General features: G+C 42.7%; 58 protein-coding genes (1 of these 58 running past the window's edge). 37 read left to right on the forward strand and 21 right to left on the reverse strand.

Going from position 1 to position 57,671, the window contains the following annotated elements; translation table 11 throughout:
• Positions 1-380 precede the first annotated feature (380 nt).
• Entirely contained in the window at positions 381-1,115 is a 735-nt protein-coding gene (gene ppgK, locus QZ576_RS07000) for a polyphosphate--glucose phosphotransferase (RefSeq protein ID WP_297095471.1), read from the forward strand.
• 18 nt (positions 1,116-1,133) lie between these two features.
• Here the strand turns inward: ppgK and QZ576_RS07005 are convergent, their stop codons facing one another.
• From QZ576_RS07005 to QZ576_RS07015, 3 genes are all read right to left on the reverse strand, one after another.
• On the reverse strand, positions 1,134-2,090 hold the full coding sequence (locus QZ576_RS07005) for a serine hydrolase (RefSeq protein WP_297095474.1): 957 nt from the start codon (positions 2,088-2,090) through the stop codon (positions 1,134-1,136).
• Between the two features lie 124 nt (positions 2,091-2,214).
• Positions 2,215-3,303 carry an acyltransferase family protein gene (locus QZ576_RS07010; RefSeq protein WP_297095476.1) on the reverse strand — a complete coding sequence of 363 codons (1,089 nt, stop codon included), beginning with the start codon at positions 3,301-3,303 and terminating at the stop codon, positions 2,215-2,217.
• Between the two features lie 217 nt (positions 3,304-3,520).
• Entirely contained in the window at positions 3,521-4,120 is a 600-nt protein-coding gene (locus QZ576_RS07015; RefSeq protein WP_297095478.1) for an ankyrin repeat domain-containing protein, read from the reverse strand.
• A 212-nt stretch (positions 4,121-4,332) separates the two neighbouring features.
• Between QZ576_RS07015 and QZ576_RS07020 the strand changes: the two genes are divergently transcribed.
• Together QZ576_RS07020 and QZ576_RS07025 are read left to right on the forward strand one after the other, a co-directional pair.
• A complete protein-coding gene (locus QZ576_RS07020; RefSeq protein WP_297095480.1) occupies positions 4,333-6,387 on the forward strand; it encodes a helix-turn-helix domain-containing protein in 2,055 nt (684 codons plus the stop codon).
• A gap of 44 nt (positions 6,388-6,431) precedes the next feature.
• Positions 6,432-6,902, forward strand: coding sequence for a hypothetical protein (locus QZ576_RS07025; protein WP_297095482.1), 471 nt, complete (start codon positions 6,432-6,434; stop codon positions 6,900-6,902).
• A 19-nt stretch (positions 6,903-6,921) separates the two neighbouring features.
• Here the strand turns inward: QZ576_RS07025 and QZ576_RS07030 are convergent, their stop codons facing one another.
• The 7 genes from QZ576_RS07030 to QZ576_RS07060 form a co-directional block, all read right to left on the reverse strand.
• Positions 6,922-7,521, reverse strand: coding sequence for a DUF6624 domain-containing protein (locus QZ576_RS07030; RefSeq protein ID WP_297095484.1), 600 nt, complete (start codon positions 7,519-7,521; stop codon positions 6,922-6,924).
• A gap of 18 nt (positions 7,522-7,539) precedes the next feature.
• Positions 7,540-8,298 (reverse strand): DUF169 domain-containing protein, encoded by a 759-nt coding sequence (locus QZ576_RS07035; RefSeq protein ID WP_297095486.1) that lies wholly within the window; start codon positions 8,296-8,298, stop codon positions 7,540-7,542.
• A gap of 198 nt (positions 8,299-8,496) precedes the next feature.
• Positions 8,497-8,709, reverse strand: a complete 213-nt coding sequence (locus QZ576_RS07040; protein WP_297095488.1) for a hypothetical protein — start codon at positions 8,707-8,709, stop codon at positions 8,497-8,499.
• Between the two features lie 29 nt (positions 8,710-8,738).
• Entirely contained in the window at positions 8,739-9,911 is a 1,173-nt protein-coding gene (locus QZ576_RS07045; RefSeq protein ID WP_297095490.1) for an MFS transporter, read from the reverse strand.
• Positions 9,912-9,948: 37 nt separating this feature from the next.
• The gene (locus QZ576_RS07050; protein ID WP_297095492.1) at positions 9,949-10,623 is read right to left on the reverse strand and encodes a hypothetical protein; all 675 of its coding nucleotides are present in this window, start codon (positions 10,621-10,623) and stop codon (positions 9,949-9,951) included.
• 52 nt (positions 10,624-10,675) lie between these two features.
• The gene (locus QZ576_RS07055; RefSeq protein ID WP_297095494.1) at positions 10,676-11,281 is read right to left on the reverse strand and encodes an NAD(P)H-dependent oxidoreductase; all 606 of its coding nucleotides are present in this window, start codon (positions 11,279-11,281) and stop codon (positions 10,676-10,678) included.
• A gap of 251 nt (positions 11,282-11,532) precedes the next feature.
• Positions 11,533-12,096, reverse strand: coding sequence for a Crp/Fnr family transcriptional regulator (locus tag QZ576_RS07060; RefSeq protein ID WP_297095496.1), 564 nt, complete (start codon positions 12,094-12,096; stop codon positions 11,533-11,535).
• Positions 12,097-12,336: 240 nt separating this feature from the next.
• Between QZ576_RS07060 and QZ576_RS07065 the strand changes: the two genes are divergently transcribed.
• The gene (locus tag QZ576_RS07065) at positions 12,337-13,575 is read left to right on the forward strand and encodes an alpha/beta hydrolase-fold protein (RefSeq protein WP_297095498.1); all 1,239 of its coding nucleotides are present in this window, start codon (positions 12,337-12,339) and stop codon (positions 13,573-13,575) included.
• Positions 13,576-13,697: 122 nt separating this feature from the next.
• Here QZ576_RS07065 and QZ576_RS07070 read toward each other — a convergent pair whose 3' ends face one another.
• From QZ576_RS07070 to QZ576_RS07095, 6 genes are all read right to left on the reverse strand, one after another.
• Entirely contained in the window at positions 13,698-15,542 is a 1,845-nt protein-coding gene (locus tag QZ576_RS07070; protein WP_297095500.1) for a PQQ-binding-like beta-propeller repeat protein, read from the reverse strand.
• Between the two features lie 20 nt (positions 15,543-15,562).
• Positions 15,563-16,747 (reverse strand): DUF1343 domain-containing protein, encoded by a 1,185-nt coding sequence (locus QZ576_RS07075; protein ID WP_297095502.1) that lies wholly within the window; start codon positions 16,745-16,747, stop codon positions 15,563-15,565.
• An 82-nt stretch (positions 16,748-16,829) separates the two neighbouring features.
• Positions 16,830-18,662, reverse strand: coding sequence for a RagB/SusD family nutrient uptake outer membrane protein (locus QZ576_RS07080; protein ID WP_297095504.1), 1,833 nt, complete (start codon positions 18,660-18,662; stop codon positions 16,830-16,832).
• A gap of 13 nt (positions 18,663-18,675) precedes the next feature.
• Positions 18,676-22,041: a TonB-dependent receptor gene (locus QZ576_RS07085; protein WP_297095506.1), complete on the reverse strand. Its 3,366-nt coding sequence runs from the start codon at positions 22,039-22,041 to the stop codon at positions 18,676-18,678.
• Positions 22,042-22,179: 138 nt separating this feature from the next.
• Positions 22,180-25,188 carry a glycoside hydrolase family 3 N-terminal domain-containing protein gene (locus QZ576_RS07090; protein WP_297095508.1) on the reverse strand — a complete coding sequence of 1,003 codons (3,009 nt, stop codon included), beginning with the start codon at positions 25,186-25,188 and terminating at the stop codon, positions 22,180-22,182.
• A 36-nt stretch (positions 25,189-25,224) separates the two neighbouring features.
• Positions 25,225-26,334 carry an acyltransferase family protein gene (locus QZ576_RS07095; RefSeq protein ID WP_297095510.1) on the reverse strand — a complete coding sequence of 370 codons (1,110 nt, stop codon included), beginning with the start codon at positions 26,332-26,334 and terminating at the stop codon, positions 25,225-25,227.
• 500 nt (positions 26,335-26,834) lie between these two features.
• On the opposite strand from QZ576_RS07095, the gene QZ576_RS07100 reads away from it, so the two are divergent.
• The gene (locus QZ576_RS07100) at positions 26,835-28,829 is read left to right on the forward strand and encodes a cadherin-like beta sandwich domain-containing protein (RefSeq protein WP_297095512.1); all 1,995 of its coding nucleotides are present in this window, start codon (positions 26,835-26,837) and stop codon (positions 28,827-28,829) included.
• A gap of 199 nt (positions 28,830-29,028) precedes the next feature.
• On the opposite strand, the gene QZ576_RS07105 is transcribed toward QZ576_RS07100, so the two are convergent.
• The 5 genes from QZ576_RS07105 to QZ576_RS07125 all read right to left on the reverse strand — a co-directional run bounded on the left by QZ576_RS07105 (position 29,029) and on the right by QZ576_RS07125 (position 35,144).
• Positions 29,029-29,478 carry a cyclophilin-like fold protein gene (locus QZ576_RS07105; RefSeq protein WP_297095515.1) on the reverse strand — a complete coding sequence of 150 codons (450 nt, stop codon included), beginning with the start codon at positions 29,476-29,478 and terminating at the stop codon, positions 29,029-29,031.
• 6 nt (positions 29,479-29,484) lie between these two features.
• Complete coding sequence (locus QZ576_RS07110) at positions 29,485-30,012, reverse strand: cupin domain-containing protein (RefSeq protein ID WP_297095517.1); 528 nt, start codon at positions 30,010-30,012, stop codon at positions 29,485-29,487.
• Positions 30,013-30,033: 21 nt separating this feature from the next.
• Complete coding sequence (locus QZ576_RS07115; protein WP_297095520.1) at positions 30,034-30,774, reverse strand: carboxymuconolactone decarboxylase family protein; 741 nt, start codon at positions 30,772-30,774, stop codon at positions 30,034-30,036.
• A gap of 728 nt (positions 30,775-31,502) precedes the next feature.
• A complete protein-coding gene (locus QZ576_RS07120; RefSeq protein WP_297095522.1) occupies positions 31,503-34,304 on the reverse strand; it encodes a glycoside hydrolase family 2 TIM barrel-domain containing protein in 2,802 nt (933 codons plus the stop codon).
• 465 nt (positions 34,305-34,769) lie between these two features.
• Complete coding sequence (locus QZ576_RS07125; protein ID WP_297095524.1) at positions 34,770-35,144, reverse strand: hypothetical protein; 375 nt, start codon at positions 35,142-35,144, stop codon at positions 34,770-34,772.
• A gap of 105 nt (positions 35,145-35,249) precedes the next feature.
• Between QZ576_RS07125 and QZ576_RS07130 the strand changes: the two genes are divergently transcribed.
• The 32 genes from QZ576_RS07130 to QZ576_RS07285 form a co-directional block, all read left to right on the forward strand.
• Complete coding sequence (locus tag QZ576_RS07130) at positions 35,250-35,432, forward strand: hypothetical protein (protein WP_297095526.1); 183 nt, start codon at positions 35,250-35,252, stop codon at positions 35,430-35,432.
• A gap of 60 nt (positions 35,433-35,492) precedes the next feature.
• Positions 35,493-36,062, forward strand: a complete 570-nt coding sequence (locus QZ576_RS07135) for a hypothetical protein (protein WP_297095528.1) — start codon at positions 35,493-35,495, stop codon at positions 36,060-36,062.
• Positions 36,063-36,684: 622 nt separating this feature from the next.
• Positions 36,685-36,930 (forward strand): hypothetical protein, encoded by a 246-nt coding sequence (locus QZ576_RS07140; RefSeq protein ID WP_297095530.1) that lies wholly within the window; start codon positions 36,685-36,687, stop codon positions 36,928-36,930.
• Between the two features lie 2 nt (positions 36,931-36,932).
• The gene (locus QZ576_RS07145; protein WP_297095532.1) at positions 36,933-37,304 is read left to right on the forward strand and encodes a hypothetical protein; all 372 of its coding nucleotides are present in this window, start codon (positions 36,933-36,935) and stop codon (positions 37,302-37,304) included.
• Between the two features lie 20 nt (positions 37,305-37,324).
• Positions 37,325-37,879 carry an HD domain-containing protein gene (locus QZ576_RS07150; RefSeq protein ID WP_297095535.1) on the forward strand — a complete coding sequence of 185 codons (555 nt, stop codon included), beginning with the start codon at positions 37,325-37,327 and terminating at the stop codon, positions 37,877-37,879.
• 2 nt (positions 37,880-37,881) lie between these two features.
• Complete coding sequence (locus tag QZ576_RS07155) at positions 37,882-38,271, forward strand: hypothetical protein (RefSeq protein ID WP_297095537.1); 390 nt, start codon at positions 37,882-37,884, stop codon at positions 38,269-38,271.
• A 5-nt stretch (positions 38,272-38,276) separates the two neighbouring features.
• Positions 38,277-38,705: a hypothetical protein gene (locus QZ576_RS07160; protein ID WP_297095539.1), complete on the forward strand. Its 429-nt coding sequence runs from the start codon at positions 38,277-38,279 to the stop codon at positions 38,703-38,705.
• A 24-nt stretch (positions 38,706-38,729) separates the two neighbouring features.
• Positions 38,730-41,615, forward strand: coding sequence for a DUF3854 domain-containing protein (locus QZ576_RS07165; RefSeq protein WP_297095540.1), 2,886 nt, complete (start codon positions 38,730-38,732; stop codon positions 41,613-41,615).
• Positions 41,616-41,639: 24 nt separating this feature from the next.
• Positions 41,640-41,999: a hypothetical protein gene (locus QZ576_RS07170; protein WP_297095542.1), complete on the forward strand. Its 360-nt coding sequence runs from the start codon at positions 41,640-41,642 to the stop codon at positions 41,997-41,999.
• A 4-nt stretch (positions 42,000-42,003) separates the two neighbouring features.
• Positions 42,004-42,276, forward strand: coding sequence for a hypothetical protein (locus tag QZ576_RS07175; protein ID WP_297095544.1), 273 nt, complete (start codon positions 42,004-42,006; stop codon positions 42,274-42,276).
• Complete coding sequence (locus QZ576_RS07180) at positions 42,251-42,544, forward strand: hypothetical protein (protein WP_297095546.1); 294 nt, start codon at positions 42,251-42,253, stop codon at positions 42,542-42,544. Before QZ576_RS07175 ends, QZ576_RS07180 begins: the two co-directional genes overlap by 26 nt.
• Positions 42,541-42,813, forward strand: coding sequence for a hypothetical protein (locus tag QZ576_RS07185; RefSeq protein ID WP_297095548.1), 273 nt, complete (start codon positions 42,541-42,543; stop codon positions 42,811-42,813). Before QZ576_RS07180 ends, QZ576_RS07185 begins: the two co-directional genes overlap by 4 nt.
• A gap of 135 nt (positions 42,814-42,948) precedes the next feature.
• Complete coding sequence (locus tag QZ576_RS07190; protein WP_297095550.1) at positions 42,949-43,419, forward strand: hypothetical protein; 471 nt, start codon at positions 42,949-42,951, stop codon at positions 43,417-43,419.
• An 80-nt stretch (positions 43,420-43,499) separates the two neighbouring features.
• On the forward strand, positions 43,500-43,682 hold the full coding sequence (locus QZ576_RS07195) for a hypothetical protein (RefSeq protein ID WP_297095551.1): 183 nt from the start codon (positions 43,500-43,502) through the stop codon (positions 43,680-43,682).
• Between the two features lie 29 nt (positions 43,683-43,711).
• The gene (locus QZ576_RS07200; protein WP_297095553.1) at positions 43,712-43,945 is read left to right on the forward strand and encodes a hypothetical protein; all 234 of its coding nucleotides are present in this window, start codon (positions 43,712-43,714) and stop codon (positions 43,943-43,945) included.
• A gap of 47 nt (positions 43,946-43,992) precedes the next feature.
• A complete protein-coding gene (locus tag QZ576_RS07205; protein ID WP_297095555.1) occupies positions 43,993-44,499 on the forward strand; it encodes a hypothetical protein in 507 nt (168 codons plus the stop codon).
• Between the two features lie 2 nt (positions 44,500-44,501).
• Positions 44,502-44,747, forward strand: a complete 246-nt coding sequence (locus tag QZ576_RS07210) for a hypothetical protein (RefSeq protein WP_297095558.1) — start codon at positions 44,502-44,504, stop codon at positions 44,745-44,747.
• Between the two features lie 197 nt (positions 44,748-44,944).
• A complete protein-coding gene (locus QZ576_RS07215; protein WP_297095561.1) occupies positions 44,945-45,397 on the forward strand; it encodes a hypothetical protein in 453 nt (150 codons plus the stop codon).
• Positions 45,398-46,379: 982 nt separating this feature from the next.
• Complete coding sequence (locus QZ576_RS07220) at positions 46,380-46,928, forward strand: hypothetical protein (RefSeq protein ID WP_297095563.1); 549 nt, start codon at positions 46,380-46,382, stop codon at positions 46,926-46,928.
• A gap of 52 nt (positions 46,929-46,980) precedes the next feature.
• Positions 46,981-47,463: a hypothetical protein gene (locus tag QZ576_RS07225; RefSeq protein WP_297095565.1), complete on the forward strand. Its 483-nt coding sequence runs from the start codon at positions 46,981-46,983 to the stop codon at positions 47,461-47,463.
• 3 nt (positions 47,464-47,466) lie between these two features.
• Positions 47,467-48,018, forward strand: a complete 552-nt coding sequence (locus QZ576_RS07230) for an MT-A70 family methyltransferase (RefSeq protein WP_297095568.1) — start codon at positions 47,467-47,469, stop codon at positions 48,016-48,018.
• Positions 48,019-48,121: 103 nt separating this feature from the next.
• Complete coding sequence (locus QZ576_RS07235) at positions 48,122-49,138, forward strand: S49 family peptidase (protein ID WP_297095570.1); 1,017 nt, start codon at positions 48,122-48,124, stop codon at positions 49,136-49,138.
• A 41-nt stretch (positions 49,139-49,179) separates the two neighbouring features.
• Complete coding sequence (locus QZ576_RS07240; RefSeq protein ID WP_297095571.1) at positions 49,180-51,462, forward strand: hypothetical protein; 2,283 nt, start codon at positions 49,180-49,182, stop codon at positions 51,460-51,462.
• A gap of 117 nt (positions 51,463-51,579) precedes the next feature.
• Complete coding sequence (locus tag QZ576_RS07245) at positions 51,580-52,389, forward strand: hypothetical protein (RefSeq protein WP_297095573.1); 810 nt, start codon at positions 51,580-51,582, stop codon at positions 52,387-52,389.
• A 77-nt stretch (positions 52,390-52,466) separates the two neighbouring features.
• Positions 52,467-52,811: a hypothetical protein gene (locus QZ576_RS07250; RefSeq protein ID WP_297095575.1), complete on the forward strand. Its 345-nt coding sequence runs from the start codon at positions 52,467-52,469 to the stop codon at positions 52,809-52,811.
• Positions 52,812-53,012: 201 nt separating this feature from the next.
• A complete protein-coding gene (locus QZ576_RS07255) occupies positions 53,013-53,420 on the forward strand; it encodes a hypothetical protein (protein WP_297095577.1) in 408 nt (135 codons plus the stop codon).
• Positions 53,410-53,751, forward strand: coding sequence for a hypothetical protein (locus tag QZ576_RS07260; protein WP_297095578.1), 342 nt, complete (start codon positions 53,410-53,412; stop codon positions 53,749-53,751). Before QZ576_RS07255 ends, QZ576_RS07260 begins: the two co-directional genes overlap by 11 nt.
• Before the next feature lie 90 nt (positions 53,752-53,841).
• Positions 53,842-54,900 carry a hypothetical protein gene (locus QZ576_RS07265; protein ID WP_297095579.1) on the forward strand — a complete coding sequence of 353 codons (1,059 nt, stop codon included), beginning with the start codon at positions 53,842-53,844 and terminating at the stop codon, positions 54,898-54,900.
• Between the two features lie 79 nt (positions 54,901-54,979).
• Positions 54,980-55,321, forward strand: coding sequence for a hypothetical protein (locus tag QZ576_RS07270; protein WP_297095580.1), 342 nt, complete (start codon positions 54,980-54,982; stop codon positions 55,319-55,321).
• Positions 55,322-55,338: 17 nt separating this feature from the next.
• Positions 55,339-55,662, forward strand: a complete 324-nt coding sequence (locus QZ576_RS07275; RefSeq protein ID WP_297095581.1) for a hypothetical protein — start codon at positions 55,339-55,341, stop codon at positions 55,660-55,662.
• On the forward strand, positions 55,662-56,327 hold the full coding sequence (locus tag QZ576_RS07280) for a hypothetical protein (RefSeq protein WP_297095582.1): 666 nt from the start codon (positions 55,662-55,664) through the stop codon (positions 56,325-56,327). Before QZ576_RS07275 ends, QZ576_RS07280 begins: the two co-directional genes overlap by 1 nt.
• On the forward strand, positions 56,260-57,671 hold the 5' portion of the coding sequence (locus tag QZ576_RS07285; protein WP_297095583.1) for a hypothetical protein. The gene runs 277 nt beyond the window's last position; the window shows 1,412 of its 1,689 coding nt (coding positions 1-1,412); the start codon lies at positions 56,260-56,262; the stop codon falls past the right edge of the window. Before QZ576_RS07280 ends, QZ576_RS07285 begins: the two co-directional genes overlap by 68 nt.

A 57,671-nucleotide genomic window follows, 5' to 3' on the forward strand; every position in this document is an offset into this window, starting at 1 on the left:
CTTTTTAATATCTTGGTTTATACTCAAAATTAATCCTTTCCATTCCATCAAAAAATATCTTCGCAAATCTAAGGTACAAGTAGAGAGGGAGTGAGTGAGAGTTAGCTGAAAGTTTGTTTTACTTTCATCCCTGTTGGTAATTCTCGTGAATCATGAATGTATTTTGTGAGTAGGTGTTTACTAATCCAAAAACACAAGGTTTTGTTATTTCACGCTGATAACGCGGATTTTCTTTCACCCGTTTGTTTTCTGCGTAAATCTGCGAGATCTGCGTGACACATTATTTTCTTGCGGAAATGAGGTCTGATTCAAGCTAAATTAAAAATCATTGCAACTGAACGAAATCATTATTATAAATTAGGGGATCAAAAACAATAAAAATGGAAGTACTTGGAATTGATTTTGGCGGCTCGGGAATTAAAGGAGCAATTGTAGATACTAAAACAGGTGAGTTAGTTACGGAACGACACCGTATTGAAACACCGCAACCGGCAACTCCTGATGCTGTGGCAGAAGTTATGGCTCAACTTACCGATCATTTTAACTGGAAAGGTAAAGTTGGTGTTGGTGTTCCGGCTGTTGTGAAAAACGGCGTGATGCTGACTGCTGCAAATATCGATGACAGTTGGATCGGGCAGGAAGTCAACAAAAAACTATCAGATAAAACAGGCTGCGAAGTTGAATGTGTAAACGACGCCGATGCCGCCGGAATTGCCGAGATCCATTTTGGTGCCGGTGCTAAAGAAAAAGGTATGGTGTTTTTACTTACTGTTGGCACCGGAATTGGCACTGTGATTTTTGTCGACAAACACCTGGTTCCAAACCTTGAGCTGGGACACCTTGAATTTAAAGGCAAAACGATTGAACGTTACTCAGCTGATTCGGTACGAAAAAGAAAAGACTTGTCGTGGGAAGAGTGGGGAACACGTTTTAACAAAGCTCTGGATTATTACGATAAGATGTTTAATCCGAACCTGTTTATCATTGGTGGCGGCGTAAGTAAAAAAATGGACCGGTTTGAGGATTGTATCAAGGTGGATACGCCCGTAGTACCTGCCGAAATGCAAAACAACGCCGGAATTATCGGCGCTGCTTTAAATATGGTTTATAAGTAATGTGTTAAGTATTCCTTGTTAGTCGTTGTGATGTTTCTTCACAATTTTCACGACGCGCCGGTAAACAATTTCCATTGTACTCCAGTGTAGTCCCTGGAAATCGGTGGTATTTACAAATTGAACAACAACAGTATCGATGTCTTTGTGGTATTTGGCAATGCTCATATAACCCGGCATTAATCCGGTATGCTCGTATACGTATATAGAGGAATATATTTCCTGTTCGCCATCGTTAAACACTGAACCATCATTTAATGCCCGCAGAAAAATGCCAACATCTTCAGCGCTGGCAACCATCGAAGTCAGTTTGGTTCCGTAATCACCGGCTTTAATGTCTTCTTCTATTCCAACGTAATAACCACTCATTACATCGTCGATATTTTCCTCGGTTACCCCACCAAAAGTGTTTTTAAGGCCGAGCGGATCCAGAATTTCTTTTTTAATGGTTTGAAAGACATCTGCTCCTGTTACTTTTTCAATCAGCATCGAAATCAACAAATAGTTGGTGTTCGAGTATCTGTACTTTGCATCGGGGGCAAAATCGGCCGGTAAATCTAACACGCGCTCAAGCGCTTCCTTGCTGCTAGACGGTGGTTCTGCCCAAAAGTTTGGCGTGTCGGTTAAATTTGGAATTCCACTGCGGTGCTGCACCATCATTCTGAGGGTAATTTTATCGGCATTTTCAATTCTTCCCAGCAATTCGGGGAAGTAATCGGCTAGTGTTTTATCCAGCGACAAACGTCCGTCGCTAACCAGTTTGGTAATAGCAACCGCATCGTAGAGTTTACTGATACTGGCAATTTTGAATAATGAATGCGGATCGGCCGGTATTTTGTTTTCCCGGTTTTTATAGCCGGCAGCATAAAAAGCAGGTTCTTTTCCGGCTTCGTCAACGTAAACTATTATTCCATCCAGTCCGTATTTTATGCTTTTATCGAGTTGCTCCTGAACTGTATCAGGTAGTGGAGTTAGCATGATTCTGAGTAATAGCCATGGAACAAAAAATAGTGATATGGCGGTTCCTGTCAATAGCATTATTCTGATAATTAGTATTGTGTGTTTCTTTTTCATCTTAGTAATATATTCTGATTGAAGTATCTTATACAGCTTCCTGTAACAGTTTCTTTTCTAATTTGTTGACTTTTGGTTTTAATCCAAACAGTGGTCGTAAAAAACCAATCCGTCTTATCATAAATTCATAGATACCGTAGCAGGTGACAAAAGTAAATGCGCATACTGCAACAAATTTAGCCATTGGCGGTAGCTGCGTTGGTAAAATCAGCAGTGAACCTGCATATAACGCAAACATATGAATTATGTAAATAGGATAAGCAGCCTGGCTTAAATAACTAAGTGCCGCGCTTGGTTTGTTGAGGTATTGGTAGCCCAGCCCGAAGATGCCAAATATCCAGCAGTTTGACTCGATGGCCATAAGAAAAGCCGGCGAATTGGTTTCGAATAACTGTAGGCGAATGACGTATAAAACCACGGCTAAGCCAAAGTACAACCATTTCCATTTCGATACGGTTTGCCAAAATTGTTGTCCGCTGTACACAAACAGAAAACCAAAGAAGAAAGCCAGCAAACCCAAGAAAAAGCCGTGCCATGTTTCGGCGTACACCGAAAATATTTGAGGTTTCACCAACAGCGCCTCTGCAACAAAAAATACTGATAATGCCAAAGGTCCAAACGGATTTTTCATAAAAACAGACAGTGCTTTTCTGAATTTACCTTCACTGTTTTTCATCAGGAAAAAGAACAGCGGAGTTAATACCAACACATAAATAAAGATGTTTCCGAGGAACCACAAATGTCCCACATGCGGATAATAACCTAAAGGCAAATTGTAGAATTTCTGAAAAATGATGAAATGCAGTGGGGCAATGGCCAGCGCCCCAAAAATCAGCGGGATCAGAATCCGGCGTGTACGTTCGGTAAGTAATTGTGCATAGTTGCGTTTTCGCATGGCAAAATATAAACCCATTCCCGATACGTAGAACAAAAGCGGAATGCGCCAAACGTTCAGCAATGTCATGGGTTTCCATAAAGTTTCAAGGCTTTCGTTGCTTTTAATAAAGCCAACAAACATGGCCCACGGTTGAAAAACAATGGCAATATGGTAGATCAGTAATAAGCCAATTGCCAACACGCGCAACCAATCAATATCGTATCTTCTTTCTGTTTTCATTTTCTTTTTGTTTTAATGGATGATTTGGGATGTTTCTTTACCCCTCTGTCTTCCGACATCTCCCCTTAACAAGGGGAGAACGCTTTAGGCGAATATTTCAGGCGTTTTAAAATTTTATCTTAATGCCTGATTTAAACTGCTTCCCCTTTTTTAGGGGAAGTGCCGACAGGCGAAGGGGTAATGATTTGATACCGTACAGATTATAACATTATTTCGCCTACTGCAACATCATGGCAACTACAGGGCGGTTCTTTTCCACTTCTGCCAGATCGATTTTAATACCAAGTGGCTCAAGTTGTTGCTGCATCATTTGGTAAATGGGTTTCATATCGGCAAACGGAGCCAAAACTGATTCGCGGGCAGTTGCGCCGTAATTGTTTTTTAAGGTTTTGTCAGCTTTTGCGTCAATAAGCATTTGCACAATTTCAAGGTGGCAAAAGAATGCTGCTGAATGTAAGGCAGTCGATCCGTCGTTGTTTTTCAGGTTCAGATCGGCACCGGCATCAATAAGCGCTTTGGCAATTGCTGTTTTATTAAACGATACAGCTGCAATTAGCGGCGTTGATCCACTCATCTGTTCTTTCTTATTAATATCTGTCCCGGCTTCAATGTGTTGTTTTACGGCTTCGAGGTTACCCGACATAATTGCGGTGTGCAAATCAACATTTGGTTTTTCAACGCTCGATTTTACTTTGGCAGCATTTTCCGAACTAACACTTTTATTACTGCCTGAATTAGAACACGCGGCTAATAATACCAGGAGAATAAGTGCAAAATTTACTACTACTTTAAACGAATTTCTTTTTAATGTTTTCATAATTCTAAATTTTAATGTTTTTGTTTTTGAAAATTGTTTGTACAAAGATGAGGGTTTCGTAAACGCTTGATTTAAACCATATGCAGCGATAAGTGTTAAGTTTGAATCGGGTATGAAAATTATGATGCAATAATGCCACATTTGAAGCAAGTGGGCTTTTTTAGGCCTGCATTTTGGTAAATTTTCCTACTTTCGTTTTATTAAGAATTAGCATGTCAGACACATCAATTTTTGGAGCAGATTTTATCGAAAAAGCGGAAGCGATCATTCTGGAGAATATCGCGAATGAGCAATTTGGCGTTTCCGAGTTGGCCGATCTCATGAATATGAGTCGTTCAAGTTTGCTCCGAAAAATAAAAACACATACACAGCTTTCGGCAAGTCAGTTTATTCGTCAGGTGCGTGTTACAAAAGGCATGGAAATGTTGAAGCAGACCTCGCTAACGGTTGCCGAGATTTCATACCAGGTAGGTTTTGGAAACACCTCGTATTTTATAAAATGTTTTCGCGAACAATATGGTTATTCTCCGGGCGAAGTGCGGAAAGGAGTAATGCCGGAAGAGGAAGTTGCGGAAAAGGAAAACGTTTTCAAAAAATACAAATGGCTGGTATTCGAGGCGATGGCTATTATCGTAATTGTGCTGTCCGTTTTACTTCTCAGTAGGGAAAAGGAAACTCCGGTTGAGTTAGAGAAATCGATTGCTGTGTTGCCCTTTGTAAACGAAAGCAGTGATTCGCTGAACCTGTATTTTGTAAACGGACTCATGGAATCGACCTTGAACAACCTGCAGAAAATTAGTGATCTGCGTGTTGTTAGCCGAACTTCAGTGGCAAAATATCGCGATACGGATTTAGGCATTCCGGAAATTGCTGAAGAGCTGAATGTGAATTATCTGGTGGAGGGGAGTGGACAACGTTTTGGCAACCAGGTTTTGCTTAATATTCAGTTGATTGAAGCGGCTACTGACCGGCCGATTTGGGGCGAACAATACAGCCGCGAAGTGGATGATGTATTTGCGCTTCAGAATGAAGTGGCCCGAAAAATTGCCAGTGCAATTGAAGCGGTTGTTACGCCTGCTGAGTTAAAACAGATTGAGAAAATACCGACAGAAAATCTGGAGGCTTACGACTATTATCTTCAGGCGCTTAATTTGTATTATAACCGAACGCAGGAGAATTTAGAGAAAGCGATTTCCTTGTTTGAGAAAGCGATAGAAGAGGACGATCAGTTTGCGTTGGCTTACGCCAATGTGGCTATCGCGTATTACTTTCTCGATGTCAACCAAAAGGAAAAACAATACACCGAGCGAATCAATAATTTTGCAGATAAAGCGCTGCTTTACGATTCGCGCTCTGCCGAAAGTCTGATTGCCAAGGCGCTGTATTACATCCAAATGGAGGAGTACAATCTGGCTTTGCCTCATTTAGAAAAGGCGCTGGAATACAACCCCAACTCGTCGGCGGTGGTGCAGATGCTCGCCGATTTATACGCCCGTGTAATTCCGAACACTGCGAAATATTTGGAGTATGCGTTAAAAGGTATTCAGCTCGATATTGCAGCGAACGATTCTATCGGCAAAAGTTTCATCTATTTGCACCTGAGTAATGCGCTCATTCAAAATGGTTTTATTGATGAAGCGGCTACTTATATCGATAAATCGCTGGATTTCAATCCTGAGAATTATTATTCGCCGATGGTGAAAGCTTATATTTTGTATGCTAAAAACGGCGATGCAGAACAGATAAAAAAATTAATGCTTAAGGAGTGGCGCAAGGATACTACCCGCCTGGATCTTTTGCAGGATGTGGCAAAAGTTTATTATTTCCAGGAAGATTATGACAGTGCGTTCTACTATTTCCAAAAATTTGTTGAAGCCCGCGATAAATACGGACTGGATATTTACCCGCAGGAGGATGTGAAAATTGCCTGGGTATATCAAAAAATGGGTTTGCAGGAGCAGGCCGCTAGGTTTTTCGATAGTTATAAGGCGTATTGCAATAACGACCAATCGATTTATAAAAGTGCGAGTATGGCTGTAATGTATGCTTATGAAGGGAAATACGATGAAGCGATAGAGCAGCTGAAAATCTTCGCAACTCAGGATAATTATCAATATTGGATTTTAGTTTTTCAGGGTATCGATCCGATTTTGAAACCTTTGGAAAACAATCCGGAATACCGGAAAACGCAACAAAAAATTAAAGATCGGTTTTGGCGACAACATGATGTTTTGAAAAAGCTCTTGGAGGAGAAAGGATTGATATAGCCCGCCTGTTAAAACCGAATGAAAACAAGCAAGATTTAACAAAGATGATTCAATTAACAATTGCCGGAAATACTACCCATTTGAAATCTGCTGAAGAGAAACAGCCCGAAACAATTTTAACGCTGGGTGAGCAATTAATTGCCGACCGTTTTTTTAGCGAATTTCCACCAACAAACGATGAAATTGACCATGCGATAAACTTTACCGAAGAAACACTTGCTCCAATACAGCATTTGTTCGATGCCGAAACTGACTTATACTCCAGCGACTCAATGGCCATTGAAATTGCACAACTGGCTTTTAATACTGCCAAAGAAGAGCAACAGATCAACGTGCCGGTAATTGAACTGGAGAATGTTTTTTACCGCCTATCCGAAATTGTAAATGGACTACCGGCCAGTCAGGATGTTCTTCCCGACAGTAATCAGTTTGCTGCATATTTGCTAATAATTCGTGAAGTGATGCACCATTTGGGATTTGATCGACTGGTCGTGGAAGAGGGTAGTAACGTTTAATTTTAATCTTTGAAACGGTTTATTTTATCCAACCAACCTTTATTTTCCACTCCTTCAGTTCCTGTTGCCTTTTTTCAAAATCGGGCGGCGGTTGATGATTTTCATTTCGAGCTTGTTCCCTGATTTTTTCGGTTTGTTCTTCCAGTGTATTTAATCCGACTGATTTTCTTCTTTCGTTTACCAGTGTTAGATCGTCAAAAGGATTTGGACTTAATTCACCGTTTTCATCCCAGTCGAATTGCGTTCCGTACAATTGCGGTTTTTCTTCGAATACAGCAATTCTGTCCGTTAGGTAGGCCAAATCTTTTGGGTTTGCTTGCTTTTCTGTTACAGCTGTTTCCAGTAGTTGCATGCACTGCTTCATAAACTCAGGCCGACTGATAGAATGTTGGATGATTAACCAGCTGGCTTCGCATGCTTCTTTGCCAACTTTATCGATGGTTGGATAACCAATTGTGTCGATTATTTCATCTAATTGCTGGGCATTGCTAATATGCAGATCTTCCATTTGCTCGTTATAACCTTTGCCAAGTTGCCCGGTTTCAACAAGTTGCTGCCGAAATTCCAAATCCGCATTTTTTAGCTCGATTATTTTATTTGCAATGCTTTTATAATCCATGCTTTTGCCACCAGAGAGTTACTGGCGTTCCTGTAACTTTTCCCAAACGTGCATCCGCAGAAAACTTTCCTCAACATTACTTTCCATTTCCTGATACAGTTTGAATGGAACGGTGAACGACAATATTTCCCTGTCTACAACCGAACGTTTTGAGATATCGAAAAAGCCAATTACACCCTTTGGATTTTCCTTTTTAGCTTCATCAAAAGCATAAAGAATGGGTTGACATGCTGCACCAAAAGGCGCTGTTACACTTTGGTTGGTTCCACGGTTAAAATCGGCCATTACCACCAGTGCTGATAACTGATCGGCATTGGCAAAAAATACCAGCAATTCGGGTTTATCATTTTCTGTAAGCATTTCCCAGGGTTTAAACACCACATATTCGGCAGGCACATCGGTCATTGGTAGCGAATCCACCCATTTTCGTGCCTCTTCCGGGCTTTTGTAAAAACGTTCTCCATCTCGCATAAAATCTCCCGCCGGGCCCATTTGAGCAGCCATTTCTTTATTGCCGGTTGAAAGGAGACATTCTATGGGAAATTTGCCATAACAGTCGCCAAATCCAAGGCCAACACCACCGCCCGGGCATCCAAAAGTTTTACGATCAAAATAGGCTATGCGGTTTTTCTTGCTCGACGAAACCAACATAGAAGCAACACATCCGCGTATATTTCCTTCTTTAAAGTGTAGTCCGGCTTCCGGTTTATCGTCGGTAAGCACAACTGCCACCGGTTGCATTTTAAGTTTCAGTGCTTTAATTAGTTCGCTATTCATATATCAGGTTTTTTGTTTGTAATTCAGTCTTTCAGGTTTGTGTAAAGCTGCTAAAATTTTAGGACTTTAAATCTAACGAAATTGTAGAAAACAAAAATGGATTCCATCTTTTAACTGATGAAATCCATTAACCAAAATAATAATATTTAGTGAGCAACCACTAAATGGAATTTTTGTAGATATGTAGTAAATGTAAATTTAGCTTTGAGCCTTTTTCTTTTTTTGCAGCATTAAATAACCTACAATTCCCATAAAACCTCCCATAAATCCGCTTATGGCGCCACTAATTCCATGTCCCATGGCGTGATCCATTAAAGTTTCGGGTAGTGGGGTCATCAGGTAGTTCATAATAAAACTCATTATAAATCCCATAATTCCACCAATAAGTCCTTGTTTTATAAAGTTTTTCATAATTCTCTTATTTTACGTTTTATGATTTTTTAATTTGACGCTGCCACGCTTTTTCGGATGAAAAAATACAATACCGACAGAACGGCCAGTGCCACACCAAGCACAACAAAGCTTGAATTTATTCCTACTAAATTCTGGATGGGTTGAATAATAATTGGAGAGATAAACATGCCTAAAAAGGTGGCTGTAGTTAAAAAGCCAACATATTTTCCGCGCACCTGAACCGGAACCAGGTTGATCATCCATAAGTTACCGTTCGGAATCAGGGTTCCTACGCCAAGCCCGATGAGTAAAACTCCGGCAACGGTTTGCAGGTAGGTGTGGCTAAAACCGATCACCAGAAAACCAATTGCCATTGGAACAAATCCCAGGCTGTAAATGGTTACAAAATCGAGTTTCCTTTTTACTTGTTTGTAAAAATACGAAGCTATTGCCTGCGCAAAAGGCATACTTCCCAGTGCCAGCCCCATTTTATTGCCGTTAATACCTTCCAGTTTTTGCAGGAAGAAAGGCAACTGAACGGGAATCATATAAAAACTAACCGTTGTGATAAAAGCACTTATAAAAACCAGCCAAACAACGGGCGGAACTGCAACCCTGTTTTGCGTTTGAGCTTTTGTTTCGTGGTGCGCCATTTTAGGCTCGTGCAGAGAAAAAGGAACCAGCACCATAACAATGGCCGAAAAACCGTAAATTAAAAATGCCAGTCGCCAGTTGATATCCGTTAAAACACCTGCGGCGGTGATAAAAATCAAACCTCCAAGTGCCACAAATGCTCCCTGCAGTCCCATAAAGTGTTCGCGTTTGGCACCAGTAAAATAGTCGCCGATCAATGTTGTTGAAACGGTCATAATTCCGGCAACACCAAGCCCGAATGCCACACGACCAACCAAAATAGAGAAGAGGTTGCCTAACCAAAATCCCGATGTTCCTGCCAGCAAATAAATCAGCAACGAAATGTATAACACTTTAATTCGTCCGACTTTATCGAGCAAACGGCCTGCCAGCGGCGCAACAATGGCAATGGTAAGTGCCGGCAGCGTTAACATCAGTTTGGTTAATATTTCAACGTTATTTACGTCATTAAAAGTACTGCTGATTAATGGCAGCGAAGGCGCTATAATAGCATTTGCCAAAATAGTGAGCATGCTTGCCAGTAGCAGTGTTAACTCAAGTAGTTTTGTGTTTTTTGTACTTTCCATTCTTTAATTTATTTGACGTAAATACTCCTCAAAAAAACTATTGCAACAATACACCCAGGAAGATACCAAACTGGTTATTGGTAATTTTGTGCGGACCATAGCAGTCGTAGTTGTATGCGCCACCAAACGAATAGTTTTTGTAGCTAACACCCAGTCGAGCGTAAAAATGACTTCTGTCGTGTGCGTCAATCTCTGAGTTATAGCTATAAAGCCCTTGTGCGCGTGAGTACAACGACCAGGCACCTTTAATTGGCGGACGGTACTCAAGAATGGCTAACGATTCGAAGTTTTTTGTCTCAGTAAGATGAAATCCCGAATTAACAACACCCATAAACGTTCTGCTGTGATATCCGTACTGGGCACCCGCGTAAGGTCTGAATCCCCACTGAGAATTCATGATCGCACCCGACATTAGGCTCACTCCTTTAAAAATATCGTATTTCAGGAATGCCAGGTTGATCGACTCTCTCAAAAATTCAGCATTGTCGTAATCGGCTTTCAGATATGACAGACCAAAAAATCCAAACTTACTTTCGGGCGCAAATTTTTTGTCGATAATCATTTGCGAAACCCATCCATCGCCACCTAAAACAATTTCTAACGGAATAGGTGCCGATTTAGGAGCCGGAGCTTCACCCGGCTGAGCGTAAACCCCGATTGAGGTAAAAACGGCAAACGTAAATAATAACAGGCTAAAAATTTTTCTTTTCATTATGCTTTCTTTAAAAATTAAAAATCATGACTTTGAGGCTTTTGAAGCGCTTTTAGAATGCCAAAGCAAGTTCTTCTGCTTCTTCAATAGCTGTATGTAGAATTTCTTCTGTGTTTTCTGTAATTACATCAAGCCGATCAGCGGCAACAGTAGTAAAATCAGTAATTCCCATAAAATGGAAAATGTTGCGCAGGTATTTGTCGGCCATTTCAAGCGACTCCATTGGCTCCGACGAATAGTCGCCACCACGGGTGATAATATTCACTGCTTTTTTGTTTTTGCACATTCCCACAGGGCCGTGTGCGGTGTAAGTGAAAGTAATTCCGCCAACTGCTACATAATCGATGTAAGCTTTCAGGATAGCAGGAATTCCAAGGTTCCAGATCGGCTCCGAAATAATATATTTGTCGGCTTCAAGAAACTGGTACGCATACTTTAAAATCGGGTGGTTTCTACCTTCTTCGCCGGTTACGTTGCGCAATTCCTGCAACTTTCCTTTGGGTAAAAACTGTAGATTCTCTTCATACAAATCAAGCACGGTAATTTCATCTTCCGGATGTATTTCCATGTACTTGTGAATCAAACGGTCTGAAATACGAAAGGTTCTTGATTCGCCTTCCGGTTTGGCGTTGGCTTTAATGTACAATACTTTGCTCATCGTTGTGTTTTTTTAATTGTTAGTCGCAATAAATCAGTTATTTAATCTCTAATCTCATTCACTTCTCTTCGATAAAAAAGCCGATTGTAACCTCAGTTTTTTGGCATACAAATCCTCTTAAAGCATGATTGTTCAGCTTTGCTACAAATCGACTTTTAAAGTCTTTTTGTCAATCGATATCGAATTTTGAAAAGACTATGATGCAAATATATTTGCGGGGGAGAAGAAAACTTTTTACAAATGTTAAAATCCTACTTTTTCGATCGGATACGGCTCAACTGTACCTGCGAAATGCCCAGAAAACCAGCTGTATCGCCTAAACTAATACGCTGCTGAAGATGCCCGTATTCCTTTATAAACTTGGCGTAACGCGCGGTGGCATCTAGGTAGAGCAGGCCTTTTAGGTTTGATATGGCCGTGTAGGCAACAATGGAAACAAACTTGCGGGCAAAGCTTTCAAACGAGTGGTATTTTTGGCAGAGACGCTCAAAATCGTCATACTCCAAATGGGTGATCACCGATTTTTCAAGTGCTGTTGTAGAATATCCGGCCGGCAGATCATTAAAAAAACTATCGGTGGCAATAAAGAAATCGTTTTCCTCGAAAAAGCGAAAAACGTACTGATTTCCATCGTGGTAGTAAAAATGTTTCACCAGCCCCGATTCAACAAAAAACAGGTTTTTGTTCACTTTTCCTTCGGTATGAATAAGCTCACCTTTTTCGTAGGTCGTTGTCTGAATACACTGCAATAACTCAACAATCGCATCATCTGCCAACGGCGAAATCAAGTTCAGCTTATTTATAAATTCACTCATTCTTTTTTACTTTTTACGAAAATAGAACAACAGGGCATAAAAGCAAGTTCAACGTGGACTTTTATTTATTTTTTTGAGAATCTTAATTGTCTCTTTTCAGTTGATGAAATTATCCGGGTTTCTGATTTTGTGTGGTTTTATTGTTCTTAAAATCAGTGAAATATGAAAAAATTACTGGCCCGATTAAAATTTTTCGCCAAATGATAGTCTATACACTAAACCTTACTCAAATTTAGAATTATGAAAAATCAATTGACTAAAAGCATTTCAGGTTTATTCATCCTGTTAATGGTTGTTTTTACTGCAAACGCGCAGGAGTGGGCTAATTTCAGAGGCGGCCCGAGAATTGTATCTCCCGAAATCAACGGTTCCAGTGTAACCTTTCGTTTACGAGCACCCAATGCATCATCGGTAGCGGTTTCCGGGAGTTGGAAATCTACCGACAGATCAGTACCGATGGTAAAAGACACTGCCGGTATTTGGTCGGCTACAGTTTCAAACTTAACTCCGGAGTTGTACAACTATACCTTTTCGGTTGATGGCGTTGGATTGATCGACCCAACTAATCCTCAGCAAATTATTCGTGACGGTTCGAGATACATGAGCATTTTTATCATTCCGGGCGAAGAGTCGGATATGTATGCCGCTGATGTAGAAATTGCCCACGGCGATCTGGAAAAAGTGTGGTATAAATCGCCAACGCTCGATTTAACCCGCCGAATGTATGTTTATACGCCTGCCGGTTACAACGAGGGCACGAAAAAGTACCCGGTTTTTTATTTGTTGCATGGTGCCGGTGGCGACGAAGATGCATGGTCGAGCATGGGGCGCGCTGTTCAGATTATGGACAACCTGATTGCAGCCGGAAAAGCTGAACCGATGATCGTGGTAATGACCAACGGAAATGCCAACCAGGCAGCAGCACGGGTTGATTATCCTGTGGCGCAAACCGAAGGAGGAATGAGAGGATTTGGCAGCGCCGGTAAATTCGAGCAGAGTATTCTCGACGATGTAATTCCTTATATCGACAGCAACTACCGTACGTTAACCGATCGTGACAACCGCGCCATTGCCGGTTTGTCGATGGGAGGAGCACAAACAACTTATGCCGCGCTAAATAACCTCGATAAATTTGCCTGGGTTGGTTCTTTTAGTGGAGCTTTTGTTTTGTGGCCAAATGCCCGAGCGGTATCAGAAGGTGGAGCAAATGGTCCCGGTCGCGGTCCGCAATTGCTTAATTTGGAAGCTGTGGGAAATACAGTTTTCCCTAATTTAAATTCATCGGTAAATTCGGAGTTGGAATTGTTCTACATTGCCATTGGTAACGATGACTTTTTATTTGAAGCCAACCGCCAATTCAAGGACTGGTTAAAAGAGGAAAAAATCAATTTTGTTGATATCGACACTCCGGGATATTCGCATGAGTGGAGCTACTGGCGTATTTGTTTGGTGGATTATGCCAGCCAGATTTTTAAATAGACTTTTATCAAAAATACGAGGTATTGATTTACCTGAAATAAAAACGGTAGTTCTGAAATTTAATCGGAACTACCGTTTTTAAGTTTATAAAAGCTGTGAATTACTTTAAAATCACAATCAGCTTAATTGTATTCTAAGCATACAACTTTTCCGTCGAGTAATGAAACCAGCACGCGTTGGTTATCGATGGGGAGAATGTGGTTTACCAGCGCATTTGATAGTTTGTATTTCCAGGCTACCTGGTGCGTTGTTTTGTTTATGGCGCACACAATTCCTTCGGTGGTAGGCACAAATACCAGGTTTCCGGCCTCGGTAATCGGCGAGGGGGCAATTTCGTAATCCAATTCGGCATTACATTCCCATGCCAGCTTTTGTTCGTTGGCAGAAGTATAAAAAGCATCTACATTTCCTTCGATCATATTTTTAATGTAAACCAGTTTGCCGTCGTTTGAAATGCCGATCGATTCGCGGCACGTGTATTCTTTCGAATGCCAGATTTCTTCTCCGGTTTTCGCGTCGAGAGCGGTCATGTATCGATCGGGAGCTACAATAAATATTTTACCGTTGGCGGCTACCGGCCAAACGGCTGCCGGCGATAACATCCGGTTACTGTATTTTTCGCGTTTCCACTCCAGGTTCCCGGTTTTGGCGTTGAGGGCATAAAAGGTATTTCCCCACGAGCCAAAATAAACCGTACCTTGGTAAACCAGTGGTTTGCTTTCCACAAAATTATTCACTTCTTTGAACGCCCAATTCAGCTTGCCCGATTTTAAATTGATGGAACGAAAAATCCCTTCCGATGATCCGATGAAAACCGAATTTTTGTGAATTACAGGCGAGGCGACAATCGATTTTCCGGTTGCGAAACTCCATTCTTTCCGGCCGGTTTTCAAATCCAAACAGTAGATATTATTATCGGTTGAAGCACATACTACCTTGTCTTTTGCAATGGCGGGTGTGGAATAGATTTTCCCTTTTGTTTGGAATTGCCAAAGGTATTCTCCGCTGTTCTCATCCAAAGCAACAATGGCGCCGGAAGCATTTCCGTATACGGTAATTCCGTTTTTGCTGGCTAATCCTGTTCCGATATCGCTGACATCCTGCAGTTCCCACACTTTTTCTATTTCAGGATGCTCCTGGTTTAATGAATAGTCAGGGCGTGGATAGTCGTTTTCTTTTTCACTGAACTGATGATTTACCAGTGGTATTTTGCACCATTCTTCGTGCGTTTTTACTCCCGGAGTGCGTTCGGCGTAAAACATCGTATCCTGTTTGATGGTGACAATATTGTATCCGCCAATTTCGTCTTTAGCTCTCAGGTTCGACCGACTCATTACACCCGGAATTCCTTCAAAATCGAACAATTTGTTGGTGTGTCCGTGGCCCAGTAAATCCGCCTGAATATTACGTGTTTTTAGCAGATCGATGATCTTGTACCAGTTCGATAGTGTACTGTCGAGCGGATAATGGTTAACAAAAATAATGGGCTGTTCAGGATTTTTCATGTTCTGCAAAACTGAGTCGAGATACACGAGTTGTTCGTGCGGAACCAACCCGGGAGCCATTCGCATGTTTGGTCCGCTGGCCGTTCCGATAAACAAATAACCACCGGCTTCGAACGAAAATTCCTCGCAGCCGAAAATGCGAACAAAACTGTTGTTACCGCTTTCCGACCATTTTGAATCGTGATTGCCGGGAACAACATACCACGGTTTATTTAACTTTGAAATGATCGATTTTGCTTCGTTCAATTCTTCATCGGAGCCAAATTCGGTAATGTCGCCCGATAAAATAACAAAGTCGATATCGCTCTGATTATTGATATCATTTACCGTGATTGATAAATCTTCTGCTCCGGTAGCCCCGCCAACATGTGTGTCGGTAATGTGGGCAAAGCACAGTTGCTGCGCCTGTGCACAGGGCATTAGCAAAAGAAATAAGCTTGCCAGAAAGAGTGTTTTCTTCATCGTAAAATTGTTTTCAGAGGTTAATATAACAAGTATTTTTTACGCATTTGCTTAAAACTATCGAGATCCGCTTGCCACGACTCACGAATTTCTTCTTCGCTCATTCCTGCAATTATTTGCTTTCGTAATTGGTCGGATCCTGCCAGTTTGTCGAAAAACGGCGTGAAAAAATTCTCCTTGTCATCCGATTTATTGTAAAAATCGATCACGTATTTTATCTCAAGCTGTTTTATGTTCTGAAGCTCGGACATTGGTGTTTCCGACAAGTCGTATCCGTAACACGTTTCGCCTTCAAACTTTGGATGCAGCGCCAGCACCGGAATCGACTTAGGCACATACGAAACATCTTTTGGTGTGTAATAGGGCGCTCCGAATACCTGAAAAGGAGTATCGGTTCCCCGGCCTTCGTTAACGTCGGCACCTTCGAACAAACAGATGGAAGGGTACAGGTAAATCGATTTCATATCGGCCAGGTTGGGAGAGGGAAGTACCGGAAGCTGGTATTTGGTTTCGTGGGTGTAATTTTTCATTTTTACCACCTCCAAATCGCATTGAATACCGTCCTTTAGCCAGCCTTCGCTATTCACCATTTGGGCATATTCGCCAACCGTCATTCCGTGGATAACCGGAATAGGGTATAACCCTACACCGCTTTCAAAACCCGGTTTTAACATTGGCCCATCAACGTAGTATCCAAGAGGATTTGGGCGATCGAGAACAATAACTTTTATCCCATTTTCGGCCGACGCTTCCATTACCCGGGTCATTGTGTTGATATAAGTAAAGAACCGAACGCCAACATCCTGCATATCAAAGATCATCACGTCGATGCCTTCGAGCATTTCCGGCGTAGGTTTGCGGTACTGGCCGTACAATGAATACACAGGAATTCCGGTGTCAGGATCAGTTGTTCCATCAACGTGTTTTCCGCGTTCAACGTTGCCTTTGTAGCCATGTTCGGGCGCATAAATTCCTTTTATGGAAACACCTTTATTAAAGAGATAATCGATAAGGTGAACCGAATCGATAACAGAGGTTTGATTGACAACGAGGCCAACATTTTTGTTTTCGAGGAGGGGGAGATACGAATCTGTGAGCTCGGCACCAACAACTACCTCTTTTGGCTGAGTTTGAGTTGTGGTTCCACAACCTGAGAAAAGGATATACGAAAGAAGAACGATACCTGATATAAGAAACTGTTTCATTCCTGATAATTTTATTGATTAAAAAAAAGAGGCTGCGATATAAATATGGCAGCCTCTAAAGTATTAAATCCAGGCTATATTTCTAGTTCCATCCTGGTGTTTGACTCAATGTGTAGCCTTTGTCAGCGTATTCACTGATTTGTGCATTTCCTACAGGAGCAAGATATACACGGTCGGTAAATTCGTCACGTTCGGCAATACTTTCAGGAACAAAGTAACCCACCATTTCAGCGGCGTTTGTACCATCGTAGGTAACAACTGTTCCATTTTCGTTTTCAACTCTTAAAACGCCTTCTTTTTCGGCAACCAGCCATTCAGGGAATTCTGCCTGGAAATCAATCCATAAACCACGCATGATATCCGGATTTTCAGAAGCACGCATGTAGTCGATTTTATTCCAGCGTTTGATGTCGAGCAGGCGAGAGTGTTCGTACACAAATTCCATACGGCGTTCGCGTCTGATTTCCCAGATCAATGCAGGTACATCTATGTCGCGGGCTGGATCGTCGGGCAATGCGCTAAGCAACAACGGCGCTGTTTGTGTAATGCCTTTCTCAATGGCAACATCATCCAACGGACGCTGGCGGATTGCATTGATAGAAGCATCAATATCAGACTGTGTAACTGCTGCGCCACCCATTGTTGCCAGTTCGGCTTTTGCTTCAACCCAGTTCAAAACAACCTCTGCCAAACGCATTACCGGAGCATCGTTGGTGTTGGTGTTTGAACCATACATTGGAGGGTAGCCCGAACCATAGTAAGTTGGACCAACTCTGTCGATAAATTTATCGGCATACAACAAGGTAGCCGATTCTTTCTTTGGAGTATCCCAGAAAGTAGCTTCAAAACGTGGATCGCGGGTGGCAACCATGCTTTGAATATCTAGCTTGTCAGCATTTTCAACCGACGAAAGCTGGTAAGGTTTTGCATCGGTGCAAATAAATGCCTTTGCCAATGCGAGGTTTGGGGCAGTACCCTGACCTTCAGTTGTATTTGAGTAAGAAGCCACAGTGTGTGTTACACCCAGTGCTGCATCGTAGTGACGGTACATAATAACTTCGGCATTTCCGGCCAAATCCTGAGATCCGAAAAGCGAGCGGAAATCACTTGAGAAAGAGTATTTACCCGATTCCATTACGATTGCTGCTGCATCAACAGCCATTTGTAAATATTTGCTTGCTTTATCCGTGTTATTCAGGTGGTATTTTTGCCAGGTTCCTTCGAACAACATAAAGCGCGAAATAAATCCGGCAGCGGTGTAACGGTTAAGATACTGCGCATCGCCATCCGACAATCTCATGTTGGCTAAAACATATTCAAAGTCTTCGTAAACCTTGTCCATTACCTCGGTACGGTCGTCGCGGTCTTTGTATAAAATATCCAGTTCAGTGTCTTCAATAACGCTTCCGTAATAAGGAACATCGCCAAAAACACTTACAAGGCGGCTGTACTCATAACCTCTGAAAAAACGGGCAACCGCTTTCCAGTGGTTTTGTGCATCTTCGGTAAGAATTCCGGCATCCATATTTTCAATTCTGTCTAAAAACAGGTTCGATTTTCTTACCCACGAAAAGTTCCAGCTTGGTCCGGCATAAGTTGTCATCATGCTTGGAGTAGAACTAGTACTGGCTCTCGACGATGGAGCTTGTGTTTCAAAACCTCCCTGCTTTCCGCGAGAAGTAAAATCATCAGAGAAATAGTAACTGCGAAGTGGGGTGTACGACGAACTCCACGATGCGTTATATCCAACAAAGTAATTTTCGTAAAAACCGTTGGCAAACAAACGAAGGTTGTTTTCCGAGGTCCAGTAGGTCTCGTCGTTCATTTCGGTAAGCGACGGTCTGTCAAGAAAATCGTCGCAGCTGGTAAATGCCAGTAAGACCAGTGTTATTAATATTAAACTATATTTTTTCATGATTGTGTCGATTTTAGAAATTTAACTGAAGACCAATTGACGCACTTTTGAAGGTTGGTGTTCCAATACCTGTGCGACTTAAGTTGTAGTTGCTGCTGTTCCACATTGAGTAACCTGAAATTTCTTCCGGATCGATTGGCAGGTCGCGCAAATTATCGAAAGTGAAGAAGTTTTCGAGCGATACATAAACACGCAGGCTGCTCAGGCTGGCTTTTTCAACAAGCTGAGCCGGCAACGTATAACCAAACGTGATGTTTTTAATTCTCAGGTACGACATGTCGAGCAAATAGCGTGATTGTCTAACCATGTTTAAAGCATTATTACCATTGGCCATGTTGTATGGGCGAGGGTAGAAGGCATCGGTGCGGTCTTCTCTCCAGAAATCAGTCGCCATTGCTTCTGGCATTGCACCGTCTGATGCGTTAAATCCTGGAATAGCAAAGAATCCGTTACCCCAAACATCGCGTTTGCCAACACCTTGAAGAAATACCGAGAAGTCGAAACCTTTATAGTCGGTATTAATTCTGAAACTGTATTCGTAACGAGGAGTGCTGTTACCGATTTTTTTCAAATCACCATGGTCATCCAAAAGACGGCTTCCATCGTTGATAACTCCGTCACCATTCAGGTCTTTATATTTAACATCGCCGGGGCCAAACATAAAGTTACCCGATTGCAGGTATCCTTGTGTTGGTGCATTCGGATCAGAAAGTTGGTAAACGTTTCTGTCGTCAGCTGATGTTACAGTAACCAGTTCGCCATTGTCGTAAACAAAGTCTTCGGCTTGGTACAAACGGTCTGTTTCATAACCCCAGATCTCGCCGTAAGTTTTTCCTACATACCAGCTGTCAACAACTTGTGTCGATCCGTATTTGGTAATTTTGGTTTTAGCATCGGCTACTGTAGCAACAACATTTAATCCCAAACCATTGCGGAAACGGTGGTTATAGTCTAACTGCAATTCAAATCCGTTGGTACGCAACGAACCAAAGTTGCCTTTTGGTGCCGATGTTCCGTAAGTAGTTGGAAGTCCTTCCTGAGGAACGATCATGTTTTCGGTATCGCGCTGGTACCAGTCGAACGAAACTCCCAGTTTGTTATCGATAAAACGTGCGTCGAAACCTAAGTCGAGTGTTGTAATATCTTGCCAGGTAATGGCAGCAGCTACCGAAGCAGGCGTTCCGAAATCATATAGTTGTGAACCGCCAATAATCCAGTTGTTGTATCCGCCCGACATGGTTGGGATGTACAGTGAATTGTTTACAGTCTGGTCGCCAATTGTACCCCACGATCCGCGCAATTTTAACGAGCTAAGCACAGGCTGCAAACCTTGCATCCAGTCTTCTTCGCTAACACGCCATCCGGCAGAGAACGATGGGAACCAACGCCACTGAAGATCGGTTGGGAATTTAGAAGTACCGTCGTAACGCAGGTTAGCTTCCAATAAGTATTTGTCTTTCAGGCTGTAGTTGATACGGCCAAAAAATCCAAGTTGCGACTCCCAGGCTTCACTACCTCCGGCAGTTTGAGTCCCGGTAGCCAAATCGAACTGAGGATTGTTATAGTCGATCAGTTCCGTTTTTTGCGACCAGTTTGAAGCAACGTCGTAAGCTACGCGGTTCATACCGGCCATAAAATTGAACTTGTGAATTTCGTCTAAAGTAAGATCGTAAGTAGTGTTGAGGTTAATTGTTGACCACTTTTTGTTTTGAGCAAAACGGTAAACGCGGTCGGGGTTGGCACCAACTCCTGTGTATGTAAGCAGGTTCAGTTCGTAAGCTTCCATTGCACCATCGGCAGTTGAAGCCACTTGCTCGCCGGCATTGTTTACATAAATGCGGCTGCCGCTTTCGTCGTATTTTGGCAACGCCGAACTCCAGCTGTTACGCGCAGTGTAACGTGTTCCCGGGCGTTTGTTAATGTACTCCTGGTTGGCATACGTATAATCGAAGTTAATATTCCAGTCATCAACCGGAGTAATAACAAAACCACCGTTCATGCTGGTGTAGTTGGTTTCCTGAAATGCTGTGTTAGCCTGCGCAACTTCCGAAACAGGGCTCCTGATCGGGTCTCCCTCTTCAGTTGTTAACGGATAAATAGGGCTCCAGCGGTAAAGGTACAACCATGGGTCGGCAGTGGTAGAAGCTGTTGCAAACGGATATCTTTTTACACGTTTCGAGAAGATCGATCCTCCGTGAACTTTCAACCAGCTGTTCACTTCAGTTCCAACTTTTACCGAACCGTTGTAACGTTTAAAATCATCTTCTTTGGCTGTTTTCATCATACCATTTTGGTCGAGGTAACCAAAACCAATGTTAAAGTCGGTTTTACCGGTTTTACCGTTAACCGAAAGGTTGTGTTGCTGACTTGGAGTCCATTCTTCGATCATATAATCATAAGGATCATACGTACGCAACCCCAATTTGTAACCGTTGGCATCAACATACCAGTCGCGTCCGTAAAGCATTGGGTCGCCGGGTTTTACTTCATCGCCCCATTGTTCTTCCCACTGTGCTGCTCTTTCGTAGCTGTCGCGGGTAACTTTCCAGAAAGCACCGGTAGCAGTTGCACCAACTCTTTCGGCTGCCAAAATTGAATACTCCAACGCTTCAACTCCACCCATTTCAATTTTTTTCGAAATGTTCTGGAACGAAAGGTTGGCAGAATAAGAGATATTTACGCTTTCGGTTGAAGCTCCTTTTTTAGTGGTAATAAGGATTACTCCAAAAGCACCTTTTGCTCCGTAAATCGATGCTGACGCAGCATCTTTCAGAACAGAAATAGAAGCAATGTCGTCGGGGTTAACCAGCTGGATAGAAGGGATCTCAACGTTGTCGAGCAAGATAAGAGGAGCGGTACCACCTTCGAAAGATGCCAGCTGACCACGAATTTTTAAAATCGGGTCGGAGCCAACTTCACCACTTGGTACAACAACGTTCAAACCCGGGGTAAGACCTTGCAAACCACGACCTACGTCGGGAATTGGTCTTGCTTCCAGTTCTTTAGTGTCGACCGATGCAACGGCACCTGTTAAGTTGGCTTTTTTCTGGATTCCGTAACCCACAACAACAACCTCGTCAAGTTCTTCCGACGAAGGTTTTAGCGCGAAATTGTAGGTAGTTGCATCACCAACAACAACCTCTTGTGGTTCCATACCAATAAAACTAACTTTTATGGTGGCGTTCTCACTAACGGAAAGTTGGTACTGTCCGTCAATATTAGTAACAACACCATTGGTGGTGCCTTTTTCAAGGACCGACACACCAGGTAGTGGTTCGTTTGTCGACTCTTCCCGAATTACTCCGGAAATTTGACGTTTCTGCGCAAAAACCATAATGCCCATGCACAGAAAAAGAATAAATAATAAGCCTTTCTTCATGATAGATAAGGATTTGAATTTAAATTAAATTAATGTTTGTCTTCATAATTTTTACATTCATCGCGTATAACTCAAGATTTTGTAAATCAAAGCATTAGTGTTTGTGTGGTTAATTAATACCGTGTAATTGATTTTGTGTTACTTACTTTCAATTTCATCATAAAATGCCTGTAAAATGTTGGTTCTAACATTCAGTTTTCCAAGCATATTTCCTTCGCGGGTTGGGTAAACACGATTGCTCAGGAAGATGTAAACCAGCTTGTAAGTAGGATCGGCCCATACAAATGTTCCGGTAAACCCGGAATGCCCGAAACTTTCGGGGCTCGCTCCCGGACATGGATAACTCTGTTCCGGGCTAAGTTCCTTGTTGTTCAGAAGTGGTTTGTCGAAGCCCAATCCCCGGCGGTTGTTATTTTCCGGAAACTGAACACGTGTAAATTCTTTCATGGTGGCTTTGCTCAAATACTGCTCGCCGCCGTAGCTTCCCATTTGCATGTACATGGCAATTAGTTTGGCCAGATCGTTGGCATTGGCAAAAAGACCGGCATTACCAGCCACGCCGCCAAAAACGGCAGCCGCTTCGTCGTGTACCGTGCCCTGAACCTGCTGCTTGCGGTAGTACGAATCGTATTCTGTTGGAACGATGCGGCTTTTCGGAAATTTATTTAGCGGATTGTAGGTAATATTATACGCCCCAAGCGAGTGGTAATAATTGGCGTCTAAAAATTCGGTGTAAGCTTGTCCCGACAGGTTTTCGGTGATTTGCGGAATAAGAAGAAATGATAAACCGCTGTACACATATTTACCCGGAGGATTCAACTCCGATTTCCGGATATCTTTGTAAATCCTTTTCTTGAAATCGTTTTTTAGGAACAGGTTCGGAGCAACTTCCAACTGATAATCGTCTGTTTTTTGAACCGAATACCAACGGTCTTTTAACTGCCCGTCTTTTGCTGTTTCCGACCAGTAATTGATATAGGGGATCAGGCCTGCCTGATGTGCCAGAATTTCACGCCAGCCCAAGTCTTCTTTGTCCGACGAGTGGAATAAACGTTTTTTCCAATCGGGCCAGTAGTCTGAGAATTTATCATCGATATTGATTTTGCCTTCATCAGTAAGTTTGAGTACGGCAGCCAGCGCTCCTGAAACTTTGGTTACTGAAGCGAGATCGTACAAATCGTCTTCCGAAACCGGAATTCGTTCGTCGTAAGTGTGATAACCGTAGGTTTTTCTGAATATTATCTTGCCATCTTTTGCCGCCAAAACGCTACAGCCCGGCGTTGCCCGTTTAGCAATGGCATCGCTAACTAACGAATCGATTCGGTGATTCAAACGAGTGCTGTTCATTCCAACTTCTTCAGGAATGGTATATTTCATACGAACAGCCTTGTTGATATTAAGCCCGTCGCCAATTTTATAGTAGTTGCCAAGCGTAACCGGAAGTTTCCCCGATGCGCCAATACCGCCAAAAATTTGCTGAGCAGCTAATTCCTGCACCAGCGAATCTTTCTGGTAGGCCATGATCAGGCCGGCCGGAGGAGTGAAATCGCGCACTTCGGTTAAAGCATACGGGCTGGAAAAGAATACAACAATCGACTTCTTATTATTCGATAAATAGTGCAGAAGATTTTCGGTTTCATCGCATAAACCATAAGGCCGTTTGGGGCGTACCTTTTGCAGGCTGCCCACCTGCATCGACCGCCTTGTTTTGCTTTCGTATAAATGCAAGCCGGCAATTACCAGGTTGTAATCCTGAAGTTTTGATTTTACGACATTTAAATCTTCTTCCGAAAACTGCTCAGGAAGGAAAAATTTATCCGTTTTTGTGTACTTCGAAAGCATCGATTGGAACGGCGTTTCTGAAGTTTCTCCAACGGTAAGGCAGGCGATTTTTAAGGTGTCGAGGCGTTTTAGCGGAATTAAATCGTTTTGGTTTTCGAGCAGTGTCAACGAAGCTTCAATCAGTTTCCTTTTTATCAGTTCGGCTTCAGGGCTGTTTACATCCTTCATGAGGTTGACACGCGAAATCGGAGCCAGTTTGTTTAAACCTGCATCGTATTTTGCAGCCAGTACCTTTTGGCATTTAAAATCAATTTCGTCCTGTGTTAGCAGTCCCGATTCAATGGCTCTTTTGATTCCGGCAATGGTTTGTTCCACATCTTTCGGAAATTCAACCACATCGTTACCGGCTTTTAGTGCCAGCGCTTCAATCTCGCCTGGTGCGCCAAAACTTTTGGCACCGGCCATATTCATGGCATCGGTAACCACCAGCCCCTGGTAATTCCACTCATCACGAAGAATCCCATTGAGTATTTTCGTCGATAGGCTGGATGGAATTCCTTTTATACTGTCGAGTTGCGGAACATTTAAGTGCGCACTCATCACTCCGGCAACACCGTTTTTGGTCAATTCTTTAAACGGATACAATTCAACTGAATCAAGGCGTTCGCGCGAATACGGAACCAGCGGAAGGGTAAGGTGCGAATCGGTTTGTGTATCACCATGTCCGGGGAAATGTTTGGCAATAGCGAGGATGTTATTTTCCTGCAAGCCCTGCATATAAGCAATACCGCACGCCGCAACTTGTTCGGGCGATTCGCCAAACGAGCGCATCCCGATAATTGGATTTAGTGGTTGTGTATTTATGTCGACAACCGGGCCAAGGCTAATCTGAACGCCCAAACGTTTCATTTGTTTGGCCATTTCTGTGGTGGCCTGTTTTATCAATTCCGGATTGTGCGAGGCGCCCATCATCATATTGTACGGGAAAGGCATTACTCCGGGAAGTCGCATTCCGGCTCCCCATTCGGCGTCCATCGCTACAAAAAGCGGCGTTTGTGCCGAAGACTGATAGAAGTTGGTAAGTTCGGCTTGTTTTACCGGATCGCCGGTAAAAAAGATCACACCTCCGAGATTATATTTTTTTATCAGCTCGGCTACTTTTAACTGTCCGGCAATGTTTTTATCGGCCGCCGTATTAATCCATACCAATTGTGCGATGCGCTGTTCTGCCGACAATGATTGAAATACAGAATCTACCCAATGATTTTTGTCGGTTTCAGCAGGCTGAGTTTGTGCCATTGCAGTCCTGCCGATTGCAAAAAATACAAGTAGTAGTAAGACAGTTTGTTTTATGTTCCAGATCATTTCTGTATGCTGTTAAAGAATTGAAATTGTGACGGTTTAAACTTTAATGAATATTTTCTTTTGATAAAGGATTCGTGCAATCAGCCAGAAAAAGGCAACATGCGTAAGAGCGAATAGTAGCGAGCCGTTTAGCGGCCCCGCCAGTGGTTCGAATACCGAGTGGTAAAACCAGCTGTATCCGTTGGTTACTTGTCCTTCGCTGTTCGTGAATTTTATTATACGTGTAAGGGTATTAGCCCATAATCCGGAAAGGGCAAAAATGAACAGTGGATTCATTCCGAAAACCACAAAAAAGGATGTCCATTTTTTGTAGGATTTTATGTCGATGATCCAGATAAGTGCTGCCAGTACAACGGAAGCCCAGCCAGCCGTGTACAACACATAAGAACTTGTCCATAACGGTTTATTGATCGGGAAAACCAATCCCCAGATCAGTCCTGCGGCAATACCTGTCAGGCCTGCAAGAAATAGCTGCTTTGTAATTTTTGTTTCTTCGGTTTTATGGATCAGGGCGCCGGCCATGTAACCCGATAATGCAGTAACAATTGCCGGAATGGTGCTCAGCAGACCTTCCGGATCGAACGGAATACCAAAACCATGATACATGTGGTTTTCTCCCAAAATTGCCCGATCGAAAGGAATTGTTGCATTTCCTTCCAAACTAAAAGGAGCCTCGTTGCCAAAGTAGAAGAGAATGCCCCAATACAATAATAGTATGGCTCCGGAAATATACGGCAACCACGATTTTTTTGCCGAGAGTACGATTAAGGATGTTATGCCGTAAACGATTGCTATTCGCTGAAGGACACCAAGGATTCGAAGTTGTGATAAATCTCTGGCCCATTGCGGAAATGAGTTAAGAAACAGACCGATGGCGAAGATTAAAATCGTTCGTTTTGCCAATCGTTTAAACGACTCCTTGTTTAATGTATTTCCATACTTTGAAAATGAAAAATACATGGAAACTCCCACAATAAACAGGAAAAAAGGAAAAACAAGGTCGGTGGGAGTGCATCCGTTCCATTCCGAATGTTTTAGCGGTGCATAAATAAATGACCAGCTGCCGGGATTATTTACCGTGATCATGGCGACTATGGTTAAGCCACGCAGAACATCAAGAGCCAGATACCGTTTTGCTGTTTTCATTGATCGTTTTTTAGGTAACCAGGTTTGTTGACTTTCTTCGATTTTTTTCAAAAGAAGGTCTTCAAATATAAAGTATTTTTGTAATATGTATGACAAAAATGCAAAAAATTACAAGATTGTAATTCTTTACAAAAATCTGTAATTGAATTTTAATGATGTCAATATGTTATGAAATTGCTTTTATGTGGGGCTAAAAGGCCGTTTTGAGGTGTTTGTAGAATGGTTGTACTTTGATTTTTTGCGCGATTTACGCTATTTGTGACAATGTATAATATAATATGTATTACAAATTGATTGTGTCACTAATACATATAGTTTGTCAGCTTTGATTTTTGGTGTGTTTTAATCCATATTATGGTTAGATTTTCATGTTTTAAATAGAAAAATATAAATTGAAGTTCAATTCAGTATTAAATCAAAACCGGGTGTTGCATTAAACATATTGCAAAAACATGATTATTGACAATATTTTATAATTTTCTATCCTTAAATCTAATCAAATGAATAAACCAAAACTAAGAACAACTTTCCTCCTTGTTATTTCTGTATTCCTGTTAAACGCTTGTGGCACATCCGACAGCATCTCTAAAGCTGAGTTTGTGGCGATGGTTTCTGACTATTTTGAGTGGCCGCACCCTGATGATTACAACGATATCTGGAAAACGCCAATTGATGGTTTTAACGATGTTTCATCTGCCGATCCTAATGGAAAACAGATAGAAGTTGCGCTGGAGCAGGGAATAATCACCAAAGATGCTTCGGGCAATTTTAATCCGGATGCAACAATAACACGTGGCGAAGCAGCACAAATACTTCAGGCAGCTTTTCTGCTTGATAATATTGTTGCAGGGGGATTTATGGAAGAAGGAAAAAACAGTGCTCCGTTATCGAAAGAAGAGGCCAAAGCAGTTTTCGATAAGATAACTTCAAGTGTAGTTGCACCGGTCCAGGCGGTTCCGGTAACCACTGCAGTGGCTCCGCGCCGTTACATAAAATTGTGGTGTCCTACCGAGGGAGCAACCATTCATTTTACAAAAGACGGCTCTGAACCGACACTGGAAAGCGAAGTTTATAACCTGGCACAAATGGGGCACATTGCAGAAATGATCGGTTTTCGCGATGGTTCGGGCTCTGCAACAGGTCGTAGAGAAGTGGTGTACAAAGCCTTCGCCGTAAAAGGTGGTTTGGAGCAAAGTGCAACACACACAATGAAGTGGAATCTTTACCGGCCTTTGGATGATGAGTTTCAAAGCGATTTAATTGTTGAAGGAGATGATAAAACGCCTCGTGTTTTCAGGGTTTACAACGATTCTGAGTCGGTACGGGCCATGTGCTGGTATATTGAAGGACCGGAAAAGGGAATTGTATTCGATGCTTTGCAAACCACAGTTGACAAGCACAATCTGAAAGATTTTATTGATAAAATTGCAACGAAACCTTACATCCTGGTAATTGGCCACGAACACGGCGACCACGACGCGCAAATGCCAGCTTTTTTGAATGCCGGAATTGAAACTTACCTGAATAAACGAGGTTGGGCGTCGGTTGGCAGAGTAGGGGGCTTTGGTGCCGTTGTTACCGAGCCTGAAAAGCAAAAGCTGGTTAAGGATGTGGAAGAAGGTGACTCGTTTGATCTTGGTGGTGGCTGTGTTTTTGACGTTTATGCCATGCCGGGTCACGCCAACGGAAATATTGTTTTGAACGACAAGCAAAGCGGAATGGTTTTCGGCTCGGATATTTACAGTTGTACACGTGCCGGATCAGCCGATAATGTTGGTGTTTCGGGATTAAAAGTTGACCGGCTTCTGTCGTTTACCCAACAGGCTTACAGCAATTATACAAAAGGCGGAGCGGATGTGACGATGCTGTTTACCGGGCACGACGAACAAATGCTGGCCAATAATAATCTGCTTTTATTTGAGCAGGCCTTGCAGCAGGTTATCGACAAGGGAGAAGCCGGATGTTCGCCATCGTTACGTGGCCGTGGTAGCCGGGTAACAACTATTGGCGATATGTGGAAAGACGGAACTGACTGGATTTCGTTGTCGATCGGAGGAACGCTTGGCGATGATTATGAATACCTGACCAGCAATTCAACGGCGAATTACAATGCCGGCGGTTTTGTTAAATATTCAGTTTTGTCGAATATTGAAATTGGCGGTGGTGATTTGGTTGGAACAGCTGTTGAATGGGCCGAGCCAAGGTCATTTGACTGGGCCGGCAAAAAAATGACTGTCCCCAATTCGTTAAACGATAAGTTTGATCCGTGGACGTATAATTACACTATAAAAGTTCCGGCTGAAAACAGTAAAATTTCTTTAACTCCTGTAACTATGTCAACGCAGGTTAAGGAGATTTTATTGGATGGAAAGCCGGTTGATTATCGTTCTGAAAATGAAGTGGAAGTTTCCAATGGTCAGGTGATTGATATTACCGTTACAGCTCCGGATGGAACGACAAAAAGCACTTATTCGTTTACTATTGAAAGTGTGTAACTACAGTTGATGTAACATACATAAATTAAAAAAGGAAGTGAGATCACTTCCTTTTTTTATGTCTGAATAAATGATAACAATTCAGTAGTCTAACAATTTGTAGATAATTCTAACAGTTTATGGACCCCCTTTAATCCCCCAAAGGGAGAAAATTCCTCCCCTTTGGGGAGGTTAGGAGGGGTTGTAATCAACAAGCTCGTTAATCCTCACTCAATTCAAATGTAGCCTTTACATTTTTCGAGCCGGTTAAAGCACTCATGTCTCCGTCAATTTTTCCCAGATTTATCAGTCCGCTGGCAAAGCCAAAATTCTTGTAGAAAATGGCGATGTCACCCCAGGGAGCGTAATAAGTTATATCGCCAGCCGATGGTTTGTAGCCAGATGGAGCACCTGCGGTTGATAGTTTTGGATCAGGATAAAATATCTTTTCTGTGCTGGCGTAATCTTCCAGCGTAACAGTTAGTGGAAACTGTGCTACAAGATCTTTTGCTGTTTCATTATTTTCCAAGGTAGCAGTCAGCACTTTATCGCCGACAGTGATTTTAATCTTCATTGTAGTTGTATCTTGATTTTTAGTTTCGTTTTTACCACTTCCCAGTATGTTGCCCACAAGAGCAAACGAAAGAAAGAACAGTAGTAACTTTTTCATATTGAATTATTCAGCTAATACACTTTTGTAATCCTCGTCCGAAACCGGATCGCCCCAGGTAACATTCTGGCCATCTATGTAATTGGTAAGCGCAACATGTACAAATTCGCTGTTGGCAGCAGCTCCGTGCCAGTGGTTTACGTGTGGTGGAATATTTACCACGTCACCTTTTTTTATTCTCTGTACAGGTTCGCCTTCTGCTTTGTAAAAACCTTCTCCGGCCAACACGAGCAAAACTTGTCCTTTTGGATGCGAGTGCCAGTTGGTGCGCGATTCAGGATCGAAAATTACATTGGCGATTGAATATTCATTGTTTTCGTCGTTTTGTAACATCATGCGAACGCCAACCTTGCCGGTGAAGAATTTTGATACAAACTCTTCCGGAGCAGGATTTTGTGTAAATATTGGATCGATAGCTTTTACAGCCTCTTCAACAGTTGCCGTTTCCTGCGTGTCTTTTGTTGGCTGATTACACGAATAAGCCATGAATAAAATACTAAATACTAAAAGGGTGTTCGAAATAATTCGTTTCATATATAATTGTTTAAATGTCTATTAATTGGAGTTTCTCATTTTTAGTACATTGTTTAGGATGGTTCGTCCACTTTCTGCTTCTTCTTTTCCGACAGTTTTTTCAATAATAGCAAACATGTCGTTCAATTGACCTTCGGTAATTCCAACGTTCATTCCAAAATGAATGTGAGCGCCTAACTGCGATCCTGTGCCGGTCATTGACGCCAAAGCTGCATTGGTTACCAGTTCTCGTTGCTGATAATTTAGTACATCGCTTTCAAAAATATCGGCAAATAAATGCTCCTTTAAAAAGGCATCGATACGTGGCGAGAATTCGCCAAATCCGGGAGCCGGTTTCTGTTGTGGCATATTTGTCAGTTCTTCCAATACTTTACGGCCTCTTTCGTAACGGTCGCCAGTTTGGCTGTGCATTTTTATTTCCTTGCCTTGCTTATCGGAAATTCCTTTGGCTTTTCGCTCGTCTACAACTTTTCGGAAAGCGTTAATGCCATTCAGACTTCGCGGGAAACCGCAATAAGCGTACAATTGCACAATGGCTTCGTTAATTTCATTAATAGACAATCCGGCATCCAAACCTTTGTTTAAAGCTTCGTTTAACTCCGCAATTTTCCCTTGTGCTGTGTAGCTCGAAATGGCCACCAAACTTTTTTCCTGTTTGTTTAGTGATTCAGCCCGGGTAACCGAACTGTTGGCGTTTAACGAAATGAAAAGGCTGAAAATAAATACAGCCGGAGTAATAAGTTGTTTTACAGTTGTTTTCATGCTATTCAATAATTGTTATTGTTCATTTTAAGTTTTTTAAAGCCGCCGGGATTTTACGGGAAAATACCGGCGGACTTTTGCCTTATACTAACACCGATCAAACACTTCTTGTTTACCTTGACCTTTATTATCAGATACTTAAAATATGTTGGGTGTGTTGAACCCGAAATTTTACTTTACAAATGTGGAAAGAAAAGGGGATGAAAAACTACCCAAAATACAGAGCTACTTACCAAGATTACGGATTTGTGTTTGAAAGCTATTTGGGTGGGGATTAGGAATCGGGATTACATGAAATTTCCGGTGGAGAAAAAGTTTCAAGATCGGATCAAATCAAGTAGCCAAAAGAAACAAACTTTTGTTCTATCGAACCGATTCTACTTTTTGGCTTAGCCCAAACAGTAGACAAAAAACCCAAGGCTGCGCCCGCTTCACTCGGAAAAGCTACGTGGTGCCCGCTAAAATTCCTGAAACTCGTCGTTCCTCCTCAAACAACAGTAATTTTTTAACGCTGTCACCACTTGTTTTCCGGTTCATCGACCGAGGCCGGGCTACGTTGTAACTGACTTTGCATCCGTGGGCGGCAGCCGGCTGGTAGAAAGTGAAAATTATCTTGAGGCGTTTCAAAATTAAATCCACCGGATTATTCGGGTGATTAGGTAAAGAATAAAAACAAAAATGGCTGTAAGATTTATCCTACAGCCATTTTCGTAATATAATATCTTTTTTTACTCAGCTCTGAAATCGAACCATAGTTTTATCGGGTAACTGTCGTCGCCCCAGCGTTCGAAGAACATTCCTTTTTTAGCGGTTGGTCCCAGTCTGTCGATTTGGAAGAACTTGGTTCCAATGGCCGGAATCTCGTACAAGAACGAAATATCTCCTTCAGGAAATGCAGGGAACGTGCCACCTGCCACATGTTGTGGTTTGCCCGGCTTAAACAGCTGGAAATACAGGTTTGGCGTTTCCGAGATTATGGTAATCGGACTTTCGGTAGTTTCCAGGGTTGCCCAGAACAGGTTGCCGTGGTAACCTTTAAACTCCGGATAAACCATATTTTCAAAACTTTCGCCAGTGATAGTGTTGTTGTAATCTTTTTCCCAAACACCAATTTCGCTGCCTTTTAATCGGTTTTTCCAAACACGGTACGGCCCGCGTCCCATCCATTTTACTCCGGTACATTTTGTCTCAGGATAGTTAAATGAAATACCCACAAAATCAACATCAAAAACGCCGTCGCGAAGTGGATTGGCTACAAGTTTTAACAGACCACTTTTTTCGAGTGTCCAGGTAATTTTGCGAGGATAGGTTTTGGTAGTAATTTCAAACTGGAAACTGCCATCTTCATTCTTTTTCCATTCCGTTCCGGTAACTTCGTGTTCAACGCCGGTTGCAACCGGCCCGCCTGTAAACGACACATTTCCTTTAGCGTTTTTCACTGATAATAATGTTCCGTCGGCTTTGCTGAATTCAATGGCTACATCGGCTACCGAAGCGGTTACAGCCTCTTCCGTTTCCTGAATTGAAATATCAGAGTCTCCGGTGTTGAGTTCGGCCAGCAATTCTTTTGCTTTGTCTTTTGGCTGAATAACCGGCCAGCTCCAGGTGTAAAGTTCTTCGCCATGTGGACCGATAGCTGTAAAACGGAACAAGTCAGCATTTTCAAGTGCGTTGTTCAGTTCTATTTCTACCTGAGCGGTTTCGCCCGGTTTTGCATCAGGACTTTCAACGGTTCCCGAACCAACTTGTTTTTCATCCTCAGGATCGAGACCGGTCTTTACCGCCTCCCATTTAAACGAACACTGGTTGAGGTTGGTGTAAATATATTCGTTCGACAAAAACAAGCGGCCATTCCAGCTTTTTACAATGGCTACCGGCTCAACCTGCACTGGTGACCAGATTTCTTTTATGGTGTAAAAGCTGCCTTCTTTTTCGCGGTGAGGCCCCAGAATTCCATCGGGAGCGTGGTTGCCATCGCCATCGAAAACAGTGCCCGGTTTGTCGGTGCGCAAAAGAGCTTCGTCAACAAAAACCCATAAAAATCCTCCGGCATGAAGCGGCGAAGTTTGGTAGTTTCTCCAAAAATCTTCCAATCCGGCACCATGACCACCGTCGTACAATCCGTGCAGAAATTCGGTTGGCATAAACGGATCGTTGCCGAAAATACTGCGGCCAATGGCGTATTCAAATTCAGGGTAGTGGTGGGTGTCAACGCCGTTGCGCAACAACCACGGGTAAATTATCGGGCGGTGCTGAATATCGTATTCAGGGAACGTTTTTTCGTTTCTGAAATCCCAGCCACCTTCATTACCATGGTCGAGGATAACAACACTCGCGTGATTTTCGTCTTTCAGAATGGTTTCTTTAATCAGTTTCGGGCCAACAATGGTATCGTAACCTTGTTGCCACCCGGTAACTTCGTCGAGCACAAAAAGCCCTAGTGAATCGCAAAGATCGAGGAAACGTTTGTCGGGAGGGTAGTGCGAGCTGCGAACGGCATTCATATTCATTTCTTTCATCAGTTCGATGTCCATGATATGATGTCTGTCACTCAACGTGCGACCGGTTTCCGGCCAGAAAGAGTGACGGTTCACTCCTTTAAACAACACTTTCTCTCCGTTAACGTAAAAGCCGTCGTGTTTACGTAACTCAACCGTGCGGAATCCGATCCGTTCGGTAACTTCATGCAAAACATCGTCGCCTTTTTTAAGCGAAATTTTCATGTTGTACAAGGTTGGCCACTCCGGATTCCAGGCTTTAATATTGTCGAATTTGCCCGATACCCAGGCTTCTGTATTTCCTTTTTCAATCTCAGCCTGAACCGGTGATCCGATTTGATTTCCTTCCAGATCGAATAATTCAACCGTGGCTGATAAATCTGATTTTGATTCGTTCAGGTCGATCAGAACTTTAAACGAACCATCGGCTTTTGGATCGATAGCTGTGCGGCTCATGTGCACTTCAGGAAGCACTTCGAGGAAAACCGGGCGGTAAATTCCACCGAAAATCCAGAAGTCGGCCTGACGCTCGGCACGGTTTATCGATTCATTTGCCGAATGTTTGGCTACGTCAACTTCCAAAACGTTGGTTTGCCCGAATTTTAGCAATTTGCTGATGTCGTATTTAAAGCGGTAAAAACCTCCCTGGTGCATTTCGCCGGCCGATTTACCATTGATTTTAACTTTGGTGTCGGTCATCGAACCATCAAATACAATGTTGATGGTTTTGCCTTTCCAGCTGCGCGGCACTTCAAATTCGTGTTTGTAAAGGCCGTGCTCTTTTCCCAGCTTAATATTTTCGTTGGCCCAGTCGTGGCCGTAGTTGTAGGTGCCAAAACCCTGAAGTTCCCAGTTTGATGGTACAGGTATTTTTGTCCAGGTTTCACTGTTTCTGCCATCGGTGCAGAAAAAGTCCCATTCAACCGTGTTATCGGCATCGGTTCCCGACAGATAAACGATTTCAGTAGTTTGGGCAAATCCGGAAAATGTGGTAATTAATGTGATTGCAATAAGTAAGAATAACTGTTTCATTTCGATGTTTTATTGTCCTGTTAGTGTAAATTCCGCAAATGCTTCTTGTGCCAGAAGCCGATCTTGATGTTCACAGGATCGAGCGAATAATATGTGAAGCAAAAATAAAGAATTTAAACGGGTGAATTGTGGACGATTTTGATTTTTGGGTGGACAAAACGATAAGAAGTTGTTTCACTGTGAAAGAAAAAGAGATTTCAATAGAATCCATGAAATCTCTTTTTTGTGGAGCTGGCGGGAAACGCAATCAACCCATATTCATCTCGGTGTCAGTTATTAATGTTTATGTATTTCGTGTTGTAATGCAACCTTTATGTATTTATGTATGTATTTCGGTCCGCTTTGTGTATCTCATCCCGTTGGGAGTCGAACCTTCGTCCTTAACTGCTTATCTCTTAAAAGGATTATTAACTTTTTTAAACGGGTTCATCTCCTTCTCAACCGCCGGAAATGGATTTTTCCACGCTACCCTAAGCCTTTCTCTTTTTTGGGGCGGTAATTTTCCAGTAGCTCATTTTGCAAGGCAATAGTTTGGCGTAAGTCGCTTATTGTTTTTTCTTTTTCAATACAATCGGGGCAATTATAAAGAGTCACATTACTACTCGTTTTAAACAGTAGTTCTGGTTCGTTCGCAGAATCATGCGAGTCTTCATCGTTAAAAAAGTACTCCATTGGCTTATTAAAAAATCGCGCAAAATTCCACAAGTCATTGGGTGTTAAATTTTCTTTTTTAAGCCGGTCTCTCAGTGTGCTTTCGCTGATTTCAAGATGCTTTGCTATCAAGGTTTTCGGGGTTCGATCCTTATTGATACACGAATGGATTTTGTCGTAATTAAGCATTAAGAATGATTCTAAATAAGCATTATATTCCGAAATAGTTGTCGCAAAATATTGCGATTATTCGCAGAATGTTGTACAATTGTACTAACAAAGTAGATATTATAGATGAAATCAACAACAGTAAATAGTATGAATTTTCTGGCTTTAAAGGATGATAAAAGGATTGGGCTTCGAATTCCTTCTGCGATGAAGATTAAAATTGAAGAAGCATCGGATAAGGCAGGAATAAAGCCGGCAAAATTTGTCAAGTTGGCTATTATCGAAAAATTAGATAGAGAAAGTCTGTAAAAAATAAAAGCCCGGATCAACGGTGTACCACCACCTCCCCGGGCTTCTAAACAAATAAATATGGAAACAAAGTTAGTGAAAAGAAACCGGATCGCCTTAGTACCATTTGGTATTATCGATGGCATTGATCCGTTTTGGTTTAACAACGAAAAATGGGTTCGAATGAATGGTAACCAATTCCTGAAATTCCACGAAACAAGCGGCCAAACGCAACGATTAATCGCCGATGCTTGCCGGAATGACAAACGCAGCCTTGCTTACATCAACAACAAAATGGGAATTACCGGCATTAGTGGCGAGTTCGATACCTGGTACAAATGTGTAGTAGGTGGGCTCGATGAAGTTCCCGACATTCTTAAAGGTCGCTTCACTCCCGATGCTTATAACAATATGTGTCACGATTACGATTGTCCGCATCGTGGCAAATTATGTGGTGTGGCCAGCGGTTTAAAATCGGATGATGTAAAAACCATCAACGCACTAAAACAAGGGAAGAGCATAGCAGCTACTGCCGAAGATATATACCTGAGTACTGCAGGTATGAAGAGTAGGGTAGAAAGGGTAAAAGAAAAGCTAGGTGCACCCAACATGGCCAGCCTTATGGCACGAGCTACAGAGATAGGAATTTAGCGTTCCCCAACGTAGAAAAAAAGGGAGGCAAAATTGAAACGATGGTTTAAGTTGATTTTAGTTTAAAGGTTGAAAGTCGAGTCAAAAAAAAAGGCCAGCCTCCCGCCTTTTTTATAATGGCTGTTCCCTCACCATTCAGGGGGAGGTGTCCGGCAGTTGACGGACGGAGGGGGTCAAACAACGTTCTGTGAAAAACCTAGAGTGCAACATCCCGGGAGAATCCCGGCCACAATACCGGCTCCCGGGTTTGCAAAAAAAATATCATGTCTGCAGGGATACAGACAGTGTGAGAAGAGGGACAAAAGCGGCCGGAGCATTTTTTATTAACGAGACGATACAAAACAATTTCCCGCTCCGGCCAGCTTTTAATAAAAAAAGTCCGCTTTGTTTCCCCCTTCAGGGGGAAATGCCAGGGTAAGGAAAGTGCGAAAGCCGGCAAAGGGGGTTAGAAAGTCCGCTTTGGTTCCCACTCCATGGGCAGAGGGGGTCAGTCCTTTCCAAAACAAAATTTTAGCTAGAAATTGAAACGTAAATATTAATCAAAATCTGGAAAAGCAATCATTAATTCCCCTGGTCATTGTGCCGGGGGTTTTGTTCGCAAACGAAATTAAGACAACCAATTATGAATAAAGTAATTACCACCGATAGTAAAGGCAAAGAGGTTGAAATACCCGAGGCCAATTTTCAACGAGCAATTATAAGTTACTTACGCGAATACTCACCCGACCGGGTGAAGATCATAGCCGAAATGCAAAACAATACCGGCAAACCCGAAGCTGTTCCGGTAGCCATTATTATGCTGGCTAAAAACCCTTCAGAGGTGATGTCATATACCGACCTGCTTTCACTTGAAGTTGAACTTGAATAGCCATGGCCGGAATAATACCACTGGCCATCCTGTTTACCATTGGACTGGCGGTGCGCTTTGCCAGGCATCGACGCGCCAAAAAACAACTCCGCAAATCGAACCCAATTATTTACCTGCACTATAAAAAAATTCTGATCATGAAAAAGCGATTCTTCAAAATAGGCACAAGCTACCTCGCTGTCGACTACGATAAGAAAACGGTACATATAGTAGTAAATAAAGTAAGCGAGCTGGAGGTAAAAATGTGGACCGGAGATAAAGAAGTTAATTCCATAGCCAAATACCGAAATAGGGTAGAAATCGACGAGGCTACATTCACAGAAAAATTTTCTACAGCAGTTTATCGCCTTCACACCGAATCTCCGTACGCATAATTCTATAAAACCAAACAATAATGAAAGAAATTGATCCTAAAAAATTGAATGGCTGTATGACAACCGTTTCCGGAATACAGTTTAATCTACTCAATCCTACCATTGAAATGGTAAACGAGCACGATATAATTACCGGACTTTCAAACAATCCGCATTTTAATGGCCAGTCGCCAAAGTTCTTCTCTGTGGCCCAGCACAGTGTACTGGTTTATTACCATGTTAAAAAAACATTCAATCGTCCCGGACTGTCGTTGGCTGCCCTGTTGCACGATGCTGCCGAAGCTTACACAGGCGATATTATTGCACCACTAAAGGTATTGTGGCCCGGGTTTAAACAAATCGAGCGACGCATAGAAGAAGTAATCTTTATGGCCTTCGGACTCGATCCGGATCTCATTGCCCAGGTGAAACCTTTCGACTTAAAAATTCAGCAAATGGAATACGATCAGTTCTACAAAGGCGCTAATCATTTTCCTTACCAGGGATCGCACCAGGCTTATCGCAGTTTTATGGTAAACCTGAATGAAGCCAAAATGAATTACGAACATCTACTTGGAGTAAATAAATCTAATTAGTTATGAATAAATCAATTATCATTTCAGGGCCTATGGCCAGTGGTAAAAACTGGATTGCTTCGGCAATAGCTTCTACCCATCCTAAAGAGCGAGTTTTAAATACCTATAGCCATGTTGCCAACAAAAAGGTAGATGATTTGGCAGCATTGAGAAATCTAGATGTGTTCTACGATCTGATTATTGTGGATGAATGCAAAGATTATGATGATATATTCTGTTTAAACGATTCTTTCATGTTTACCCCTTCTCGCTACCAGGGGTGGAAAGGTACTGAGCCCCATATTGTAGGAGGGCCAAAATATACTGTCGTCTACCTTACTCAACAAGCCATTCAGTTAAAGGATGTTGATCAGAAAAAATTCACTGTAATCAATTGTCGTAATCAATTTTAGAACTTATGGAACTGCATTACAAAGGCCGTTATCTAAAACTCATCCCGCGAAAATTCTTCGAGATTGAAAATATTACCGATTACCTGGAGGATGAATTTGACAAGCGACTTACCGACACGGAGCGCGAAAATCTTTCTGCAGCATTATTTCAGCAACGGGTTGAACGCAGTTTCCTTTCGGGGTTAAAAGAGCGCGAGCCACTGGTTGCCGAACAAATTGAAGGGGCAAAACCCATAATTACCTATCGGGTTATTACCAACGATGGCCAGCGCTACTATGTTCTAAAACTCGACAATGGCCGCTCGGTACGTTGCTCAGAAGCCGTTTACCGCATTTCTCCAAACAAAGGGCGCATTAGGTATGCTAACGGTCTAAACAGTGGTAAAATACCCCCCCCGGTGCCGAGCAGCTCCAAATCTATTTTCAATAATTAATAACCATACAAATCCTAGCTTCACGTGTCAGATCCAAAAACGTTATACGATAAGTACCTTAAAAATAAAAAGTACGCCTTCTTTTTAAAACAAATACTGGAGGTTGGGCTTCCGCTCGAACAAAACGAATTCTCGTACCGGCGCGATGGTCAGGCCGGAACCGGAGCCTACATGACTCCCGATGCCGATGGCAACGTTCGTTTTTACGTGCCCGATATCCTAACCGGCGACATTGAAACATACACCTATGGCCAGGCACCTCACATAAAAATTCGCGACTGGTACCTTACCCGATGGATGGTGCCAAAACAAACCACTACCGGTCCGGCAAAATACACACCGGTTAAAGGTGGCGGAACACGTATTTTATGCACGCCACCGGTGGCTGATGCCTTCCGCGCAAAAGAAACCATTCCTATTCTGTACGTTATCGAGGGGTTTAAAAAAGCCCTGTCGCTGTGGTTAAACACCGGTTTACCTGCCGTTGGTATGAACGGACTTACCGGCTTTAAAGAACCCGAAAAACCAGGCGAACAGGAAGATGTGGTACGTTTGCGTAAAGAGCTAAAAGAAATACTAAAAGGCTGCAACGTGCTAAAGGTGGTTGTTGTTCTCGATTCCGACCTGTTCGACCTGGGGAAAAGTAAAGACAAACCCGAAACCACCCGGCCAAACGTATTCTACCGCGCATCGTTAATGGCCAAAACATTGTTCGAGCCCTTTGCCGATGTATACCTGGCGCATCCACATATTCAGCCCGATAAAAAACACGGTGTCGACGATCTTCTACTCGAATACCGCTCGGTATCGGCAATTAGCAGCCCGCTACCAAAGCCGAAAAAGAAAATTAAGCCGGTTTGTAAATTCAAAAACTACGACAAACAGCACGAAATTGGCCGCGACCTGGAACGTGCTGTCCGCGAAAATAAACCAGGTAAGTATTTCGGCATTTATAAACTAAGTGCCCTCTCGGATTATAAAATTAAAGAGGTATTCCACATCGAAAACGTACAGTCGTTTTACGATTATTACCGGCAGCAGCTGCACCAAAAGCCCGACAAAAAATTCAGGTTCTACAAGTACACCTATAAAATAAATGCCGACAGCACCATTTCGCAGGCCGAAGACGATAGCGCCCGCCATATTAACCTGGAAGAAATTAACGGACGTCTGTACACCTACGACAGCAACCACAAAGCAAAAGAGGTAGCCAATTTTACCATGATGGTGCTGTTTCAGATCGATAGCGAGAAGGATCCGAAACGTATTGTGCAAATTAAAAACTACGAAAACGTTACCCGGGTAATCGAGGTAACTTCAAAAACATTTGTGTCGCTATCCGACTTCCAGGCGCGACTGATCGACTTCGGAAACTTTATTTGGAAAGGCAGCAAAGAAAACCTGCTCGATCTTATGACCGTTCTTTTCCGCCACGAAAAACCGGCCATTCTGCTTCCGACTTTAGGATGGAGCCCGCTCGATGGTTTTTACGCATTCAGCAATGGCGTGGTAACAAGCCAGGGATTTCACCCGGTAGATGAACACGGCATTGTTAGCCTGAACGAAAAATCGTATTATTTCCCCGCCTGGAGTAAGTTTAATGCCCGGAATACCGAGACCTACAAAGACATTAAAAAATTCAGCCACTTACCCGGCAGTAAAGCCGTTAACTTTTCGCGCTGGAAAAAGCAGTTTACCACTTGTTATGGCCGCAACGGACACATAGCAGCTACCTATTTTATATCGTCGCTGTTTTCCGATATCGTCTTCCACCATAAATCGGGTTTGGGCTTTCCATTACTTTGGGCTGCAGGCCGGCCAAAAACCGGAAAAAGTACCATTTGCGAAAGCCTGTTGCACTTGTTTGGCGAAAAAAGCGATGCCATTGGATTGGCCGGAAAAAGCACTATTAAATATTTTATTACCCGCTTTGCCCAGGTGCGCAACGGACTGGTGCATCTCGATGAATATTCGAACACCAAAGTAAGTAAAGACACCAAAGAAACGCTGAAAAACATTTACGACCGGCACGGTTATGGCCGTAAGTCGTTTAGTAACGATAACCGCACCGAGAGTACACCAATACTGTCGGCCGCATTGGTGTCGGGCGAAGAGATACCAACCGATAACTCGGCCCTGTTTTCGCGTTCCATTCTGTTGCTGTTTAATAAAGATAAGTTCTCGCCCGAAGAGCGCTCAGAGTTCCGCAAATTGCGCGATATGGAAGAGCAGGGCCTTACCAGCGTTACAGTTGAGCTGCTTTGCCACCGGCAACTGATTGAAGATAATTTCGACGATACCTACGACCAGGTATTTGCCGATTTTTACAGCCACTATAAAACCCGGGCAATCGACGACCGCATGCTAAAAAATGCCGCCTGGATGGTTACACCGGTGAAGATCCTGCTCGATAAACAAAAAATAGAGCTCGACATTTCGTACAACGAATTGCTGGCGGTGTTTTACGACAACATCGACCGCCAAAGCGGATATCTGGCAGCCAATACCGATATCGCCAAATTTTGGGATATTATTGAAATACTGTATGGCCGCAAAGAGCTCACCGAAAAGAATGGCGACTTTAAATTTATCGACGATACACTGGCCATTCGCGTTAACCGTTTCCACCACCTGTACAGTTTAGAAGCCCGGAAATTGGGTTACGAGAAGATCCTCGACAAATCAACCCTCGAGAACTACCTCAGTAACGAGAATTACCACATTGATATGACCGACAAAAAGGGCCGCAAAAAGCAGATACGATTTAACGGTACAACTCCGCTGCCGGCACTGTTTTTTAAATACGATGCTTTGGGTATCGATTTAAAAGGAGATCCGGAGCCGCTATCGGATGAAGATAAACTCCGCGAAGCCGATATGGACACCAAAGGCGATGATAAAGTATTTTGATTTACCACTTAAAAACAAATAAATATGAAACATTACTATTTAGACATTCGGCTATGGCAGCCAAAAAACAGAGCAAATGAAGCAATGCAGCAAGTTGTTAAAGATTACTCATGCTGTGTTGTGGATGAAGGTAAACTTCAGGAAATTAAAGAGAGCCTGAAAGAAATTACCACGATCATTAATGAACAGTACCCACGCTGTTCGGACATGAAATTTCATTATATCGATCATCGGAAAATGCACGGCGGTCAGTTAATGGGAATCGAGGATAATTTTCAGATTAGTATAACCGATATCCGCGATTTTATTCTGATGCATGATCATCCGGCATCAGACATCCTGAATCCAGCATCCAGTATCAAGCATCAAGAATCCAGCACCTAACACCATGGCACTTCCATTCGAGGCATATAAAAACAAGGTTTGGGCATTCCTGAACAACATGAAGCCCGGCGACCGGTATTTGATTTCTGAAATCTGTGAAAAGGAGAATGAAACCAAATTTATTGCCTGCATAAAGGCATGGATGGACCAAATGCCCTGGCAGGGCGGACTCAGCTTTAATGCCGATTATACCCAGTTTTATATGACGCATATTCCTATGGTTTTTACATCACTGCAAAACTCACCCGAAAATGAAGCAATACACCATTCCGCTTAAAGTACTTATAGCCGATAATTTGGAAGTCGACACCTGTGTTCGGTTCGTACTACCAAAAGGGCAGGCACGATACACGGTTGAGCTCGATCACGAGCTCGGAGTAAAAGATAAACAGATTGTGGCCAGCTGTAACGGCCGCGAATACTTCTTTCATCCCGATCAGCCGGTTACTTATCCCGGAAGGTATTTGCGCCAGGTGTGGAAAGACTGGAAAGACCATGGCCGCGAGGCTTTTGATAATTGGTTTAACAACAAAAAAGAACAATGAAAGCTATACTATTTCGCGATATAAACGAGGCCGACCGGGAGCTCTTCGAACAGATTATGAATTTAACCGGCAACCAGGTTGCAACAACAGCAATAAAAGAAGCTTTGGCCAGGTGGCTCGAAGATCGGAAGAAGCTGGACAAAATCTTTGTTAAAAACAGGGAGCTCAAAGATGAGATTCACGAACTGCAGATGAAACTGGCCAATCAGGACGCTCGGGCGAAAAACTTAAAACAAGCATTAATCAAATTTTTAGACCTCGATAGTTAACACTCCGGGAACGGATCCGGAGCGATCGAAGATCCTGCAGCTGTAAAATCGTTAACACTTCCAGCTGGCCAGCTCCGCTTCCGGAAACAAAAATGTTAACACAGCAATCAGTAATAATTACTAAAACAAATAAATATGCAAGTCAAATTAAGAACAAAAAGAGTAATAGTCGGGTATTCCGAGCTGTTTGGAGTTTCCCACACCCGGATAAAAGCCAGGGGAAGGAAACCGAATAATAACTGGCATTGTAATACAATCGATTATTTGAGAAAAACAAATGGAAGTTACACCTCTGAATGGCGTTTGGTAAAGGAGCCATGCGGGTACATATTCCGTGAAGTACTTGGCGATTCAGGAATAAGTGGGCACCATAAAACGATGAAAGCTGCAATTGTTTCGGCATTGCCTTTTGCCACCATTCATGTCGATGAACCTTTCGAACACGAATTACTACCTGATTTTTATCGATATAAAAAGTTCCACGAGGCCAGAAATAACGGTTGTAAGCATAACAATGTTAAGCGCCACAATCGGTATACTTTCTGGGTATGTCCGGATTGCAACGAAACATGGGATTCTGACACCAAAATGGAGGATATAAAATGACACAAACGCAACTCGCCAATAATACCTTGTACGGCTACAAATATGCAAAGCCTGTTTAATCAAGGAAACAATAGGGAACTATGAAAGAAAAAGGAATTTCACTGCAAGATGCCATTGATCGGGATATACCGAAAGGCACAAAAGAACGAGATGAGTTTGATAAAAAACTCATGGAAGAACTCAGCAAGCAAGACACATATCAAAAGTGTACAACTTGTGGAACAGAACACCTTATCGGCACAATGTGTCCGAAATGCTTTTAAATTAAACTTGTCGAACTAAAATTAAAACTATGATTGACAAAAATAAAATAAAAGAGGGTGACTTCTTTAAGTTAAAAAGTGGTTACTCAGGAAAGGCAACAAACAAAGCAATGCAAGTAATGGAATTGTGGCCTAAGTCAATGACTGTTAAAACTAAAGGCGGCTGTTTAACCAAACCATATTCAGAATTTGAAAAGGTTAATGATGTTAGCAAATTCAAAGAAGTACACTACGCCACTTGGTTTGAAAATAATCTTAACTGATTTGTTTCAACAAGGAGAATTTTCCAAAACCAATTAAATAAAACACAATGGAAATTACAATCAGAGAATTAGTTATGCGAAGCAACTTCGCATTTCCCGAGAACCAGGAAGATACAAACTGGTTTAACGAGGGGCGCACCCCCGAATTTATGCAAAACCTGCTTCAGCAATTAAACCTTGGTAACGATGAATCATTAACTGCCGTTCCGTCAATTATTCAAACAGCCCAATTCGCCGAGCCGGCCATTGCCGTAACCGCCAATGTTGGATCTGATATCGTGGAGATCGATAGCGCCAATATGGTTGTAGCAAACCAACAACACGTACAGGCACTTTATGCGCTTGTTAATCCGGCTCAAATAACAGAGCATTGCCAGGTCGACCGCGAAAACCTGATAATGAGCTTGGGCACATTCCATAAAGAAAAGCAATTCGAAACCCGCGAGCAACTGGAAGCCGCTATTACAAAATACCATGTCGATTGTTACGAGTTTGCAATAAAACATGGCGATTTAGATAGCTGGACAATTGAAGACAACTGTTTCCCTGATTAATTATGAAAGAACTATTGCACACCCATCCGAAATACGAAAAAGAAGTATTGATGGATAATCAGCATTGTATTGTTGATCGGAAAGATGTTGAGCAGGCTCTTAGCCTTATTACAGAGCTAAGGGAGCAGATAAAACAAAAAACCTTACAGAAACTTCAGCTGGAAGAAATGTACAACGAAGCCAATGATTTGCTTGTACAGGAAGGATTGAGAGAACCGGCAGTTAAACCAAATTATAAAGGAGCTTAATTATGAAAGAACTATTTGAATTTTTAAACCAACAGAATGGCAACCGGCTGTTCTGGTACGGTATAATTTTTATTATCACCGTTATCTGTATAACTTCTATGTTCGAAGGAATATTCGAATCGATATTCAAGCGCAGAAAACCGGACAAGAATAAGGAGAAAGAAAAAACTGAACTTAACAATTAAAACATACACATTATGAATCAATTTGCTTACGTAGAAATGGATATGCCAACGCCATGCATACATTGCGATGCTATATTCGACTTAAACGATGGGTACCCGTCAAATAAATGGCACAAAAACACGGTAATTTGTCCTAACTGCCACGAAGAAGAAGCAGCGGAAGTGGAAGAAGACGAAAGACTGGAAGACCTGAATATCGAGCTCAGCAATGCGCTGTACAATGTAAAATGGGAAGAGCTGACCCAAGAAAACAAAAATACGCTCAGAAAGCTTATACCTGTCGATCAGGAAATGCTCAAAAACGTTTTCCCCGTAAAAGCAAAGCACAAAACTTTTGGCGAGCTTAACTTGCTCGGAATGCGAACCGAGTGCCCAAGTAACAACAACACCATGTTCCTGGTTAAACCCGACGGACAATATTACTGGGTGTACGATTACGAAACGGAGATCCTTCCACAGAAATGAACGCTAACACCAAAGCAAGTAATGAAGCCTGACTTTTAAGTCGGGCTTTTTTATTTGCTGACTGTTAGCGTTTGTTTCAACCACCGGGCAAACCGCCGCCAGGCGTTAACTCTATGAGCGAAGCGAATACCACTTTGTTCTCCCTTCCCGGAAGGGAGATCCCGACGTGTCGGGAGAGGGTAGGTAAACGCTATGATCCGTCAACTGACGGAGAATACCATATCTATTCCCCTTAATAAGGGGAAATGTCGAGGCACGAGACAAAGGGGTACAGCATAATTATGTAGGAAAACAGCTATAGATATATAGAAAAACGAAATAAAAACAACTTACCTTTTTTACAAAATCCCCCGGACCCCCTAAACGAGAATTTTAGGACCATCCCCGGCTCATATTCACCACACAGCGTCACAGCAGCACTGTAAAAACTACACATTTATAACTAAAAACTTAGGTCATTTGTAGGAAAATACTACTTTTGAAATTGTTTATTCTTCTGTCTGTCAGAACGTTAACATATTTTATGTTTTGGTTTGTATAAATACTGATCGGGTACACACAAAAAAGCTACCTACATTACCTACAAATTGTAATTAGAATAATATAAATACTTATAAATTAATAGTTTATAAAACCAATATCATTTTGTTACTGTAGGTTGGTGTAGGTAAAAACCCATATTTTGTAGGTAAAAACAGTGGTTTTGTAGGCTGTTTTTGGTGTAGGTAAAAAAAGCTACCTACATTTGCCGTTTGTAGGTAGTAAAAACCTACACTTAACAATCATTGTATCAGTTGGTTACTAGTAATGTAGGTAATGTAGGTAACTTTTTTACAGGTCGTAGGTTTTTCTTTTCGCCAAACATAAAAGATGTATTATATTTGTTACTGATTGCTTTTCCGGGTTTGTGTAACAAGCCTATTATGAGATTGTATTTTATTTCCCCTGCTGATTTTTGTCGAACCTTAAACACACTTTGCTTATGACGACAAAAACAATCACCAAAACCAAAACCGCTGTTATTGTTGTTCAGCTCGATCCGTTTTATCAAAACTTTCTGCGAAGCTTTTACCACTGCAAAAAGCCGTTTATGGAATTTCCCGAAGGCGACGACCTGGAATACTGTATTTCGTCGCTGATAAAAGAGGTGCCTGCCGAAATGCTTGCAGAAATTGAAGAATCGGAACCTGGCGAATCAGATTTTAAAGTAGAAATTAAACTCCGCTCCTGGCAGTTTAATGCCGACAATTGGTACCTAAACCGGCATGGCCTTAAATTCTTCGCCTCAAGGGTAGCCGAAATGTTTCAGTTCCAGTTTCACGAAGAAGTAAAAAAGAAGGTAAACTCGAAAAAAATGCGCTGGCTGCAGAAAGATGCCATCGAACATTTTATGATCATGTACAACATCCCGATAACCACTACCAATTACGAACGGCTGGCAAAAGAATTTCAGCGATGGAAAAATCGCGGATATGTAAAAAAACACCGTAAAAAGATTATCCGAAAGAACTCTCGTTTGTCCGGTATGTAATAAATGTTAAGTAGCTGTAAGAATAGTAAGAAACTGTAATACACCGTAAGAAATGATAAAAAAACAAGTCTCAGAATCAGCAATAGGAGGGTTTAATAGTCTCCAGTATTGCAAAGTTTCAAATATCGCCTGGTTTCCATATATAACTACAAAAATCGAGGTCGACGCATCGTCAATTGTAGTTACCGGCGATGGCTGGCAGGATATTGATGCGGTAGCCGGAACCATTTCGCCCGATTTTGAAAAAAAGGATTCCGATGCCGGACCTTATTTCGCCAATAAGCTGCAGTGCCGGGTGCACGAAAACAACCCCGATGTAATAAACGAGCTAAATGCCCTGCGCGAAAAAGTAATTCTGCGCTACAACAACAACCGGGGCCGTACCATTATAATGGGTACCAAAGAGCATCCATTAAAACAGCTGTTTAACCAACCTGCCGCTCCGGGCATACAAGATTTTTCGGGTGTGGTAATCACCTTCAGCGGCCAATCGCTTACCCCGCCACTACAAATTAAACTCGCCGAAGAAGAATAGTAAATGGGGAAATACCAGGTAATATATGCCGATCCGCCATGGGATCAGAAAGGCGGCAAAAAGTGGAGAAGCGATAAAAACGGATCGCTTAATTTACCCTATCCAACAATGAGTGTTGAAGAAATTGCCAATCTTCCTGTGGTAGATATCGCTGCCAGCGATGCTTTTCTTTTCATGTGGACCACCAATAAATACCTACTTCAGGCCAATAGGGTTATTGAGCAATGGGGGTTTAATTATTCTACCTGCATAACATGGAAAAAGAAACGAATGGGCGGCGGACTTGGTGGTACCGTTCGTATTACTTCCGAATATTTATTATTCTGCCGGAAAGGAAATTTAAAAGCTACAGGTATAATTCCGGAAAGTGTAATCGAAGCCAAAAGACCTTATGTAAATGGCTATCCGTGTCATTCAAAAAAACCGGATAAGTTTTACGAACTCATTGAGCAAGTGTCTGATGGATATTCAAAACTAGAGCTGTTTGCCCGTAATAAACGCGAAAACTGGCACGCCTGGGGAAATGAAGTAGAAAGCGATATCTGCCTACTGTAAACTGCTACTGAAAACTGTCACCCTGAGCGAAGTCGAAGGGTGTCTTTTCAGCATTTAACCCCCTTTCATAGGTTTGCTCTGAACGTAAATTTCAGCGCAAATTATGAAGCTTCCCTATCTTATCGATCTTACATTAAACGGCTCCTGGGCCATCGAACCCAATTTCTCAATAGAGCTGTTTAATGCCTACTTACCCTATTTTCAACCCGTTTCTTCATTCGTAGAACTCGAACAGGCTCCCGAACCCGAAGAAAATTTACCTTATGCCTTTGGAATGCCGGTAAATGTTAATTTGCAAAGTGCAGCGCAAACCGGTAAAGGAAAATTTGCAGCTCGTTCAAACACCAACCAGAACAAATCTATTTACGACGATGCTCCCCCGGGATCAGTAGCCATTATTCCTGTTCGCGGAGCCATGACAAAATACACGCAACTTTGCGGACCCGCCGGAACAACAATAGCCGCCAACAGAATTGCGGAAGCCGACAGGCATAAAAATATTGTAGGAGTAATTGTTTTTGTCGAATCAGGAGGTGGTCAGCTCGAATCGATGCCACCAATTTTTAATGCCATAAATGCCTGCAACAAACCGCTGGCTGCTTTATACGAAGATTTTTCAGCATCGGCAGCATTAATATCAACTTCAGGCTCCGACCTGGTTGTTGCTTCAAATCCAATGGTCCGCATCGGATCTATGGGGGTTATGGGCCAGTTTCAGAACAACGAAAAAGCACTTAAAGAACGTGGATGGGTGATTTACACCTACAAGTCAACCTATTCATACAATAAAAATAAAAATACCATGGAGGCCATCCAGGGCGATGGTAAAAACATTACCAAACAAGTGCTCGATCCCTTCGCCAGGTATTACCTGAAAATGGTGGCCGATAACCGTGGCGCCAAGCTGCGCGACAATTTCGATGCTTTTATAAAACTGGTCGATCAGGATAAAATCGACAAAGTTAACGCCGACAATGTATTCTCTGCCGAAATGTTCTTTGCCAAAGATTGCCTGCCCGGGAATAATGGTAACGGATTAATCGATCGCATAGGGTCGTTGGCGCAAACCGTTGAGTGGGTGAAGGAAATGGCTAAAAAACAAGTAAAAATAAATTTCTGACAGTGATAATTAATCAGAGTAATAACTAAAAATTTTATTCAATGGACCCAAAATTAATTCCTATTCTAATGGCAATACTTGGCGTTGATAAGCTTGAAGCTAAAGACGGAAAAGTTGACTTGTCGGAAGAGCAGGTAAACTCAATTAAATCGGCCTACAAAACACGGTTCAGCAAAGATCTGAATCTGAAAGGCCTGAAGTTCGAAGAGGGATACGCTTCTGTTACTACAGATAATATCCAGGCTATCGAAAAAGCGTTTAATAAAGCTGTTATGGCTAGTTTCTTTACCGGTAACGATGGTGGTTCTGGCGATGGTCAGGGATCAGCATCTGGCGACGGCGACGGAGCCGGTGATGGTGATGGATCTGGTGATGGTGATGGCGACGGATCGGGCGACGGTGATGGTGCCGGCGACGGCGACGGATCGGCAGCTGGTGATGGCGACGGAGCCGGCGATGGATCTGCTTCTGGTGATGGCGACGGAGCTCAGGCAGCCTCAAACGATCAACTGTTAGCTCGTTTTAACGCGCTCGAGACTCAAAACAAGGCTTTGCAACGCCAAATTGCTGCCCTTGGTAACAAACCCGAATCAGTAACCCTTAATCTTGGTAACGAAATGAGTACCTTCAATGCACTCGCTACCGGCTTAAATGCCTCAAGCGATATCCGTTTTTGGAACAAAGCTGCTTTGTTAATTGCCAACGATGGTAATCACTCAATGGCGCATGCTCTTGTAGCTGCTTCAGAGATCGACATCGCGCAGATCCAGGACGACCTCGGAAATTATTTCCGCGAACGTCATTCCGAGATCCAAACGTTTATGACCCGCACTCCGTCGCTCGACGCAATTTTCCCTCCTTACGGAACCGGAATAAAAGACGAGCTGGTGGTTACCGACCTGTTTACAGGCGAATTCCTGCAGGCTTACAATCCGGAGTGGACCGAAAAAGGTTCGTTCGAATTTAAACCTGAGATTATTAAAGTACGCGATTACAAAGTAGATCACCGCTTTAAAGCTACCGAGCTTCGCGAATTTATCTACAGCTGGTTGGCACCAATGACTCAGGGAACAAATCCGTTCCAGGAACCGCTGGTTTCATTCCTGCTTACCAAAATGAAGGAAAAAATTACCCAGGAAAAAACCAAAGCTTTGGTACAGGGTGTTTACCTTCAGAGTGCCGATGGTGTTGCCGGTCCGGTAATGCAGTCGGTTAACGGTGTGCTTAAATCGTTACAGTCAATCCGCGAAGGATTGCGTATTAAGCCTTTTAACTTAGGCGAGTGGGATGTGGCTTTCGATTCGGATAACCACATTTATAAAATGATTGCCAGGGGAACCCAAATGATCCCGCGCGACATTCGCGATTCTGTCGACAAAATGTATGTGCTTACATCAAAAGATGGTGCCGATGCTTTTAAAGCATATAAAGATGCGCTGGGTAAAAACACCAACGTTTCGGAAAAAGATACCGTTGCCATTCCCGATTTTATCGAGGTAAAAGGTGTGCCTTACTGGAATTCGAAAACCTTGGTTTGGGTAGTTCCTGGTTTAATCCGTCAGTTCTATCGTCAGCGTGGCGAAGATAACCGTTTTAATACTCAGAAGGAAAAACGCGACACCATCGTTTTTATGGACGGTGCTGCCGGTATTGCTCCTATTAAATCGGGTTACGAGTATGCTTCAAAAGACGAGCAGACTTACGACAACCAGATCATCTTCCTGTCCGACGAGTTCGACGACTTTACTTACATCCTTAGCGATGCTAATGATACTACGCCATCGGTAAAAACACACAACTGCTTAAAGTTGGGCGACAATACCCAGGCAACAGCTATCACCAACATCGACGATGCTACCGAAGGCCAGGTAATTTATTTACTGGGTACCGGATCGAGCAATGTTTCAACCATTGCCAACGCTGGTAACTTTGTTTTAGAAGATGCCTGGACTGCCGAGAAAAATGCCAAACTGGTATTGGTTAAAGTAGGCGATAAATTCATTGAAATTGATCGCGAACTGGCTTCTAACGGTACTGCAGTACTTGAATTTACTGCCGACGATGCTACGCCTTCAGTAGCCAACGGTTTTAATTTCATTACTTCGGATGCTAACACCGGAGCGCTTGAAATTACTGACCTCGACGATGCCGTGGCCGATAAAACCTACACCATTAACGGTGGCGGTGGTGCCAACGCAACTACCATTACCAACGGAGGTAACTTTGTTCTTACTGGTGGCGACTGGACAGGTGCAGCAGCCGCATGGATTAAATTCTACTACACTAAATCCGGCCTCTTCAAAGAAATCGGACGCAGTGCCTAGTGCAGCATAATATAATTCTTCTTTTCGTTCGGGAATTTCTCCCCCTTCAGGGGGAGTACCCGAAGGGGGAGGGGGTTCTAATTAATCATTCATCCTTAATCATTAATATTTGATACAATGGATTTTACACAAGACAATCAACTCGATAGTATACAAAGCGATCCTATTATGGGAGGTGGTTTCACCAATTTTCGTTTTGCTTTTAAATCGTGGTTATCGCACATCCCCGATGTAGATTCGGATAACAAGGCTAAAATTTCCGACTCTTTCCTGTTTAACGCAGGCAAAAGCTGGCAAAGCCTGTATGTTACTTCCGATCAGAACGATCTTTCGGAAGAAGGAAACGACCTGCGCGACCACGACGGACACACTTCAAACCTGAAGGTTTATGTTCCCGGTTCTAAAATGACTGTTCGCCAATTGATCAACGATCATGGCCGCGAAGAGTGGTTTATCCTGTTCGACGAAATTACTACAGGTATTACCTGGTGTTTCGGTTGGAAAGGAATGCCGGCAACCCTGCAGGCGCAATTTGCTTCTGGTATGGCAGCGGGCGACCGCAAAGGTTATACCCTGAACTACAAAACAGAGTGGGCCGGTTTAATTCCACAATACGTGGGCTCCGGTGCATTCTTAAAAGAAGTTCTGGTATTGGCCGATGCTACCAGCTACGACCTGTCGCAGGGAGCCAAATTTGTTATCCCCGAGAATACCGCTGCCACTACACTGGCCGGTTTTACCAATGCAATACCGGGTACCCGCGTAGTATTGGTAGGTGGATCAACAGTAAATCTTACCACAATTGAAGCTACCAACGTGAAGTTTAACCTCACCGCCGACTGGACATCGGAAGAAGGGGCCGAACTGGAGCTCTTTATTCGTGGTGCCGACGATTATGTAGAACTGTCGCGTACAGCAGCAGCATAACCGCCCCTTATTTAATTAATTCTTTTTTCCCAAAACCTTCGGAGAATTCTCTTCGAAGGTTTTTTGTATATTTGGGTATGGGAATATTGGATATAAATAACAGGTTTCGGGTAGTTTGCGAAGATACTTTTAGCCGTTGCGAGGTGTTTGACAGGCCCGGTAGGATTCATTTTTATGCCGAACGTAACGGCAATATAGTTGAATTAAGTTTTAGTTTTTCGGAGTATGAAAGTACCTTAAAAAAGGTTGGACTGGCAAGATTACTTACCGATATAAAAACAAAATTCGACGATGAAATTACCCGAAAAGAAAACGAACCAACCACAGTAACAGCTCCGCCACTTTTTAAGGCAACTTATGCACAGCACCGAATATTAACAACGGACAGAAATCAAAAACTAAAAATTATCGGCAGAAAATGAATGAGCTTGACAGATTTATGGAGTTTTACGGAAAAAGACTAGACGAAAAACAAAAGGCTGTTCTTAAATTATATTGTGATAATTTTCCGAACTTAAAGATTATTTCAATACAAACTGTTTCGAAACTTGGTCCCACAATTGCCAATTTCGATTTTGAGTCAGATGGTTACGAAGGAACATTGAAACTTTCTTTTGATTAAGATGGATAAAAATAATGTATGGCACAATGAAAGGGATTTCGGTAAAAGTTCAGCGTATATCGAAAATTTAATGAAATCTGTTTCTTATCAGGATTTTTATAACCAGGTATGTAATGTTCCGGATTCTCGTGTTTTTGCAGTTAAATCGTTACCAGATTTGATTAAAGAAGAAGGAAAAGAGTATATGGTTTCTGCCGACGTTGAAATTATGTACGGAAAGGAAATTTTCTGTTTTATTGTAGCTGAAAAAACCAATAGCGGTCTTCATTTTGTTATGGACGGCAAGATATGTAATACTTTTTATAACTATCGTAATTCTCCGGTGCTAGACTATCTTAACCGGCTTTCTGATTTTTACGATACTGAAGTTTTAATTGATAAACGTGATCTTAGAAACTATGCCAGGTAAAATAGAAATGGATTATCCACATAAACAGGAAAGCGACTGGCTTATTGTTAATGATAAGGGCGAAAAATTTGGAAGGCCTGCCTGGCATGCCGCATACGAAGCTGCTTATTCGGATAAAGAGCTGATCCGGTTAAAAGACCGCCTGCATGAATTGATTATGAACAATCCCCGATTCTTTTTATTGCCAGGTTGCCAATTTGTTCCGCAAAATTCAATACTGGACCATGCCATCCGTGAGACTCAAAAACAAATTGATCATCGATTTAAAGAAGTTGTAGATTACTACCTGAAAGAATGCTCGACGCCACCGGTACCTGATAACTGCGACTGAAAACTCAATCCTTCACTCCCTCAATCCCTCTGTCCTTTAGTGTTCGGCAATGCAATTGCAATTTTGTAAGCATAATAAAAGAATTTTACCATGGAAAATTTGAATGCTTATAACGAATTGAACAATTGGATTGAAAAAAATCCGAACTGGGATGCCGGTATAACCCTGTTAAATAAATACGGCAAAAAACAGCTGGTGGCCACTGTACTTAGTAAAGGTCAGTTTCCGGCCAACAAAAAGCTGATGCTCTCAACCATTCGCAATTTGCGCGATGAATTCAAACCAAAAGACATCACCATTTCTAAGAATTTGTCCACCTCTCAGGGGGACGGGAGCGAAGCGACAGGGGGTGTAGTTAAAACAACCGAATTCGATCCAGAGAATTTCGATATTCTGAAATTTGATATCGAAAAGGCCGATTATTATGCCAAAAAAGCCGCTTTTGAGCACCTTGAGTTAACTGCGCCAAGCAAAGGTCAGAAAGACATTACAATTGCACTTCTGGCAGCTCAGGAAGCTGCAAAAGCCAGTGATGAAACGAAGGAAAATGAAGATCCGGAACCAGGAGATAATCCTGATAGCACGAAAATTGTCCCCCTCCAGGGGGACGAGCGAAGCGGAGGGGGTCAGACTGGTCCAAAAGACGCCAAAAACCACCCTGTTTTCTCGCTAAAAACGATGTACCCTAATCTTCTCCTGGATACAGCGCCAGACAGCATTAAAATAATGTTTGCCGATGTCATTGCTTCGTGGAACAAACTGTGCGAAGCGCACGACACCGAGCTGGAAGCTGCTACCACCGACGAGGAACGTGCCGCTGTTATGGCTAAAATTGTAGCTGCCGACGAAACAAACCGTGCTGCTCATGCCGAGCTGAAACATTATAACGATACACAAACGGTTTTGGGTAAACACCCGAAATTATTGGCCGACAAAGAAGAAAAGGAGCTAAAGGAGCTGCTCGATACAAAGGGAGCCCTGGCCCTGAATAAAAAGCGCGATGCCGCTTACAATAACTTTGCCCGCTACCGCAAGTGGTGCGAAGAACACCCCGGCGACGAAAAATATGCGGCTAAAGAAAAGCTCCGCGACAAGTGGGCAAACACACTTGCCATCTGCGATAAGTTACTAAAATCCCAAGAGCAGTAATAAAACCAGCCAAAAGGGCAGACTCGTTCTGCCCTTCATTTTATCATTAAAGCATTGTCGCATTAAAGCATTTTCCAAAATGGCAAAAAATCTCATCACCATAAAAAACTACTCCGATGCCGATTACCAGGAAATTTTCGAGCTGGCAAAATCGGGCCGTACCATGGACCAGGTGGCTCGTCATTTGGGGATCAGTTTTCGCCGTTTTTGGATCGACTACAACAACCCTGCCCTCGGTGTAAAAGAAAACTACGACGATGGCCGCGATGCACTGGATGAAGAGCGTTTTGTGAACCTGCAAAAAGAATCCAGTAATCCTAAAAACGGAAAGGCGCTGATTGCTTTTAATCAAAAGCTCGACGAGATCCACCTCCGTAATAAAATTCACCAAATACGTGAACAAAATAACATTTGGGACTGAATTTAAAATCAACTGAGATGAACCAGGTAAAACGAAAAATACATTGTAACGAATGCGAAAAGTTTCTGTTTGAAACGGAGAAATCGGATGGTGCAGCAGGTGCCCAGGCTCAGCGCTTGGGATTTGTGTTTAAAATGCCATTTCTGTTTACCGGGAAATATTCGGCGCTGTTTTTCTGTGATTCTGCCTGCAGTAAGGAATTTTATCGAAAAAACATACCTAAGAACGCGGAAGCCAGTAAAAAGCTTGCTGAGTTTAAAGAGAACATTCCTGCTTATGCAAAAGAATGTGCCCGGGGAGTAAGCCAGTTGAGTAGAGCATTAAAACAAACCCGCAAATAATGACCAACATTCAAAAACACGAACAATACCACGACTACGAACTTGTTCTCGAATGGTTTAAAACCGATGGGAAAGGGGAGCTGCCAGCCCAGTACCAAAACTGGTTAAAGCTGTGGAAATTTGCCGACCAGCTGGTGTGTGTGGGTCATCTCGATATGGAAACCATTGCCAAAATGATGGTAAAAGAGTTTCCCGAAGAAAAACTCACTTTCCGATCGGCATTAAAGCATGTGGTAAACGCTCAGAATTATTACAATTCAAGTCAAAACCTGTCGCGCAAAACAGTGCGCAGGGTATTAGCCCGTCAGATCGATAATCTGATAGCTATTTTGTACGAAGTGCTTCCCAGCGATCCAATTAACGTAACAAAGCAGATAGGCGCTCTAATCAAAGAAAAACGCGAAATCCTGCAACTTCATTTAAAAGACGAGGATGTTGGCGAAAAAGAGATACCTGAAACCGTTGTGATTTTCGATACCGATCATAAAAAACACGGCTATCCGGGTATTTCCGAGAAAGACCTTAAAAAGATGTTCCGCGAATGGGAAGAGGCTGAAATTATAGACGAAAGCGAACGCAATCAATTAGAACAGGAAGTTGGAATCGAACAAAAAAATAGTAAAGCTATACCTCAATCCGGTACAGGAAGAAGCGCTAAGGGTTAACCCGCGCGAGCTTGCCGGTTTATGGGGGCGTGGTTTGGGTAAATCGCCGGTGCAGGCAAAACGCTCATACGATGCCATTACAAGTATGCCCGGTGCCAGTATTGCGGCAATAGGCCCGTCGTATGTAAACATTATGGAGCGTACCCTGCCGCCAATGGAACAGTTTTGGCAGCAGTTTTTTGGCTGGCGCGAATGGGATGGCGAAACCGGCGACTACATCAAGTTCCGGAAACCGCCCGATCACTGGCCACAACCATCTACGCCGCCATCTAGCTATAAGCATGCCATTTCAACACGCTGGGGAACCATTATGTACCTGGGCTCGCTCGATCGTCCCGGTATTCTTAACTCACTTTCGTTACAATACTACGGACTCGACGAGGGCCGTTTTGCCGATTACGAGCGCGTAACCAAAGACCTTACGCCTGCCGTGCGTGGCGATTTGCTAAAATTTGGAAACTGCCCGCTATACCGGGGCCGTACCATCACCTCCGATTTACCTTACATTGAAGACAATGCCGAATGGATGTACGAGCTGCAAAGCAAAATGAATCCAAAGGATGTAATGATGATCCTCCAGTTTCAGGATAAAATAGATAAACGCCGTATGCAATGGTTGGAAGCAAAAACCAAACAGCGCCGCCTGTCGCTCGAAAAAAAGATTGCCGAACTGGAATACATGGCAAACCGGGTACGAAAGAAAACCACCTATTTCAGTATGGCATCCAATCTGGTTAACCGTCACGTACTGGGCCTCGATTATTTCCGCGAAAATGCCGATCCGCGTGTAAACCCGAAACATGTATTCCGTACCTCATACCTGTCCATCCGCCCGCGATCTGTCGAAAGCATGTTCTACGGCAAAATGGGGGCAAGACACTGGTACATTGGCGAGTTTAACTACTCCGCCCTCGATTCGCTTTACGAAACCTATGGCAGCCGCGCCAACCTGTTCCGTACCTGCACTTCCGATATGGATATTGATACTTCTGCCGGCCTCGTTGCAGGTATGGATTTCGGGAATATGGTTTCACTGTCGATCGGGCAAAAAAATCCCTTTGGCCGCAAAGAGTTTCGTACTGTAAACTTTATGTACGCCCTGGTACCCGACGATATGGATAACGTAGCCGATAAGTTTTGCCGCTACTACGAAGCGCATCCCACAAAAAAGCTCCGCCTGCATTACGATCGCACCGGCAACACCAAGCTCGAAAACAGCAAGCAAACCAAAGCCGAGCACTTTGCCTCCCGCCTCCGCGCAAAAGGCTGGAACGTAAGCCTCATGTCGGTTGGCATGGGTATTATCCCGCATCCGCTGAAGCACCTGCTTTTCTCGCGCATGTT

The sequence above is a fragment of the uncultured Draconibacterium sp. genome (genome assembly GCF_913060805.1).
In the GTDB taxonomy this organism is placed as follows: domain Bacteria; phylum Bacteroidota; class Bacteroidia; order Bacteroidales; family Prolixibacteraceae; genus Draconibacterium.

Excerpts from the sequence above, each read along its gene's own strand:
- QZ576_RS07170 (WP_297095542.1), top strand. The coding sequence starts at position 41,640 with ATGAAACATTACTATTTAGACATTCGGCTATGGCAGCCAAAAAACAGA.
- QZ576_RS07040 (WP_297095488.1), bottom strand. The coding sequence starts at position 8,709 with ATGAAAAACTTTATAAAACAAGGACTTATTGGTGGAATTATGGGATTT.
- QZ576_RS07105 (WP_297095515.1), bottom strand. The coding sequence starts at position 29,478 with ATGAAAAAGTTACTACTGTTCTTTCTTTCGTTTGCTCTTGTGGGCAAC.
- QZ576_RS07210 (WP_297095558.1), top strand. The coding sequence starts at position 44,502 with ATGAAAGAACTATTGCACACCCATCCGAAATACGAAAAAGAAGTATTG.
- QZ576_RS07260 (WP_297095578.1), top strand. The coding sequence starts at position 53,410 with ATGCCAGGTAAAATAGAAATGGATTATCCACATAAACAGGAAAGCGAC.
- QZ576_RS07185 (WP_297095548.1), top strand. The coding sequence starts at position 42,541 with ATGAAAGCTATACTATTTCGCGATATAAACGAGGCCGACCGGGAGCTC.
- ppgK (WP_297095471.1), top strand. The coding sequence starts at position 381 with ATGGAAGTACTTGGAATTGATTTTGGCGGCTCGGGAATTAAAGGAGCA.
- QZ576_RS07220 (WP_297095563.1), top strand. The coding sequence starts at position 46,380 with ATGACGACAAAAACAATCACCAAAACCAAAACCGCTGTTATTGTTGTT.
- QZ576_RS07235 (WP_297095570.1), top strand. The coding sequence starts at position 48,122 with ATGAAGCTTCCCTATCTTATCGATCTTACATTAAACGGCTCCTGGGCC.
- QZ576_RS07155 (WP_297095537.1), top strand. The coding sequence starts at position 37,882 with ATGAATAAATCAATTATCATTTCAGGGCCTATGGCCAGTGGTAAAAAC.
- QZ576_RS07010 (WP_297095476.1), bottom strand. The coding sequence starts at position 3,303 with ATGAAAACAGAAAGAAGATACGATATTGATTGGTTGCGCGTGTTGGCA.
- QZ576_RS07230 (WP_297095568.1), top strand. The coding sequence starts at position 47,467 with ATGGGGAAATACCAGGTAATATATGCCGATCCGCCATGGGATCAGAAA.
- QZ576_RS07080 (WP_297095504.1), bottom strand. The coding sequence starts at position 18,662 with ATGAAAAAATATAGTTTAATATTAATAACACTGGTCTTACTGGCATTT.
- QZ576_RS07215 (WP_297095561.1), top strand. The coding sequence starts at position 44,945 with ATGAATCAATTTGCTTACGTAGAAATGGATATGCCAACGCCATGCATA.
- QZ576_RS07060 (WP_297095496.1), bottom strand. The coding sequence starts at position 12,096 with ATGAGTGAATTTATAAATAAGCTGAACTTGATTTCGCCGTTGGCAGAT.
- QZ576_RS07195 (WP_297095551.1), top strand. The coding sequence starts at position 43,500 with ATGAAAGAAAAAGGAATTTCACTGCAAGATGCCATTGATCGGGATATA.
- QZ576_RS07265 (WP_297095579.1), top strand. The coding sequence starts at position 53,842 with ATGGAAAATTTGAATGCTTATAACGAATTGAACAATTGGATTGAAAAA.
- QZ576_RS07085 (WP_297095506.1), bottom strand. The coding sequence starts at position 22,041 with ATGAAGAAAGGCTTATTATTTATTCTTTTTCTGTGCATGGGCATTATG.
- QZ576_RS07200 (WP_297095553.1), top strand. The coding sequence starts at position 43,712 with ATGATTGACAAAAATAAAATAAAAGAGGGTGACTTCTTTAAGTTAAAA.
- QZ576_RS07190 (WP_297095550.1), top strand. The coding sequence starts at position 42,949 with ATGCAAGTCAAATTAAGAACAAAAAGAGTAATAGTCGGGTATTCCGAG.
- QZ576_RS07055 (WP_297095494.1), bottom strand. The coding sequence starts at position 11,281 with ATGAGCAAAGTATTGTACATTAAAGCCAACGCCAAACCGGAAGGCGAA.
- QZ576_RS07065 (WP_297095498.1), top strand. The coding sequence starts at position 12,337 with ATGAAAAATCAATTGACTAAAAGCATTTCAGGTTTATTCATCCTGTTA.
- QZ576_RS07225 (WP_297095565.1), top strand. The coding sequence starts at position 46,981 with ATGATAAAAAAACAAGTCTCAGAATCAGCAATAGGAGGGTTTAATAGT.
- QZ576_RS07025 (WP_297095482.1), top strand. The coding sequence starts at position 6,432 with ATGATTCAATTAACAATTGCCGGAAATACTACCCATTTGAAATCTGCT.
- QZ576_RS07175 (WP_297095544.1), top strand. The coding sequence starts at position 42,004 with ATGGCACTTCCATTCGAGGCATATAAAAACAAGGTTTGGGCATTCCTG.
- QZ576_RS07140 (WP_297095530.1), top strand. The coding sequence starts at position 36,685 with ATGAATAAAGTAATTACCACCGATAGTAAAGGCAAAGAGGTTGAAATA.
- QZ576_RS07020 (WP_297095480.1), top strand. The coding sequence starts at position 4,333 with ATGTCAGACACATCAATTTTTGGAGCAGATTTTATCGAAAAAGCGGAA.
- QZ576_RS07205 (WP_297095555.1), top strand. The coding sequence starts at position 43,993 with ATGGAAATTACAATCAGAGAATTAGTTATGCGAAGCAACTTCGCATTT.
- QZ576_RS07125 (WP_297095524.1), bottom strand. The coding sequence starts at position 35,144 with ATGCTTAATTACGACAAAATCCATTCGTGTATCAATAAGGATCGAACC.
- QZ576_RS07250 (WP_297095575.1), top strand. The coding sequence starts at position 52,467 with ATGGGAATATTGGATATAAATAACAGGTTTCGGGTAGTTTGCGAAGAT.
- QZ576_RS07255 (WP_297095577.1), top strand. The coding sequence starts at position 53,013 with ATGGATAAAAATAATGTATGGCACAATGAAAGGGATTTCGGTAAAAGT.
- QZ576_RS07005 (WP_297095474.1), bottom strand. The coding sequence starts at position 2,090 with ATGCTAACTCCACTACCTGATACAGTTCAGGAGCAACTCGATAAAAGC.
- QZ576_RS07130 (WP_297095526.1), top strand. The coding sequence starts at position 35,250 with ATGAAATCAACAACAGTAAATAGTATGAATTTTCTGGCTTTAAAGGAT.
- QZ576_RS07095 (WP_297095510.1), bottom strand. The coding sequence starts at position 26,334 with ATGAAAACAGCAAAACGGTATCTGGCTCTTGATGTTCTGCGTGGCTTA.
- QZ576_RS07180 (WP_297095546.1), top strand. The coding sequence starts at position 42,251 with ATGAAGCAATACACCATTCCGCTTAAAGTACTTATAGCCGATAATTTG.
- QZ576_RS07100 (WP_297095512.1), top strand. The coding sequence starts at position 26,835 with ATGAATAAACCAAAACTAAGAACAACTTTCCTCCTTGTTATTTCTGTA.
- QZ576_RS07135 (WP_297095528.1), top strand. The coding sequence starts at position 35,493 with ATGGAAACAAAGTTAGTGAAAAGAAACCGGATCGCCTTAGTACCATTT.
- QZ576_RS07270 (WP_297095580.1), top strand. The coding sequence starts at position 54,980 with ATGGCAAAAAATCTCATCACCATAAAAAACTACTCCGATGCCGATTAC.
- QZ576_RS07245 (WP_297095573.1), top strand. The coding sequence starts at position 51,580 with ATGGATTTTACACAAGACAATCAACTCGATAGTATACAAAGCGATCCT.
- QZ576_RS07120 (WP_297095522.1), bottom strand. The coding sequence starts at position 34,304 with ATGAAACAGTTATTCTTACTTATTGCAATCACATTAATTACCACATTT.
- QZ576_RS07035 (WP_297095486.1), bottom strand. The coding sequence starts at position 8,298 with ATGAATAGCGAACTAATTAAAGCACTGAAACTTAAAATGCAACCGGTG.
- QZ576_RS07275 (WP_297095581.1), top strand. The coding sequence starts at position 55,339 with ATGAACCAGGTAAAACGAAAAATACATTGTAACGAATGCGAAAAGTTT.
- QZ576_RS07160 (WP_297095539.1), top strand. The coding sequence starts at position 38,277 with ATGGAACTGCATTACAAAGGCCGTTATCTAAAACTCATCCCGCGAAAA.
- QZ576_RS07090 (WP_297095508.1), bottom strand. The coding sequence starts at position 25,188 with ATGATCTGGAACATAAAACAAACTGTCTTACTACTACTTGTATTTTTT.
- QZ576_RS07075 (WP_297095502.1), bottom strand. The coding sequence starts at position 16,747 with ATGAAACAGTTTCTTATATCAGGTATCGTTCTTCTTTCGTATATCCTT.
- QZ576_RS07115 (WP_297095520.1), bottom strand. The coding sequence starts at position 30,774 with ATGAAAACAACTGTAAAACAACTTATTACTCCGGCTGTATTTATTTTC.
- QZ576_RS07145 (WP_297095532.1), top strand. The coding sequence starts at position 36,933 with ATGGCCGGAATAATACCACTGGCCATCCTGTTTACCATTGGACTGGCG.
- QZ576_RS07150 (WP_297095535.1), top strand. The coding sequence starts at position 37,325 with ATGAAAGAAATTGATCCTAAAAAATTGAATGGCTGTATGACAACCGTT.
- QZ576_RS07015 (WP_297095478.1), bottom strand. The coding sequence starts at position 4,120 with ATGAAAACATTAAAAAGAAATTCGTTTAAAGTAGTAGTAAATTTTGCA.
- QZ576_RS07280 (WP_297095582.1), top strand. The coding sequence starts at position 55,662 with ATGACCAACATTCAAAAACACGAACAATACCACGACTACGAACTTGTT.
- QZ576_RS07030 (WP_297095484.1), bottom strand. The coding sequence starts at position 7,521 with ATGGATTATAAAAGCATTGCAAATAAAATAATCGAGCTAAAAAATGCG.
- QZ576_RS07045 (WP_297095490.1), bottom strand. The coding sequence starts at position 9,911 with ATGGAAAGTACAAAAAACACAAAACTACTTGAGTTAACACTGCTACTG.
- QZ576_RS07070 (WP_297095500.1), bottom strand. The coding sequence starts at position 15,542 with ATGAAGAAAACACTCTTTCTGGCAAGCTTATTTCTTTTGCTAATGCCC.
- QZ576_RS07050 (WP_297095492.1), bottom strand. The coding sequence starts at position 10,623 with ATGAAAAGAAAAATTTTTAGCCTGTTATTATTTACGTTTGCCGTTTTT.
- QZ576_RS07240 (WP_297095571.1), top strand. The coding sequence starts at position 49,180 with ATGGACCCAAAATTAATTCCTATTCTAATGGCAATACTTGGCGTTGAT.
- QZ576_RS07110 (WP_297095517.1), bottom strand. The coding sequence starts at position 30,012 with ATGAAACGAATTATTTCGAACACCCTTTTAGTATTTAGTATTTTATTC.